This is a genomic window from Microbacterium sp. bgisy189, assembly GCF_965345345.1.
Classification (GTDB): Bacteria; Actinomycetota; Actinomycetes; order Actinomycetales; family Microbacteriaceae; genus Microbacterium.
In genome coordinates, this window is record NZ_CBDRMZ010000013.1 from 1 (window position 1) to 56,586 (window position 56,586).

Here is a 56,586-nt window from a genome sequence, read left to right on the forward strand (position 1 = left end):
CAGACGTTCACCGCACGCATCCGCGAAGACATCGCGGCAGCACGCCTGCGCGACCCCGCAGCGAGGGGTGACCTCGAGATCGCCCTGCTCTACCCGGGGCTGCACGCCATCTGGGCACACCGTGCGACGCATGCGCTGTGGCAGCGCGGCTGGCGGTTTCCCGCCCGGGCAATCAGTCAGGTGACCCGCTGGCTGACCGGCATCGAGATCCACCCCGGCGCGACGATCGGTCGCCGCTTCTTCATCGACCACGGCATGGGTGTGGTCGTCGGCGAGACCGCAGAGGTCGGTGACGACGTCATGCTGTACCACGGGGTCACCCTCGGCGGCCGCACCCGCGACGCCGGCAAGCGGCACCCCACCCTCGAAGACGGCGTGCTGGTCGGCGCGGGCGCCAAGATCCTCGGCCCCATCACGATCGGCGCCCGATCGGCGGTGGGCGCGAACGCCGTCGTCACGAAGGACTCCCCCGCAGACTCGGTGCTCATCGGCATCCCCGCCAAGGCGCGCCCCCGCCGCGCCGGTGAAGACACCCGCGCGATCCTGACGGCGCCCGAGTACTACATCTGATCAGTCGCTGCCGCCGAGCGCGGCCAGCCGCGCCTCTTCATCGGCACTGATCGCCGATTCGATGATCGGCTCGAGCGCCCCGTCCATCACCTGGTCGAGGTTGTACGCCTTGTAGCCGGTGCGGTGATCGGCGATGCGGTTCTCTGGGAAGTTGTACGTGCGGATGCGCTCGGAGCGGTCCATGCCGCGGATCTGCGAGCGACGCGCGTCGGATGCCGCGGCATCCAGTTCTTCCTGCTGCTTCGCGAGCAGGCGGGCGCGCAGCACACGCATGCCGGCCTCACGGTTCTGCAGCTGCGACTTCTCGTTCTGCATCGACACGACGATGCCCGTGGGCACATGCGTGATGCGCACCGCCGAGTCGGTCGTGTTCACCGACTGCCCACCGGGACCCGACGAACGGAAGACGTCGATCTTCAGATCGTTCGGGTCGATGTGGATCTCTTCAGGCTCATCAACCTCGGGAAAGACGAGCACGCCGGTCGTCGAGGTGTGGATGCGGCCCTGCGACTCGGTCGCCGGTACCCGCTGGACGCGGTGCACCCCACCCTCGTACTTCAGGTGCGCCCAGACGCCCTGCGCAGGATCTGTCGAGGCGCCCTTGATCGCGACCTGCACGTCCTTGTAGCCGCCCAGGTCGGATTCGTTGCGCTCGAGCAGCTCCGTCTTCCAGCCCTTCGAGGCCGCGTACTGCAGGTACATGCGCAGCAGGTCGGCCGCGAACAGCGCGGATTCGGCGCCGCCCTCCCCCGCCTTGATCTCCATGATCACGTCACGGGCGTCGTCGGGGTCCCGCGGGATGAGCAGGCGCCGCAGCTTCTCCTGCGCCGCATCCAGCCCGGCCTCGAGCACCGGCACCTCCTCGGCGAACGCGTCGTCCTCACGGGCGAGCTCACGCGCCGCCTCGAGGTCGTCACCCGCCGCGACCCACGCATCGTGGGCCGCGACGATCTTCGACAGCTCGGCGTAGCGCCGGTTGACGCGCTTGGCGCGGGCGGGATCGGCGTGCACCGCGGGGTCGAAAAGCTCCTCCTGCACCGCGCGGTGCTCGTCGATCAGCGCCTGGACCGACTCGAACACGATCAGCGGATGTTGTTCTCGTGCCCGTGGCTGTGTCCGCCGCCGTGCGAGTCGCGCGCGGGCGCCGGGATCGACTTCTGCATCTGCACGAGGAACTCGACGTTGGACTGGGTCTCCTTGAGCTTGCCCAGCACCACCTCGAGCGCCTGCTGCGGGTCGAGACCCGCGAGCGCACGACGCAGCTTCCACGTGATCTTGACCTCGTCGGACGAGAGCAGCATCTCTTCGCGACGCGTCGAGGACGCGTTCACGTCGACGGCCGGGAAGATGCGCTTGTCGGCGAGCTGACGGCTCAGGCGCAGCTCGCTGTTGCCGGTGCCCTTGAACTCCTCGAAGATGACCTCGTCCATCTTGGAACCGGTCTCCACGAGCGCGGTGGCCAGGATCGTGAGCGATCCGCCGTTCTCGATGTTGCGCGCGGCGCCGAAGAAGCGCTTGGGCGGGTACAGCGCCGACGCGTCGACGCCACCGGTGAGCACGCGGCCCGAGGTGGGCGCGGACACGTTGTAGGCGCGGCCGAGGCGGGTGATCGAGTCCAGCAGCACGACGACGTCGCGACCGAGCTCGACGAGGCGCTTGGCGCGCTCGATGGCGAGTTCAGCGACCGTCGTGTGGTCCTCAGCGGGACGGTCGAAGGTCGAGGCGACGACCTCGCCCTTGACGGTGCGCTGCATGTCGGTGACCTCTTCAGGGCGCTCGTCGACGAGCACGACCATGAGGTGGACCTCGGGGTTGTTCTGCGCGATCGCGTTCGCGATCTGCTGCAGCACGATCGTCTTGCCGGCCTTGGGCGGCGCGACGATGAGCCCGCGCTGGCCCTTGCCGATCGGGGCCACAAGGTCGATGATGCGCTGGGTCAGCTTCTCGGGCGCGGTCTCCAGGCGCAGGCGCTCCTGCGGGTAGAGCGGCGTGAGCTTGCTGAACTCGACGCGGTTGGCGGCATCGTCGACCGAGAGGCCGTTGACGGCGTCGACCTTGACGAGCGCGTTGTACTTCTGGCGGCTCGACTGCTCGCCCTCGCGCGGCTGCTTGATGGCGCCGACGACGGCGTCACCCTTGCGCAGGTTGTACTTCTTGACCTGGCCGAGGGAGACGTAGACGTCGCTCGGGCCGGGCAGGTAGCCAGTGGTACGCACGAACGCGTAGTTGTCGAGCACATCGAGCACGCCCGCGATCGGGATGAGGACGTCGTCCTCGCCGATCTCGGTCTCGAACTCGTCGTTCTGGCCCTGGCCGCGACGCTTGTTGCGCTGGCGGCCGCGGCCGGAGCCCTGCGACTGGTCGTCGTCGGCATCCGAACCACTGTTGTTGTTCTGCTGGCCGCCCTGCTGGTTGCCGCCCTGGTTCTGGCCGCCGTTCTGGGTGCCGTCACCGCCCTTGTTGCGGTTGCGGCTGCGGCTGCGCGAACGGCTGCGGCTGCGGCCGGAGCCCTCGCCGTCACCCTCACCCGCGTCGTTCTTGTCGGCGTCGGCCGTCTCGGCGCTCTTGTCGCCCTCGCCGGCCGACGGCGCGTCACCCTGGTCGTCGCCCTTCGCAGGCTCGGCCTGCTCGGCGGCTGCGTCGGCCGGAGCCGCCTCGGCTGCCGGTGCGTCGGATGCGGCGGCATCCGCGTCGACCGTCTTCTTGGCCCGGCCACGCCCCTTCTTGGCGGGCGCCTTCTCGGCGGGGGCCTCGGCCACCTCGTCGGCGGGCGCCTCGGCGGCGGGCGCGTCGGCGGGGGCTGCGTCGGCGGCGGGCGCGTCGGCGGGCTGCTCGGCGGGAGCCGGCGCGTCTTCGGCCGGAGCATCGGTGCTCTTGGCCCGGCGCGGTGCGCGCTTGCGCGGCGCCTTGGCGGGTGCGGCGTCTTCGGCCGGTGCCTCGGCGACGGGCGCGTCGGCGGCGGGCGCGTCGGCGGCGGGCGCATCAGCGGCGGGAGCCTGGTCGGTCGCGGCCGGGGCCTCGACGGCCGAAGCCTGCTGCTCGGCGCTCGCGTCGTCGCGGGCGGTGTCGTCGGTCTGGGTCTCGGAGATGGACTCCACGAGTACTCCTTCGTAAGAAACAGTGGAAACGTTCACAGCCGCACAGGCGCCGTCCACCCGGCGCCGCCCAGCCGCCGTCGGGCTCCCATGATGGAGCGCGGGTGCCGAAGCGGGGGTTATGCGGTGGTTCGCAGAATTGCGATGGAGGCCAGATTCACGTCGATGCCGTGGAACCCTCCGTATGGTCCCTCACTGTACCACCCTTGACGTCGACGGCGAGCATGAGGGCCTGCCACGGAGTGTCTGTCATCCGGCCCGCGATCTCGGCCGCGATCAGGCGCTGACCGGGGCCGTCTGCGAGCACGAGGACGCTCGGTCCCGCACCCGAAACGACCGCCGCGAGCCCTTCGGCACGCAGCGCTCGTACGAGCGCGTCGGTCGCCGGCATCGCGGCGGCGCGGTACGACTGGTGCAGCTTGTCCTCGGTCGCCGCGAGCAGCAGTTCGGGGCTCTGCGTGAGCGCTGCGATCAGCAGCGCCGACCGTGACACGTTGAAGACGGCATCCTCACGGGTCACCTGCAGCGGCGCAAGACCTCGGGCGACGCTCGTAGACATTTTGAAGTCGGGCACGAAGACGAGGGGCGCGACACCGCGGTGCACGATGAGCTTCTTGTGCTGCGGACCGTGCTCGTCCATCCACGCGATCGTGAGACCGCCGAACAGTGCGGGTGCGACGTTGTCGGGGTGCCCTTCGAGCTCGGTCGCCAACCGCAGCAGGGTGTCGTCGCCGAGGTCGACGTCGCCCGCGAGCAGGCCCTTGGCGGCGAGCAGGCCCGCCACGACGGCGGCACCGGAGGACCCCATGCCGCGCCCGTGTGGAATGACGTTGTGCGCGTCGAGGTGGATGCCGGGAAGCTCCCGCCCGAAGGCTTCGAACGCGTACGACATCGCGCGGACGACCAGGTGCGACGCGTCGGTGGGCACGTCGTCCGCACCTTCACCGGTGACCGTGATGCGAAGCCCTGGCTCGGGCAGCACCGTGACGGTCAGCTCGTCGTACACGCTGAGCGCGAGCCCGAGTGTGTCGAACCCGGGTCCGAGGTTGGCGCTCGTGGCCGGCACACGCACCGAGACGGTGCGCCCGGCCACAGCCCCCGCCGTCACCGTCAGCCCTGTGCCAGGTCGAGCACCGACGCGACCTCGCTCGTGGTCGCATCGACGACGGTCGGCTGCACGTCGCTGCCGTCGGCGTTGCGAAGGGCCCACTGCGGGTCCTTCAGGCCGTGACCGGTGACCGTCAGCACCACGGTCGAGCCCGCGGGGACGATACCGGCCTCAGCACGGTCGAGCAGGCCCGCCACGCTGATCGCCGACGCCGGCTCGACGAAGACGCCGACCGTGCTCGACAGCAGCTTCTGGGCGGCGAGGATGCGGTCGTCGTCGATGGCGCCGAACCAGCCGTCGGTGGCGTCGCGCGCCTCGAGTGCGAGCTCCCACGAGGCCGGGTTGCCGATGCGGATGGCGGAGGCCACCGTCTCGGGGTTCTTGACGACCTCGCCGCGCACGAGGGGCGCCGAGCCCTCGGCCTGGAAGCCGAACATGCGCGGCACCTTCGTCGACACGCCACGATCTGCCTCTTCGCGGTAGCCGCGGGAGTAGGCCGTGTAGTTGCCGGCGTTGCCGACCGGGATGAAGTGGAAGTCCGGCGCGTCGCCGAGCTGGCTGACGACCTCGTACGCCGCAGTCTTCTGGCCTTCGATGCGGTCGGGGTTGACTGAGTTGACCAGGTGTACCGGGTAGTTGTCGGCCAGTTCGCGGGCGATCTCGAGGCAGTCGTCGAAGTTGCCGCGGATCTGGATGAGCGTGCCGCCGTGCGCGACGGCCTGGCTGAGCTTGCCCATCGCGATCTTGCCCTCGGGCACGAGCACGGCGGCGGTGATGCCGGCGTGCGCCGCGTAGGCGGCGGCCGAGGCCGACGTGTTGCCCGTGGAGGCGCAGATGACGGCCTTCGCACCGTGCTCGACGGCGCGCGAGAGCGCGACGGTCATGCCACGGTCCTTGAAGGAGCCGGTCGGGTTCATGCCCTCGAACTTGACGAAGACGTTCGCGCCCGTGATCTGCGACAGCGACCTTGCGGGGATCAGCGGCGTGCCGCCCTCACCCAGCGTGACGACCGTGGAGGCGTCGGTGACGCCCAGTCGATCGGCGAATTCGCGGAGCACTCCGCGCCAGACGTGTGCCATGTCAGTCTCCTTCTACGCGCAGCACCGAGACGACACGGTCGACCACGCCGCTGGAGGCGAGGCGATCGACAGTGTCGGACAGGTCCTGTTCGACGGCTCGGTGGGTGCCGATGACGATGCGGGCACGCCCCGCATCGCCGTTGGGTTCGGCGACGATGGTCTGCTCGACCGTTGCGATCGAGACCCGGCCCTCGCTGAGGATGCCGGCGACGGTTGCCAGCACGCCGGGTCGGTCGTCGACCTCGAGCGTGATCTGGTAGCTGGTGGTGACCCGGCCGATCGGCACGACCGGCAGGTTGGCGCGCGTGGACTCTCCCACCCCGACACCGCCCGCAATGTGGCGGCGGGCAGCCGAGACGACATCGCCGAGCACCGCCGACGCGGTCTGCACGCCGCCGGCTCCGGCGCCGTAGAACATGAGGCTGCCGGCGGCTTCCGCCTCGACGAACACGGCGTTGTTGGCACCGTGGACGCTCGCCAGTGGGTGGTCGCGCGGCACGAGCGCCGGGTAGACGCGCACCGAGATGGCCTCGCCGTCGGCAGTTACTTCGGCGGCGGGCTCGGCCGGGTAGCGCGGGGCGCCCTCAAGGCGCTCGCAGACGGCGAGCAGCTTGATGACGAAGCCGGCGTGGCGCGCGGCATCCATCATCTGCTTGTCGATCTTCGTGATGCCTTCGCGGTGCACGGCATCGAGCGGCACAGCGGTGTGGAAGGCGAGCGATGCCAGGATCGCGGCCTTCTGCGCGGCGTCGTAGCCTTCGATGTCTGCGGTGGGGTCGGCTTCGGCGTAGCCGAGCGACTGCGCGTCGGCGAGGACGTCGGCGAACTCGGATCCCTCGCGGTCCATGCGGTCGAGGATGTAGTTCGTCGTGCCGTTGACGATGCCCATGATGCGCTTGACGCGGTCGCCTGCGAGCGAGTCGCGCAGCGGGCGGATGATCGGGATGGCGCCGGCCGCGGCCGCCTCGTAGTAGACGGAGGCACCCACTTGGTCGGCTGCGTCGAAGATCTCGGGACCGTGGGTGGCCAGCAGCGCCTTGTTGGCGGTGACCACGTCGGCGCCGGCGTTCAGTGCCTGCAGGATGTTGGTGCGAGCCGGCTCGATGCCGCCCATCAGCTCGATCACGATGTCGGAGCCGACCAGGAGGGCCTCGGGATCGGTCGTGAACAGTTCCTGCGGCAGGTCGGCGTCGCGCGGCGCGTCGAGGTTGCGGACGGCGATGCCGACGAGGTCGAGGGCGGCGCCGGCACGGTCGGCCAGCTCATCGGCGTGCTTGCGCAGCAGGTCGGCGACCTGGGAGCCGACGGCTCCCGCGCCGAGCAGCGCCACGCGCAGGCGGCGGTAGTCGGTCATAGTGTGTCCTCCGTGGTCGGGGCGTGGAGCCCCTCATCGCGGGCGAGCAGGTCGTCGATGGTCTCACCACGCACGATGACACGCGCGCGCCCGTCCCCGACGGCGACGACCGGCGGCCGGGGGACGAAGTTGTAGTTGCTCGAGAGCGAGAAGCAATACGCGCCGGTCGCGGGCACCGCGAGCAGATCACCGGGTGCGACATCGCCGGGAAGGTACTCTGCGTCGACCACGATGTCGCCGGATTCGCAGTGCTTGCCGACGACACGAGCCAGCGCGGGCTCCTCGTCGGATGTGCGAGAGGCGATGCGCGCCGAGTAGTGCGCGCCGTAGAGCGCAGGGCGGGCGTTGTCGCTCATACCGCCGTCGACGCTCACGTACAGGCGTTGCAGGTCATCGGTGGCCTGCACCGGCTTGACCGTGCCGACCTCGTACAGCGTGACACCCGCCTGGCCGACGATCGATCGGCCCGGCTCGAAGGCGACGTTCGGCATCGGGATGCCGCGCACCTCGCACTCGCGAGCGACCGCGTCGACGATGCCGTCGGCGAGCTGCTCGATCGGGGTCGGGTCATCGACCGAGGTGTAGGCGATGCCGAAGCCGCCGCCAAGGTTCAGGACGGGCACCGGCGCGTCTTCGCTGAGCTGCGCGTGCAGCTCGACGACGCGCGACGCGGACTCCTCGAAGCCCGCGGTGCCGAAGATCTGCGACCCGATATGGCAGTGCAGTCCGACGAACTGCAGCGACGGCAGCTCGCGGATGCGGGCGACGATGCCGGGGGCAGCATCGAGCGCGAATCCGAACTTCTGGTCTTCGTGGGCCGTTGCGAGAAAGTCGTGCGTCTCGGCGTGCACGCCGCTGTTGACGCGCACGAGCACCGGCTGCACGACGCCACGGCGGTCGGCGATCGTCGCAAGTCGCTCGACTTCGATGGGGCTGTCGACGACAACCGAGCTGATGCCCACGTCGACGGCGCGTTCGAGCTCGGCAACCGACTTGTTGTTGCCGTGCAGGCCGAGACGTGCGGCATCCACCCCGGTCGCGAGCGCGACGGCGAGCTCTCCCCCGGTGGCGACATCCACGGCCAGACCCTCGGCCGTGACCCACCGCAGCACCTCACTGGAAAGGAACGCCTTGCTGGCGTAGTAGACGCGGGCCCGCACGCCGTGACGGGCAGCCGCCGCGTCGAACGCTGCCTTCACCCGACGCGCGCGGGCACGCACGCCCGGCTCGTCGAAGACGTAGAGCGGAGTGCCGAAGGTGTCGCGCAGATCCGTCACCGGAACGCCGCCGATCGACAGCACACCGTGCTCGTCGCGAGTCGCGGACGCGGGCCACACCTGCTCGACGAGCGCGTTGGCGTCGCCCGGCGCGACGAGCCAGTCGGGCACGAGCGGGCGGGGGTCAGACAACGGGCATCACCGATTCGAACGAAGAAGGTGGGGTGTTGGGGGCGGGATGGACACGCCCCGACAGTCCCCACAGTCTAGGGCACCGCCGCACGGCAGCCTGTCGGTGTGACGTCCCCTCGGTGACAGGAGAAATCCCCGGGACAGGCCGAATTCGGCAACATCGTCCTGTCTCGGCGATTTCTCCTGCCTGCGAGATCAGGTGCAGGTGCCGGGCTGCTGCAGCGCTTCGTCGACGATGATCGCGCCGTCGATGTCGACGTCGGCGACGATGTGGTCGTTTTCGACCGTGACCGCTTCGAGCGTGAGCCCGGCGGGCAGGCGGTCGGCGAGGCAGATCGTCCACGAGCCGAGGATCGATTCTGCGACGGGACCGAACTGCTCGAGCAGGGCGCCCGCCGACAGCTCCGCGCCGGCGACGGTCAGAGTGTCGGGAGACAGGACGAGGTCACCCTGTTCCACCTCGGTCTCGAGCGTGACTCCGACCTCGATGGTCGTCAGGAACAGGTCGAGCTCGGCGAGCATGCCGACGCGGTCATCGTCGATCGTGACGGTTTCGACCGGGATGCCGTCGACCTGCGCGAGCAGGCTCCGCAACTGCGCCTGGTCGAGCGTCAGCCGCGCGTGCGCGGAATCGGCGGCGGCATCGCCGCGGATCGGCACGCCGCTGGCCACCACTTCGATCGCTCCGCTCAGCCCCTCGAACGACACGTCGTCTGATGCGACACGCACCTCGCCGAGCGTTCCCGTGATGAGCTGCGGCAGCACCATGCCGGGAATCTCCACGTCGAGTTGCTGATCGGCGGGCAGGTCGAGCTGGTCGATGATCATCGACCGCACCGTCGAGACGGTCGCGCTGCGCGCGACCTGCTCGGCGATCACGACGCCGACCGCGAGCAGGACGACGACGATGCCCAGCGCGACGAACCACGGCCAGCGCCGTCGTCGCGTGCGCTTCGGCTCGGCGGGCGCCGACAGCACCCACTGCGCGTCCTGGTGCGGGATCGGCGCGGTCGGCTGCGTGTCGCCGCTCATGTCACATGCGCTCCGGCGCGCTCACCCCCAGCAGATCCAGGCCGTTGCGCAGCACCTGACCGGTGGCGTCGTTGAGCCACAGGCGGGTGCGGTGCAGGTCGGTGACCTCCTCGTCGCCCAGCGGCGTGACCCGGCAGTTGTCATACCAACGGTGGTACAGCGCCGCGAGCTCTTCGAGGTAACGGGCCACGCGGTGCGGCTCGCGCACCTCGGCCGCGTAGGCGACAATGCGCGGGAACTCCTGCAATGCGCCGAGCAGCGCCGACTCGGTCTCGTGCTCGAGCAGTTCGGGCGCGAACGCATCGCGGGCGACACCGGAATCGGCGGCGTTGCGAGCGACGTTGTGCGTGCGGGCGTGCGCGTACTGCACGTAGAAGACGGGGTTGTCGTTCGTGCGCTTGCGCAGGATCTCGGGGTCGAGCGTCAGGGGCGAATCGGCCGGGTAGCGCTCGAGCGAGTACCGCAACGCATCCGTACCGAGCCAGTCACGCAGGTCGTCGAGCTCGATGATGTTGCCCGCACGCTTGGACAGTCGCGCCCCGTTGACCGAGACAAGCTGCCCGATGAGCACCTCGATGTCCTTCTCAGGGTCGTCACCGGCCGCGCCGGCGAGCGCCTTGAGCCGGTGCACGTAGCCGTGGTGGTCAGCACCGAGCAGGTAGATCTTGTGCGCGAAGCCGCGGTCGCCCTTGTTGAGGTAGTACGCGGCATCAGCGGCGAAGTAGGTGTACTCGCCGTTGGAGCGGCGGATGACACGATCCTTGTCGTCGCCGAAGTCGGTCGTGCGCACCCACACGGCGTCGTCCTGGTCGAACACATGCCCCTGCTCGCGAAGACGGTCGACCGCCTCGTCGACGAGGCTCGGCGCGCCGTCCTCGCCCTTCGCGTGCAGGACGCGCTCGCTGAAGAACACGTCGAAATGCACGTTGAACTGCTCCAGCGACGCCTGCAGGTCGCCGAGCTGGAACGCGTAGGCCGCGTCGCGGGCGAGGGTGAGCTGCTCGTCGGCCGGCAGACCCAGCAGCTCGGGCTCCTTCTCGAGCACACGGCGCGCGAGGTCGTCGATGTACGACCCCGGGTAGCCGTCCTCCGGCGTGGGCTCACCCTTGATCGCGGCGAGCACGGAGCGCCCGAAGCGCTCCATCTGCGCGCCCGCGTCGTTGATGTAGAACTCGCGCACGAGCGTCGCCCCGCTCGCGAGCAGCAGGCGGGCGATTGCGTCGCCGAGCGCCGCCCAGCGGGTGTGACCGATGTGCAGGGGGCCGGTCGGGTTCGCCGAGACGAACTCCAGATTGATCGTGTTGCCCCGCTGGCTGTCATTGGTGCCGAATGCGGCGCCGGCTTCGACGATGGTCTTCGCCAGCGCGCCGGCGGCCGCGGCATCCAAGCGGATGTTGATGAACCCGGGACCCGCCACCTCGACGGAGGCCACGCCGTCGACCGTCTCGAGCCCGGCAGCGATCTCTGCGGCGAACTCGCGCGGGCTCGCGCCGACCACCTTGCTGAGCTTCAGCGCGGCGTTGGAGGCCCAGTCGCCGTGATCGCGGTTCTTCGGGCGTTCCAGCGGCAGGTCGGCGGCCGTCAGTCCCTCACTCGAACCCGGGCGTCGCGCCTCGGCGAGCGGGGCGATGACGGCGAGGAGTGCTGCGGAGAGGGCATCAGGATTCATAGCCCGTCAATTCTACGGTCGCGGGCGAGCATGACCCTGCGCGGGCGGTCAGCCGATCTGCACCAGCAGTGCCGGATCGTCGGCGGCCGGATCAGACGCGCTCGACGCCTGCTCGAGCGCCTCGACGTCGGCAGCATCGTCCGGCAAGACGACGGCGTCCACGCGCATCCGACGCAGCGACAGGCCACCGCCGTAATAGGAGAGGAAGGCGCAGTCTGCGGCATCCCGCCCCGTCGCGATGCGCACCAGGCCGTTGCGGTTCGACAGCCGCGTCGCGTCGATGACGTACCACTGCCCGTCGAGGTACGCCTCGGCGACGGCATGGAAGTCCATGGGGCGAAGGCCGGGCGCGTAGCACGCGGCATAGCGGGCGGGCATGTCCATCGCGCGCAGCAGCGCGATCACGAGGTGCGCGTAGTCGCGGCACACCCCCTGGCCTGTCATCAGCGTCGTGACGGCCGAATCGGTGCCCTGGCTGAGTCCCGGACTGTACGTCGTGGATGCCGTCACGAACTCGCTCACGGCAGAGATGAGGTCGTGCCCCTGCAGGCCGCCGAATTGCCTGCGAGCCTGCGCGAACACCTCATCGGACTGGCAATAGCGACTCGGCCGCAGATAGCTGATGGCCTCGAGGTCGCTCGTCGCGCGCGCCGCCACCTGCCCCTCGACGGCGGCTTCGTAGCGCACCTGCAGCAAGCCCGCGTCGCCGAAGAAGCGGTGCAGACGACTGCCGGACTGGTCGATGATCTCAGTCGGCGTGTACACACGATCGCCCGTCGAGAACGTCAGCTGCTCGCGCACGATCGGCGCAGGCTGAGCCGCCGCGATCTGGAAGATCAGGTCGACGGACGACCCCAATTCCAGGTCGAGTTCAGCGGTCAGGATGCGTTGCACCGAAGTATCCTCGCATGCCGCGAGCCCGCTGCGGACACGCTCGTCCGAACCCTTCGACGTCGATCGGAAAGAATCATTTGGATGTGTGGCGATGGTGACATACCCTCATCGCATGCCCGCACCCGACCGCACCGTTTCACGCGTGCCGTCGTGGCTCAAGGCAGTGCTCGCTGTGGCCGCGATCGCAGTGATCGCCGTCTCGATCTGGCGCCCGTGGGCGACTCCGGCGGCCACCGTCGCGGCCGGGTCCGACGACGTCGCAGCAGCGGTCGAGATCGCGCCGCTCGACCTTCCGGACTCGCCCCGAGTGCTCATCTTCGGCGACTCGTGGACCTACGGGTCGGCCGCAGCGAGTCCCCGGCTCGGCTACGCCTACATCGTGTCGGAGGCAGCGGGCTGGGTCACGATCGTCGACGGCGTGCGCGGCAGCGGCTACCTCAAGCCCGGCATCGACGGCCCCGACTTCGGTACCCGCATGGCCGAGCTCGACCCGACGCTCGCGCCCGACCTCATCATCGTGCAGGGCTCTATCAACGACCGCAGGCTCCCGGCATCCGGCTACAAGGACGCCGTCACCGCGGCGTGGGACACCCTGGCCGCGACGTACTCGAACGCGCGCATTGTCATCCTCGGCCCCGCCCCGCAGGTGCTGCCCGTCGAGCGCGCCACGTCTCGCATCGACAGCGATCTGGCTGAACTCGCATCCGACCGGGGCTGGTTCTACATCTCTCCCCTCGGCGAGGGCTGGATCACCGAGGCCAACTACCTCGACGTCATCGACACCAGCAAGACCGGCGCCGACCACCCGTCGAGCGCGGGTCACCGCTACCTCGCGCAGCGGCTCGCCGAGGCGGTCGCGGAGCTCTCCGAGTAGTCGCGGATCATCCTCGCGGGGGATGCTCGTGCATCCACCGGCCGATGTGCGGGTCTTGCGCGGCTTCGTACCGTCGAGGTATGGCCACCGCGACCGTCCCGCTCCCCCGTTCTGACCGCCTCCCGCGCGAAGTATCCGCGCCGGTCGCGGCGCTGCTGGCCATCGCCGGGAACATCGTGCTGGTCGGTGTCGCCTTCGTCGCCCTCGCCGTCGTCCCGCTGGCCGCGGCGCTCGCCTTCGCCCCGGCGCTGCTCGCCCGCTTCTGACGGGCCCGCCGCGTCTGGGAGGCGGGCGCCGCGGTGATATCCTCGGTCGGTACGCCTCCGTAGCTCAGGGGATAGAGCGTTGGTTTCCGGTACCAAAGGTCGCAGGTTCGATTCCTGTCGGGGGCACGACACCGGTGAAGAGGGACCCGCATATACGCGGGTCCTCTTCTGTTTCCGGCGCACGACACACGAAGATCGCCCCGGGGCCGAAGCCTCGGGGCGATCATTCTGCGCGGCCATTCGTGGCCGACGAGCTTGAGCCCGACCACACAGCCGCCATGCTCGCGATCAGCGAGACGCCCAAGACGATCGACGGCCCGAGTTTCGTGAAGCCTTCGGACGTGCCGAGGGCGGTCGCCCAGACGGCTTCGAGGATTCCAGATCGGCCCTGATCAAACCTTGGGCAGACCGCGACGCGTCAGGTGCGGCTGCCGAAATGGAACGGCAGCGCGAGCGCGAGCGAGATCGAGAGGATGCCGCCGACGAAGATCAGTCCGCCCCACGCGGGGATGGTGAACGCCAGTCCGAACAGGAAGATGCCCAGCAGGAAGAACAGGGCGTACAGAATGAACACAGTGACCTCCAGGCTGTCGTCTCTTTGATCCTAGCGACCGACGGCGGCGAGGATCGCCGCGGCGAGCCGATCGGCCGACCCCGGCACGTGGTCGAGGAACAGCGACGGTTCCGTCAACTCGAGTTCGAGCACCACCGGTCCGTCCGGAGCGCGGAGCAGATCGATGCGGGCGTAGAGCAGGTCAGCAACGTTCGGGACGGCGGCGAGCGCACGCTCGGCGACGAGGAGCTCGTCGGGCGCGGCGTCGCGCCGCGACATCTCCTCTTGCAGAAAAAGTCCTGCCGCCGGCTGCATGCCGCGGGTGAGGAGCGGCCCCTTGCGCATGGCATGCGAGACCGTTCCGCCGATCACGACGACCGCGGTCTCACCGACCTCATCGACGCTCGCGAGGTACGGCTGCACCATGACGACCCTGCCTGCGTCGAGGAGCGAGCCGGCATGGCTGATCGAACGCTCGGGTTCGTCGGCCGTGAACCGGAGCGTGTCTTTCGACCCGGCCGACACGACGGGCTTGACGACGTGCTCCTCGTGGAGAAAGGCGTGGGTGCTCGGGTCATCACCCGGCTCGAGGAACTCGGTGGGCACGGTCGGTACCCCGGCGGCGGCGAGGTCGCGCAAGTACCGCTTGTCGGTGTTCCAGGCCAGCACGTCGGCAGGATTGTGCAGCCGGGTCAGTTGCGACACGCGCTGTGTCCACGCGATGAACTCGTCGTGGCGACGCGCGTAGTCCCAGGTGGAGCGGACGACGACCACATCGAACCCGCCCCAGTCGACGGTCTCGTCGTCCCAGACGGCAGGTTCGGCCGCCGCCCCCGCGCCACGCAGCGCATCGCGCAGCTGCATGCCTTCGGCGTCGAGCCCTCCCTCGACCTCGGACGCGGTGGCAAGGGCGATGCGCGCGGTGTTCACCGCACCATCCTGCCCGATCGGCTGCCCCGGCACGGTCAGGGCGAGACGAGGAAGATCGCGTCCAGCAGTCCCGGGTTGTGCGCGTGGACGAGCACGCCGAACACGACGGCGTCGAAGAGCAGATGCACCGTCACCACGTAGGCGAGGGAGCGGGTGCGCAAGAAGATGAAGCCCTGCAGCAGCGCGAACGGAATCGTGAGGAACGGTCCCCACGCCTGGTAGCCGAGCTCCCACAGGAACGAGACGAAGACGATCGCCTGCAGCACGTTCGCCGCGGCATCGGCGAAGTGACGGCGCAGCAACGCGAAGCACGTGCAGATGAAGAACAGTTCGTCCCAGATGCCGACCGCGCCGACCCCCACGAACAGGCGCGCGATGAGGTTCGGGGTGTCGACGACGGGCCAGTTCAGGTACACGCCCGAGGTGATGAAGTAGTACGGCAGGATGAGCCAGCCGAGCACGAGCACCACGGCAAGCCACACCCACTGGAACGTCGACCAGCGCCCGCCGCCGCGCCACGGGAACCGGATGGCGTGATCGCGGTAGACGAACCGCGAGATCACGTACGGCACGGCAACCGCTCCCCCGAGTGCGAGCGTGAAGCGCACCATCGCCGCATCGTCGAGCTCAGCCTTCAGTTCGATGAGGCTGACGATCACGAGGCCGATCGCGATGAGTGACAGGTCGCGCGTGAGGCTCGGACCGGATGCCGTGACCGAGCGACGCTCGAGGACGGCCGCCGCCACGATTCCGGCCGCCAGCAGCGTCCACCCGAGCCACGGCAGCAGCAGCACGAAGAACGCCGGGGCCGCCAGACACACCAGCAGCGCCGGGATCGTGCCGAGCGAGACGACCGGGCGGGCGGCTGCGGCATCCGTCTTCATGCGCGTTCCTCCTGCGGTCATGGCCGGTCAGAGCGGCGCTGGGCACGGCGGTAGACGAGGTCGCGGATCTGCCGCCCCTTCGCGATGCCCTTGCGCTCGAACGCGGTCATGACGCGTCCCTCGAACCGGTCGGCCCACTCCCCCTCGAACGCCGGCGTGAAGCCGTCGGCGCCTGCCATGACCTCGCGCATCTGCAGCGCGTAGTCCTCCCAGTCGGTCGCCAGCCGAAGCAGCCCGCCGTCGCGCAGCGCGCGTGCCGCGATCGGCGGGAAGGCGGGTGCGATCAGGCGCCGCTTGTTGTGCTTGGCCTTGTGCCACGGGTCGGGGAAGAAGATCCACAGTTCGTCGACCGAAGCCTCGGGCAGGAGGTGTTCGAGCACCTCGGGGGCGTTGGCCTCGACGAGGCGCAGGTTGCGGGCGCCGGCTCGGTCGGCGTCGAGCATCGTGCGGGCAAGGCCCGCCCGGAACACCTCGACGGCGAGGAAGTCCGTTTCGGGTGTGTGTGCGGCGGCATGCACGATCGCGTGCCCCTGCCCCGACCCGATCTCGACGACCAGCGGCGCGGTGCGACCGTACACGGCGGCCGGGTCCACGGTGGTGCCGGGGCGGATGCTGGTGGCCGCGGCATCCCGTTCGACGTCGATGACGTAGTGCCCGCTGAGTTCTGCCCAGGCGCGCTCCTGCCCGTCGCTCATGCGGCCGCTGCGGCGCACGAACGAGACGGGCGTGTCGCGGAAGCGGCGCGGCTCGGCGGAGGTGGACGGGTCGTGCTGCGGCATGGTCTCCAGGCTACCGAGCGGGTGGGATGCCGGCGTGCCGGGTCTCGATACACCGCGGCTGCGCCGCGGCACTCGACCACCGGAAGGGTTCAGCGAGACGAAACGGTGTCAGTCGGTGGTGACGAAGTCGATGAGCTCCTCGACGCGGCCCAGCAGTGCGGGGTCGAGGTCGCGGTAGGTCTTCACGGCGCCGAGGATGCGCTGCCAGTTGCCGGCGAGGTCAGCCTGGTCGTCGGCCGGCCACCCGAGCGCCCTGCTCACGCCGACCTTCCATTCGATGCCGCGCGGCACCTTCGGCCACGCGGCGATGCCGAGCGAAGACGGCCGCACGCATTCCCAGACATCGATGTAGGGGTGTCCGACGATCTTCAGGTGCCGCCCGTGCGGCCCCCGAAGGATCTGCTCCGCGATGCGCGACTCCTTCGACCCCGACACGAGGTGGTCCACGAGCACCCCGTAGCGGCGTTCAGGTGAGGGCGGGTCCTCACGCAGCAGGTCGCCGAGCAGATCGACACCCTGCAGGTACTCGACGACGACGCCTTCGACCCGCAGGTCGGCGCCCCACACCTTCTCGACCAGTTCGGCGTCGTGACGGCCTTCGACGAGGATACGGCTGGCCCGCGCGACCCTCGCCCGCTCCTGCGGGGCCGCGAACGACCCGGATGCCGTGCGGGCGCGCCCCTGCGGGGCCTTCGGCTTCGCGGGCACCAGTTCGACGAGCCCGCCGTCGATGAGAAAGCCGGGGCCGAACGGGAACAGCCGTCGACGGCCATTGCGGTCCTCCAGCTCGACCATGCCCGACTGCGAGCCGACCACGGCGCCGCAGTAGCCGTCGGCTGCGACCTCGACGACGAGGTCGCGTTCGGCCTCGACACGCGGCGTCTGCCGACGTCCGACATCGCGCCAACCGGCTGCCAGCACATCGGATCCGTAACGGTCGTCCATGGGTTCCCTCCGACCGCGTGAGCCTAGCCCGGACTCGCCGAAGCCCGACGCAGCGACCCGCCCGCGCGGCCACCCTGCTGTTTCCTGTCCCTTCCCTATGCCGTATGTCGGCGGACGCATAGACTCACTCTGCAAGGATGGGCTCTCCGGCGATGAAGGGTGGACCGATGGGCTCCCGATGGGCATTGACGCTGACGGCTGCGGCCGCGGTCGTGCTCGGGAGCGCGTCCGCCGCGACCGCAACCGGCCCCGTCTCGCTCGACGAGAACCAGTTCCTCGACGCGTCCGATGTGCTCTCCGCCTCGCAGGAGCAGACCGTGCAGGATCGCCTGGTCGCCCTCTCCGATGAGACCGACGTCGACCTGTGGGTCGTCTATGTCGACGACTTCACGAATCCGACCAGCAGCGAGGAGTGGGCCAACGCGACGGCGCTCGCGAACGGCCTCGGCACGAACCAATACCTGCTCGCGGTCTCGACCGAAGGTCGGCAGTTCTACCTGTCAGGCGACTCCGAAGGGCCGGTCAACGGTGATGCGCTCACCGCGATCGAGCAGCAGCGCATCCAACCCGAGTTGGCGGCCGACGACTGGGCGGGTGCGGCGGTCGCCGCGGCAGACGGACTCGAGGATGCCGCGGGCGGTGGCAGCGGCGGAGTCTCCGACTCGAGCGGCGGCGGCACCGGTCTGCTGATCCTGCTCGGCGTGCTGGTCGTCGCCGGCGTCATCGTCGCGATCATCATGGTTCGCCGACGCGGCAAGGGCACCGCCGGTGGCGGCGCGCAGCTTCCCGGCCAGGCGCCGGCGGAGCCCCTCGAACAGCTCGAGAAGCGCGCGAAGGCGTCGCTGGTGCAGACCGACGACGCCATCAAGACCAGTGAGCAGGAGCTCGGGTTCGCGCGAGCCCAGTTCGGGGACGCCGCCACAGCCGAGTTCGCCGGTGTGCTGGATGCCGCGAAGAAGGCACTCGACACCGCGTTCTCGTTGCAGCAGCAGCTCGATGACGCCACGCAGGACACCGAGGCGCAGCAGCGTGAATGGTGCACGCAGATCCTGCAGCTGACCGAGACGGCGAATGAAGAACTCGACGCGAAGGCCGAGTCGTTCGACGAGCTACGTCAGCTCGAGCAGAACGCCCCCGAAGCCCTCGCCCGGGTGCAGGAGCTGCATGCCACCGTCAGCGGCGGGCTGGACGCCGCCGCGACACGGCTCTCGACTCTGCAGGCGAGCTACGCGCCCGAAGCGCTCGCGACCGTCGCCGACAATCCGACGCAGGCGCGTTCCCGTCTCGCGTTCGCGACCGAACAGCTCGCGGTCGCCGAGCAGGCGATCGGCGCCGGCGACGGGTCGGCGGCAGCCGTCGGCATCCGTGCCGCGGAGGAGGCGGTCGGGCAGGCGAAGCTCCTCGACGACGCGATCGACAAGCTCGGTGACGATCTCGCCGCCGGTGAGCAGAGCGCGCAGGCCCTCATCGCCGACCTCGAGAAGGATCTCGCCACGGCGGCCGCGCTGCCCGACGGCGACGGGCGCCTCGCCCCGATCATCGCCGGTACGCGGCAGCAGGTCGGCGCCGCACGGGAGAACCTGTCCGGCGCGGCCAAGCGGCCGCTCGTGACCCTGCAGGCCCTCGAACAGGCCAACGCCGAGATCGACGCGGCCATCGCGGGGGTGCGCACCGCGCAGGAGCAGGCCGACCGCGCGCGCCAGATGCTCGATCAGACGCTCATGCAGGCCGCCTCGCAGGTCTCCGCGGCCGAGGACTTCATCACGTCCCGCCGCGGCGCCGTCGGCGCGACCGCACGCACGCGGCTTGCCGAAGCCGGCTCATCGCTCGTGCATGCCCGCCAGCTGGCCCAGACCGACCCGACGCAGGCACTCGGCCTCGCCCAGCGTGCGCACCAGCTTGCCGGCGAAGCCATTCAGCACGCGCAGAACGACGTCGGCGCCTTCTCCGGCGGCGGCGGCATGTTCGGCGGCGGCTCGAGTGGTGGCGGCGACATGATGGGCGCCGTCCTCGGCGGCATTGTGCTCAATTCCGTCCTCGGTGGCGGCGGCATGTTCGGCGGAGGTGGCGGACGCTCCTCCGGCGGCGGCATGTTCGGCGGCGGCGGCATGTTCGGCGGTGGAGGCGGCGGCATCCGCCCCGGAAGCTTCGGCGGCGGCGGCACACGCGCCCGCCGAGGAGGGGGACGCTTCTGAGCCTCTTCCGCAGATCCTCACGATCACGATCCGACAGATTCCCGATGAAAGGAAACACGATGGCAAAGCAGTCCATCTTCGGCCGCATCTCGACGCTGGTGAAGGCGAACATCAACGCCCTCATCGACGCCGCGGAAGACCCGGAGAAGATGCTCGATCAGCTCGTCCGCGACTACACCAACAACATCGCGGACGCCGAGGCGGCGATCGCCGAGACGATCGGCAACCTGCGCCTGCTCGAGCGCGACCACCAGGAGGACGTCAAGGCGGCCGAGGAGTGGGGCAACAAGGCCCTCGCCGCCAGCCGCAAGGCCGACGAGCTGCGCACCGCGGGCAACACGACCGATGCCGACAAGTTCGACAACCTCGCCAAGATCGCGCTGCAGCGCCAGATCAGCGAGGAGAACGAGGCCAAGGCCATCGGGCCCTCGATCGAGTCGCAGACCGAGGTCGTCGAGAAGCTCAAGGACGGCCTCAACGGCATGAAGCAGAAGCTGGAGCAGCTTCGGTCGAAGCGCTCCGAACTGCTGGCGCGTGCCAAGACCGCCGAGGCGCAGAACAAGGTGCACGACGCGGTCAAGTCGATCGACGTGCTCGACCCGACCAGCGAGCTGGGCCGGTTCGAAGACAAGGTGCGCCGCCAGGAGGCGCTCGCGGCCGGCAAGCAGGAGCTCGCCGCCTCGACGCTCGACGCCCAGTTCAACGCGCTCGAGGACATCGGTGAGCTGACCGAGGTCGAGGCGCGCCTGGCCGCGCTGAAGACCGGCGGCAGCAGCGCCCCCGCGATCGGTCAGTGATCGCACCGGTGCGGCGTCGGACGTGTTCCGGCGCCGCACCGTCGTCTTCTCCCCCTCCCCGAAGGACCGACTGATGGCACGTTTCCTCGTGGTGCCGCAGTGGCAGGGCTCCCCCTCCACGCGGCCGATGCTCCAGGCCGACGGCGCGGAGGCGATCGCGGGCGACCTGCCGCGCGCCGCGTGCCGCACGATCGACGTGCCGCTCGAGGCCGGCGAGATGCTGGACACCGGCATCCGCCGCTACAGCAGTCTGCGCCGTGTGCAGGATGCCGTGGCGGAGGCCCTCGCCGACGCTGACGCGATCGTCGTCGGCGGCGACTGCGGCGTGGCCGTGCCCGCGATCTCGGACGCGCTTGCCCGCCACCCGAACGCAGCGGTCGTGTGGTTCGACGCGCACGCCGATCTGCACACAGCCGCATCGTCGACGTCCGGGGCCTTCGCGGGCATGGCGCTGCGCGCCGCCGCCGGCGACGGTGCGCTCGGAGCCCCGCATCCCGTCCGGATGGACCGCGTCGTGCTGGCGGGCGCCCGCGAGTTCGACCCCGCCGAATCCGACCTGATCGCGTCCGAGGGAATCACGGTGATCAGCGTCGACGCCGATCCCGACGCGTTCGTCGAGGCCGTCGCAGCCACCGGCGCCGACGCCGTCTACCTCCATGTCGACCTGGATGTGCTCGACCCGGCGGAGGTCACCGGGTTGAGCGACCCGGTGCCGTTCGGCATGACGGTGCCGCAACTCACCGCCGCGATCACAGCGCTGCGAGCCCGCTTCCCCCTCGCCGGCGCATCACTGGCTGCCTTCGCGCCGGCAAGCCCCGCGGCCGCGGTCGACGACATGGGCGCGATTCTGCGCATCGTCGGAGCGCTCGCGTGAGCGCACGGCCCACGGCCGGTTGGGAAGCCAGGGCCGAGCGCGCCGTCGCGCGCGGCGAGCGCTTCGACCGCTTCATTCCCGGCATCCTGCTCGACTCCCCCATCAGCGCGATCGGCTACGCGTGGGGCACGGCAGTGGGGTTCGTGTGGGGCAGCCTGTGGTCGACCGGTCGCGTCCAACGTCGCGCCGGACTGTGGGTCTTCTCGGGCATGCCGAACTGGACCTTCGGTCGCGGCGGCGTGTGCGTGGGCGGGTGCTTCCTCACCGGCGATACCCGCATCTCTGACGCCTTGCTGCGCCACGAAGCGGTGCACGCCCGGCAGTGGCGTCGATACGGCGCGCTCATGCCGTTCCTCTACTGGGCTGCGGGTCGCGATCCGCTCACGAACCGGTTCGAGGTGCTCGCCGGGCTCGAAGACGGCAACTACGTGCGCCGTCGCCGCACCCCCAGCACCACGACTGCGCCATAAGACGACGACTGCTGCGCCGATCGATGGCGCGGGTGCCGCGAAGTGGCGCAGTCGCGGAGTGCTCAGGCCGAGACGAGGCCGAACCGAGCCGGCACGTTGACGGATGCCGCATCCATGCCGAGCGTCTCAGTGAGGTGGTCGAAGATGTCGGCCGTGCCGAGGAACCCGCCCAGCAGGTGCACACGCGTGCCGCGGTCGTCGGCGCAGAGCATCTCGTCGGCCCAGCCGGTGACGGCGCGGGCGAGCGCCTGACCGGCGCTGCAGGAGCGGCCGCTGCCGGGTGCGCCGGTGCGCTGCGAACGATCGAGCCACGTCACCGTCATGCGCGCGGGCGCGGCGATCTCGCCGATCCACGACGCGTCGGGCACTTCGATGAACACGCGACCGGTCGAGCAGATCGGGAGCGTTGCCACCAGCGCCTGCAGCTCTGCGAGCGACGTCTCGTCGGCGGTGACCAGATGCTGCACGCGCGCATGCTTCGACGCCCGGCAGGCGGTCGCACTGTGTGCGGCGGTCTGTGCGGCGGAGTGCGTGGTGGTCGTGGTCATGCCTCGAGTATACCCGCAAAGATAGGTATGCCTTACCTCAGATGACACCGGGTGACGCGGCAGGCGGACGTCAGGCGACGAGCACGCGGCGGAGCGCACGCAGTTCGTCGTCGCCGAGCCCATTGGCCGCCAGGTACTCGGCAGCGCCACCGAACCGACCTCGCAGATCGGCGAGCATTCCCGCCATCGCCGACGCCGGCGACAGGGTCGCGAGCTCCTCGAGGTGGCGCGCCGCGGGGAACGCGCGGCGCAGATACCCGAGCACCCGCTCGTTGCGGGCAGGCGGCAGCAGCGCCTCCGTTCGCGCGTAATCGGCGACGACGGCATCGTCGTCGACGCCCGCCGCGGCCAGCGCGAGCGCGACCGTCACCCCGGTGCGGTCTTTGCCGAGGGTGCAGTGCACGAGCACGGGCTGATCGGCCAGCACGGCGCGAACCACCTCGACCATCCGCTCCCCCGAATCGTCGACGAGCGAGCGGTAGAGGTCGGCGAGGGTGAGGTCCTCGGCGAAGAACGACGCCGCAGAGCCTGCGAACAGCGGCAACCGCACCGTGAGGCCATCGAAGGCGGGCGCCGTCGGCTCCATGGCGCGTTCGGCGTCGTCGCGCAGATCGACGATGCGACGCAGCCCCAGCGCCCGCAGCGCCCGCTCTCCGTCGGCACCGAGACGTGCCAGGTTGCCGGAGCGGAACAGGACGCCCGACCGCGTCGTGCCCGCGCCGGCGCTGAGCCCGCCGACATCACGCAGATTCAGCGCACCGGGAACGTCGGTCATGCGTGCTCACCGCGGCGCGGCGGCACGGGGTACTTGCCCGCGATCGTGATGCGGTTGAACGCGTTGATCGAGACGAGCAGCCAGCTCAGCGCGACGTACTCCTGCTCGGTGAGGATGCCGCCGACGTGGTCGTACACGTCGTCCGGCACGCCCTCTTCGTGGATGTACACGTACCGCTCGGCGAGGTCGAGCGCCGCACGCTCCCGCCCCGTGAACACACCCGATTCGCGCCACGTGGCGATCTGGGCGATCTCATCGGCCGTGAGTCCCGCCGCGACCCCGCGGTCGACGTGCACCCGCACGCAGTAGGCGCAGCCGTTGAGCTGCGAGGAGTGGATGAGCGCGATCTCCTTGAGCCGGTCGTCGATGCCGGCGTCGGCGGCGATCGTGCCGACGGTCTTCGAGAACTCCTCGAGCGCGTCGTACGCCGGACGCGCAGAACGGGACAGGTGGACGCGGCGCTCAGTGGTCATGCACCCAGCCTATTTCGACGACCGCCGCACCGGCTCATGCACAATGGTGCGGATGAGCGAATTCCAGTTCCTCGCCGAGCAGGCCGCAGCCCTCGGCATCGATGCCGCGCCGCCGGTCGAGCGCCTGACGCACACGCTGCCCGACGGTCGCACCGTGAGCGCCCTGCGCTTCGGCGACGCCCCGCCCGTTGCCACGTTCCTGCACGGGGCAGGGCTGAACGCCCACACGTGGGACGTGACGATCCTCGCGACGGGCCTGCCCGCACTCGCGATCGACCTGCCCGGCCACGGCGACTCGTCGTGGCGCGACGACGCCGTCTACACCGGCCGCGCACTGGCCCCAGACGTCGCCGCCGCGATCACCGCCTGGACCGATCGCCCGCAGGTCGTCGTCGGCCAGTCGCTCGGGGGTCTCACCGGTGCGGCGCTCGCGGCATCGCGCCCCGACCTCGTCCGCGAACTCATCGTCGTCGACATCACCCCCGGCATCGACCCGAACGGCGGCGCCGCCGAACTGCGGAAGTTCTTCGCCGGGCCAACCGACTGGGCCTCGCGCGAAGAGCTCGTCGAGCGGGCGCTGGCCTTCGGGCTCGGCGGAACGCGTGAGGCGGCCACGAAGGGCGTCCTCCTCAACTCGCGCGTCCGCCCCGACGGACGCGTCGAGTGGAAGCACCACTTCGCGCGCCTCGCGAACGCCCTCGCCTCCGACGCGGACGCTGCCGCGGAGCACGACCGGCAGCAGGACGGTGTCGCGCGCGTGCTCGCAGCGTCTGGGTGGGACGACCTCGCCGGGGTGATCGCACCCCTCACCCTCGTGCGCGGAACCCGCGGATATCTCACCGACGCAGACCGCAACACGTTCGCCGAGCGCGTGCCGCAGGCGACGATCGTCGAACTCGACGCACCGCACAACGTGCAGGAGCAGCGCCCCGCCGAACTGGCCGCGCTCGTCGTGGATGCCGCAACCCGCGGCACCGGGAACAGCTGACGACCCGAAGCCGTTGCATGACGGCGGATGCACCCGCCGTCCGCGCAGGAGCCTAGGCTGTACTCCGCACCTGAGTTCGCAGGGCGGCACGACAGCAACGACGCCTCCCTGCCCCTTGTGAAAGGACCCCCGCACATGCCCCGTCGTACAGCGCTCGTCGCCGCGGCCCTCGTGACCGCCGGCATCCTCGCACTTGCGGGCTGCACCGGCGAACCCGCCGAATCCCCCTCTGCGACCACCGGCACACCCGACCCGAACGCGAGCGTCGCCATCCGCCTGGTGCTCGAGCCCGGCAACCTCGACATCCGGCAGACGGCCGGCGTCTCGCTCGACCAGATCTTGATCGACAACGTCTACCAGGGCCTCGTCGCGCGCACCGCGGAGGGCGAGATCGTGCCCTCGCTCGCAGAATCGTTCGACGTGAGCGAGGACGGCCTCACCTACACGTTCGAGCTGCGCGAGGGCGTGCTGTTCCATGACGAGCAGGAGCTCACCGCGGCCGATGTCGTGTGGTCGCTGCAGACCCGCAGGGACTCCGACACGTGGAGCGACGCCGACCGGCTTGCCCGCGTCGACCGCATCGCCGCGGAGGGGCAGACCATCACCCTCACGCTGAGCGAGCCCGACTCATCACTGTTGTGGAACCTCACCGGCCGCGCCGGCATCGTCTTGAAGAAGGACGACAAGGTCACCTACGAGACCGCGGCCAACGGGACCGGTCCGTTCACCCTCACCGACTGGAAGCAGGGCGACAGCATCACGCTGACCCGCTTCGACGGCTATTGGGGCGAGGTGGCGCAGGTCGCCGAGGTCGTCTTCCCGTTCATCCCCGACAACCAGGCCGCCATCAACGCGGCCATCGACGGCGACGTCGACGTGCTGACCGGGTTCGATGCGACCCTCACGGAGCAGATCGAGGGCAGCGGCTTCTCGGTCGAGATCGGCAGCGCGACCGACAAGAGCGTGCTCGCGATGAACAGCACGAGCGGGCCGCTGGCCGATGTGCGGGTGCGCGAGGCGATCCGTCTGGCCATCGACCACGACTCGATCGTCGCGGCGGTCGGCTCGGGCCAGACCCTGTACGGACCGATCCCCGAACCCGACCCGGGCTTCGAAGACCTCTCCGACGTCGTCTCGTACGACCCCGAGGCCGCGAAGGCGCTGCTGGCCGAGGCGGATGCCGAAGAGCTCGACCTGACCCTCACGATCCCGTCGGCCTACGGCACGACGCTGCAGCAGATCCTGGTCTCGAACCTGAACGCCGTCGGCATCACGCTGAAGGTGGATGCCGTCGATTTCGGCACGTGGATCAGCGACGTCTACTCGAACAAGGACTACGAGCTCAGCATCGTCAACCACGCCGAGCCCCGCGACTTCGAGAACTGGGCGAACCCCGACTACTACTTCACGTACGACAACACCGAGGTGCAGGACCTGTACCAGCAGTCGCTGTCGTCCACTGACGAGGGCGAAGCGGCAGAACTGCTGGCACAGGCCGCGCGCATCGTGTCCGAAGACCACGCCGCCGACTGGCTGTACAACTGGTCGTCGGTCGTGGCGGTCTCGCCCGATGTGGCCGGTATGCCCACCGACAACGTCAACTCGCGCATCAACCTCGCCGAGATCACCAAGAGCGACGGGTGATCCGCTACGCGCTGACCCGACTGGCCCTGCTCGTGCTGGGGCTTGTCGTGGCCAGCGTGCTGATCTTCCTCACGCTTCGGGTGCTGCCCGGCGACGTCGCGCAGCAGATCGCCGGAACGAACGCCTCGCCGGCGCAGGTCGACGCGATCCGTGAGCGACTGGGACTGAACGAGCCGCTCACGACGCAGTACGTGCAGTGGGCGACGGGCGTCCTCCGCGGCGATCTCGGCGCCTCGCTGCGAACCGGCACCCCCGTCGTCGAAGAGCTCGTCGAGAAGGCGGCCGTCACGGTGCCGCTGGGACTGCTGGCGATGGTGATCGCGCTGCTGATCGCGTTGCCGTTCGGCGTGCTCTCGGCGATCCGCCGCGGCCGGGCCGACGGCACGACGCTCTCGGTGGGCGCTCAGGCGATCGCGGCCGTGCCGGTCGTGTGGGCGGGCATGATGCTCGTCGTCGTGTTCGCGGTGTGGCTGGGCTGGCTCCCCGCGCAAGGCTTTCCCCGGGACGGCTGGGACGAGCCGGGACGTGCGTTGCGCTCGCTGGTGCTGCCCGCACTGACGATCGGCATCGTCGAGGGCGCCATGCTGATGCGATTCGTACGCAGCGCCACCCTGCAGGCGATCGGCCAGGACTACGTGCGCACCGCTGCGGCGAAGGGGCTCACCCGCACGCAGGCGCTCCTGCGCCACGGCCTGCCCAACGTCGGGCTCTCGATCATCAGCGTGCTCGGCCTGCAGGTGGCCGGCATCATCGTCGGCGCCGTCGTCATCGAGCAGCTGTTCACCCTGCCCGGCATCGGACGGATGCTCGTGGCCGATGTCGGCCTGCGCGACCTGCCCAAGGTGCAGGGAGAACTGCTGGTGATGACCGGCATCGTGCTGCTCATCGGATTTCTCGTCGACCTGCTGCACCGCGTGATCGACCCCCGACAGCGGGAGGCGGCATGAGGATCCCCGGCTGGCTGCGTCGCCTCTGGCGCACGGCATCGGGCCGCTTCGGCGTCATCGTCGTCGTGGTCGTCGGCGTCACGGCACTCATCGCACGGTTCTGGACCCCGTTCGACCCGATCGACGTCGACATTCCGGGTGCCTGGCAGAGCCCGAACTGGCCGCACCTGCTCGGCACCGACAACACGGGGCGCGACATCCTGAGCCTGCTCATGGCCGGCGCGCGCACGACGGTGTGGGTGGCCGCGGGTGCAGGGCTCGTCGCGACGCTGCTCGGTCTCGCGCTCGCCGCGCTCGGCGCCCTGACCGCTCGGTGGGTGCGCGAATCGACCGCGGTGCTCGTCGACATCCTCGTCGCCTTTCCCGTGCTGCTGATCGCCATGATGCTCTCGTCGGTGTGGGGCGGGTCGCTCCTGGTCGTGATCGTCTCGGTCGGCATCGGCTTCGGGGTGAACGTCGCCCGCGTCACGCGCCCCGAACTGCGCCGCGTGCTGCACAGCGATTTCGTGGTCGCCGCGCGCGCGTCCGGCCTCACCGGTGGGCAGGTCCTCATGCGTCACCTGCTGCCCAACGTCGCGCCCGTGTTCATCGTGCAGCTGTCGTGGGGCATGGCCGTCGCCGTGCTCGCCGAAGCAGGCCTGAGCTATCTCGGCTTCGGCGCACCCGTGACCGAGCCGTCGTGGGGCGTGCTGCTGAGCGACCTGCAGCTGCACATCACGACCCATCCGCTCTCGGTCGTCTGGCCCGGACTCGCGATCACCCTGACCGTCCTGGGACTCAACCTGCTCGGCGACGGGCTGCGCGAAGCGACCGATCCGACCCTGTCGCAGCGCACCGCTGCTGCGCGCACGCACACGCCGGCGGTGGTGGCATGAGCCTCATCGTCCGCGACCTCGTGATCACGATCGGCGACCGGCGCGTCGTCGACGGCGTGTCGTTCGAGGTGCCCGACGGTGCCCGCGTGGGACTGATCGGCGAATCGGGATCAGGCAAGTCCCTCACCGCCCTCGCGCTGCTCGGGCTGCTGCCCGACGGCGCGACGGCGAGCGGCAGCATCCTCTGGAACGGCCGCGAACTCGTCGGCATGCGCGACCGCGAGCTGGCAGAGCTCCGCGGCGACGAGATCGGCATCGTCTTCCAAGAGCCGCGGACCGCCCTCAACCCCATCCGCACCGTCGGCCGCCAGATCGCGGAGTCGATCCGCATCCACCAACCCGTCTCGCGGCGCGAAGCCGCCCAGCGGGCCGTCGCGGAGGCAGAGCGGATGCGGCTGCCCGCACCCGCGTCGATCGTCGCCCGCTACCCGCACCAGCTGTCGGGCGGCCAACGGCAGCGCGTCGCGATCGCGATGGCACTCGCATGCAGGCCACGCCTGCTGATCGCCGACGAACCGACCACCGCCCTCGACGTGACCATCCAGGCCGAAATCCTCGAGCTGCTCCTCGACCTCGTCGAAGACGACGGAATGTCACTCGTGTTCATCACGCACGACCTCGCCGTCCTGTCGCAGATCGCGACGCACGCCGTTGTGCTCGAAGACGGCCGTGTCGTCGAACAGGGCGCCCTCTCGACCCTGCTCACCGAGCCGGCCTCCCCCGTGACGCAGGGGCTCCTGCGCGACGCGACCACCACCCTGTGGCGCCCGGGAGGTGCCGCATGAGCGACGCGCTCATCACCGGACGGGGGCTCACCCGCCGCTTCCGCGCACCGGCGAAGCGGCTCTTCGCCCCCGCGCAATGGACGACCGCGCTCGAAGACGCCGACGTCGACGTGCGTGCGGGCTCGGCGGTCGGCATCATCGGCGAGTCCGGTTCGGGCAAGTCGACGCTCGTGCGACTGCTCACCGGCCTCGACGTCCCCGACGAAGGAACCGTCACCGTGGACGGCACACAGGTCGACGCTCGGGCCCGCGCGCGAGACCTGCACTGGCTGCGTCGCCAGACCGGCATCGTCTTCCAGGACCCGTATGCGTCGCTCGACCCGCGTATGAGCGTCGGCCGCGTCATCGCTGAACCGCTGTGGGCGCTCGAGATCGACGGCGACCGCCGGGAGCGGGTGCGCGACGTCCTGCGACAGGTGGGGCTGGAGCCCGAGATGGCCGAGCGCTACCCGCACGAGTTCTCGGGCGGTCAACGGCAGCGGATCGCGCTGGCCCGCGCCATCGTGCACCGCCCCCGCATCCTCGTCGGCGACGAACCGCTCTCGGCACTGGACGTGACGGTGCGCGCGCAGATCCTCGACCTGCTGCGCGACCTGCGGGCGACGCAGGACCTCACCCTCGTGATGGTCTCGCACGACATCGGCGTCGTGCAGAACCTGTGCGACGAGGTCATCGTCATGAAGGACGGTCGCATCGTCGAAGAGGGCCCGACCGAGAAGGTGCTGCTCGAACCGCAGGTCGCCTACACGCGGCGACTGCTCGCGTCGATCCCGGTCATCGCGACGCCTCGTCCGCCGTCGGGGCACTGACCCGTCGCCCATGTCGGAGGGTGCGCGTAGCCTGTGGCACATGCACGCGATCGTCCCTCCCTATCTCCTGGCCCGACTCGCTGCCACCGACGAGCCTCACCTCGCGCGCGCGGCACAGGCGGCGCGCGCGACGCTCGCGGTGCCACGCACCTACGATCCGGTGCGCGCTGTCATCGACGTCACGGTCGAAGGCGACGCGCTCGTGTTCGAGGCCTCGCCGGTGCCCGATCGCGTCATCTCCGATGCGCAGAACCGTGAAGAACTGCCCGGCGTGCTGGTGCGCGCAGAAGACGACCCGCCGACCGGCGACGCCGCAGCAGACGACGCGTTCGACGGCCTCGGGTACACGCATCGCTTCTTCTGGGAGGCGTTCGAGCGGTCCTCGCTCGACGGCGCGGGTGCGCCGCTGCGCGCGACCGTCCACTACGGCGTCGACTACGACAACGCGTTCTGGGACGGACAGCAGATGGTGTTCGGCGACGGCGACGGCGAGGTGTTCACCGGCTTCACACGATCGGTCACCGTCATCGCGCACGAACTCGGCCACGGCGTCGTCGAACACGCCGGCGGCCTCGAGTACCAGGGGCAGTCCGGCGCCCTCAACGAGTCCATCGCCGACGTTTTCGGCGCGCTGACCGAACAGCATCGGCTCGGCCACACCGCAGACCAGGCCGACTGGCTGATCGGTGCCGGCATCTTCACCGAGGTCGTCACGGGGACGGCGCTGCGGTCGATGAGCGCCCCCGGCACGGCGTACGACGACGATGTGCTCGGCAAAGACCCCCAGCCGGGGCACATGCGCGACTACGTCGTCACGACCGGCGACAACGGCGGCGTGCACATCAACTCCGGCATCCCCAACAAGGCCTTCCACCTCGTCGCCACGACGCTCGGCGGGTACGCCTGGGAGCGCGCCGGCCGCATCTGGTACGGCGCACTCACGGGCGGCACCCTCTCGCGCACAGCCTCGTTCACGGACTTCGCTGCCGCCACGACAGCGACCGCCGAGCAGGAGTACGGTGAGGACTCGGAGGAGGCCGCCGCCGTCCGGGATGCCTGGATCGGCGTCGGAGTGACCGAGGATGCACCGACCGCCTGAGCCCGACACGCATGACCCGAGCGCCCCGCGCGACGACGCGCTCGACGACCGCGAACCCGCCGCGTCAGCGACGCTCATCGAGATCACCGTCGCCCGCACCGGCGGCATCGCGGGCCGCACGCGGACCTGGTCGGTCACGGCCCGCGGCGACGGCACCGCGCAGTGGATCACGCTCATCGAACAGTGCCCGTGGGATGCCGAAGCGGACACCCCCGCCCGCGGCGCCGACCGGTTCGTCTGGACCGTCGATGCCATCGAGGACGAACGTGCCCGCTCCGCCGAGATCGACGACGGCGACCTCGCCGGCGCGTGGCGAGAACTCATCGATGCCGTGCGTGATGCCGACGACGAGGCGCCGGCTCTCCCGCAACCACCCACCTCGGGCGGCGAAGCCCCGTCAGCGCCGACCGAACAGTGAGCGCTTGCCGGTGGGCTTGAGCGACTTCTGCATGTAGATGGTGCCGAGCCAGCGACCGAACTTTCGACCCACGCGCCCCATACGACCGACCTCTTCGAAGCCGAGGCGCTCGTGGATCGCGACCGACGCCTCAGCCCCCTTGTCGCTGATGACGGCCACCATCTGCCGGATGCCCTGCTGCTCGCACGCCACGATGAGCGCCTGCAGCAGCGCACTGCCGAGGCCCTTGCCCGTCGCTGCCTGCCCCAGATAGATCGAGTTCTCGACCGTGTAGCGGTAGCCGCTCTTGCCGGTCCACGGCGAGACGAGCCCGTAGCCCAGGATCTGCCCCGTCGGTGAGACCGCGACGAGGAACGGCAGTTTCAACTTCTCGAGATACTCGAACTTCTCGACCCACTGCGCGTGCGACCAGCGCTTCTCGTCGAAGGTCACGACCGAGTTGGTGACGTAGTAGTTGTAGATCTCGCGCACATCGGGCATGTCGGCCTTGCGTGCGGGCCGGATCTCGAAGCTGAAGGGCCGCTCCGGTTCGGGCGCTCGACGAAGGTGCCGCGGCAGCCTGCGCCGGTCGCGTTCGTACTCCTCCTCCAGCATGCGGCCAGCCTACGCGTCCCTCGTCATCCGGCGACCTGCCAATCCACGGGGCGCGCGCCGAGCCCCGCGAGCAGGTCGTTCGCGCGCGAGAACGGCCGCGATCCGAAGAAGCCCCGACGTGCAGACAGCGGCGAGGGATGCGGCGAGGTGATGATCGGCGTCTGCCCGAGCAGAGGCTGCAGGCCGGCGGCATCCTTGCCCCACAAGATGGCGACGAGCGGCGCATCACGGGCGACGAGCGCGCGGATCGCGTGCTCGGTGATCTCCTCCCAGCCCCAGCCGCGGTGCGACCCGGGTGATCCGGGCGCGACGGTGAGCACCCGGTTCAGCAGCATGACGCCCTGCGCGCTCCACGACGACAGGTCACCGTGCGATGCGGGTGCGATGCCGAGGTCATCGTGGAGTTCGCGGTAGATGTTGCCGAGGCTGCGCGGCAGCGGGCGCACGTCGGCGTCGACCGCGAACGACAGTCCGATCGGGTGACCGGGCGTCGGGTAGGGGTCCTGCCCGACGATCAGGACGCGCACGCCGTCGAACGGCTCCGCGAACGCCCGCAGCACCCGATCGCCCGCGGGCAGATACGGTCGTCCCTCGGCGGCCTCGGCCCGCAGCCGATCGCCGAGCGCCGCAAGCTGCGGTGCGACCGGCTCGAGCTGCCTCGCCCAGCCGGGATCGATCAGGCCTGCAGCGGCGAGTCCCTCGAGCGTCGCGGGCATCACGCGCTCGCTGCGTCGCCGCTCACACCGGCATCCTCTTCGGTCACGGTTCCGCGTGCCGACCAGGGGAAGTCGATCCACCGGTCGGTCTCACGCCACACGTAGTCGGGCATCGCGACCGATCCGGGCTTGGAGTAGATGCACACCGAACGGACATCGGCACCGGCCTCGGTCAGCATCGCGACGGCGAGCGCAAGCGTGCGCCCACTGTCTGCGACGTCGTCGACCAGCAGTACGCGCTTACCCGGCAGGTATCCCAGGTCGAGGTCGGGCGGCAGCAGCGCGGGGGCATCGAGCACGGTGCCGATCCCGGTGTAGAACTCGACGTTCAGCGCGCCGCAGCTCTTGACCCCGAGCCCGTAGGCGATCGCGCCGGCCGGCAGCAGCCCGCCGCGTGCGATCGCGACGACCACCTCGGGCACGAAGCCGTCGCCGATGATTCGGCGGGAGAGATCGCGACTGGCCTCACCGAACCCGTCCCAGGTCAGAATCTCGCGCTGCGTGCTCACCGGTCCTCCTCCGCCACGAGACCACAATAGGCGCGCGGCGATCCGCGAGGGTGCGCCCGCACGGCACTCCTAGACTGACGCCGTGGCATCCCGAACCGCATTGCGCGACTCCGCGCTGGGCATCACCGCCGGCCTCATCGGCTGGTTCATCCTCGTCGAGATCGTCTCCGGCATCCTGCAGGGCTACTACGTGCCGCTGTTCAGCGACATCGTCATCGAGCTCGGCATCCACGACTCCGATGTCAACTGGTTCGAGGCGGCCCAGCTGCTGCTGTCAGCCCTCGTCGTGCCGGTGCTGGCAAAGCTCGGCGACATGTACGGCCACAAGAAGATCCTGCTGATCGCCGCCGTCCTCACCGCCGGCGCAACCTGGTGGCTGGCATTCGCCGACTCGTTCACGACGTTCCTCATCGCCTGGGCGCTGCAGGGGTTCTACGTCGTCTGGCTGCCCCTGGAGATCGCGCTCATCTTCGAGCGGGGTCGCCGGCAGAACCACGGCGTCTCGTTGACGCGTCGGGCTGCCGGTCTGCTGGTCGTCGGACTCGAGGCCGGCGCGATCATCGGCGCGCTGGCCGCCGGGCGCATCTATGCGGCGACGGGAGATCTGACCGTCACCCTCATCGTGCCCGCCGTCGCCGTGACGATCGTGGCGGTCGTGATCTGGCTGTTCGTACCGGAGTCGACGCCGCAACCCGGACGCTCGCTCGACACCTGGGGCTTCGTGATCCTCGCATGGGGCCTGCTGCTGGTCACCGGGGCGCTGGCGTGGATACGGATGATCGGCGAGCTCGACCTGGGCGAGGGTGCCTGGTTGTGGGTCGTGGCGCTGCTGCTCGCCGGCGTCGCGGTGCTGGTGTGGTTCGTGTTCTACGAACTGCGGCAGGCGGACCCCGGGATCGACATCCGCGTGCTGCGGCGGCCCGAGATGTGGCCGGTGCAGGCCACCGCCTTCCTCATCGGCATCAGCCTGCTGGGCGCACAGGGGCCCCTATCGACCTACGCCGGCACCGATCCGTCGCTCGGCTACGGGCTGGGGCTCGACTCCACGGAACGTTCCAACATCATCGGGGTGTATCTCGTCTCGCTCATCGTCGGGGCGGTGCTGTTCGCGGTCACGTCCCGGCGCGCGTCGCCGCGAATCGTCCTCATCGCCGCTGCACTGCTCGTCGGAGTCGGGTACACGCTGTTCCTGCCGTTCCACCTCGAGCTGTGGCAGGTGCTGCTGAACCTGTCGATCGCGGGGCTCGGCTGCGGTGCGCTCGTGGGCGCAATGCCCGCCGCCGCTGCGGCAGCGGCACCGATCGGGCAGACCGGCGTCGCCTCAGCCCTCACCAACACGACCAAGACGATCGGCGGCACCTTCTCGTCTGCCGTGTTCGGGGTCGTGCTCGCTGCGGGAGCCGGCACTGTCGCCAGTCAGACCGCGGCATCGCTGGGTGGCTACATGACGGTCTGGGCGATCTGCGCCGCGGGTGGCTTCGTCGCCGCGATCCTGTTGTTCTTCGTGCCGAAGGTCGCGTTCGCCGATTCCGACGTGTCCGCAGTCTGACCGTCCTCCGGCACGCGGGTCAGTGCGACCCGGGGATGCGGGGGCGCAGCGGACCGCGGGCCAGCAGGTGCTGCGCGGACTGCGCGACGGGGCGCATCGTGATGAGATCGAGGTTCACGTGGCCCGGCGCGTTCAGGGCGTACGAGATCACATCGGCGACGTCGTCCGCGACCAGCGGCCGTTCGACGCCTTCATACACGCGCTCGGCGCCGACCTGGTCCCCGCCGAGCCGGTTCAAGGTGAACTCCGGCGTGTAGACCATGCCGGGCGCGACCTCGGTGACCCGGATCGGCTCCCCGTTGAGCTCGAGACGCAGCGCGCGCACCAGCATCGACTCCCCCGCCTTGGCCGCGTTGTAGCCGGCACCGCCCGGGTACGCGGTCTGCGCGGCCGTCGAGGTGACGTAGAGCGTGTCAGCGTGACCGCCGTCGCCGATCGAGCCGCGCAGCAGCGGCAGCAGCGCCGCCGTCACGAGCTGCGCCGACAGCACGTTCACCTCGAACATCCAGCGCCAGTCGTCGGGGTCGCCGTCCTCGACCTTGTCGGTGCCGCGCGCGCCGCCGGCGATGTGCACGAGTGCGTGCACCGGTCCCGTCTGCTCCAAGTGGGCCGCGAGTGCGTCGATGTCGGCCTGCTTCGACAGGTCGGCGGCGAATGATGCCGACCCGACCTCGGCATCGAGCGCGGCGAGCCGCTCCGCCCGGCGCGCGACGCCCACGACGTCCCACCCTGCGGCACGCAGCGCGCGAACCGTCGCCTCGCCGATGCCGGAACTGGCGCCGGTCACGACGGCGCGTCTGGCGGTGGTGCGGGGTGCCTCGGTGTCAGTCATGCCCCCACGCTAGCCCCGCGGCGCGTTACGTCACATTTCCGCGCCGTTGTTTGCGGATTCCCGCCTCCGTACGCTCGGGTGCAGGCCACGGCGACCGTCGTCGGCCGCAGACCGCAGGACGGGGACCCGACATGACCGCTGACGCGAACTGGCGCTTCGAGACCAAGCAGATCCACACCGGGGCCGCACCCGACCCGGTGACCAAGGCCCGCGCGACGCCGATCTACCAGACCACCTCCTACGTGTTCGACAACGCCGACCACGCCGCGAACCTGTTCGCGCTGGCCGAGTTCGGCAACATCTACACCCGCATCCAGAACCCGACCCAGGATGTCCTCGAACAGCGTCTCGCGGCGCTGGAAGGCGGCACCGGTGCCCTCGTCCTGTCAAGCGGCCAGGCCGCATCGACGTTCGCCATCCTCAACATCGCGCAGGCCGGCGACCACTTCGTCGCGTCGAGCTCGATCTACGGCGGCACCTACAACCTGTTCAAGTACACGCTCGCCAAGCTCGGCATCGACGTCACCTTCGTCGAGAACCAGGATGACCCCGAAGAGTGGCGGCGCGCCGTGCGTCCGAACACGAAGCTGCTGTTCGCCGAGACGATCGGCAACCCGCGCATCAACGTGCTCGACATCCGCACCGTCGCCGACGTCGCCCACGAGGCGGGCGTGCCGCTCATCGTCGACAACACCATCGCGACCCCGTACCTGATCCGCCCCTTCGAGCACGGTGCCGACATCGTCGTCCACTCGGTGACGAAGTTCCTCGGCGGCCACGGCACCACGATCGGCGGTGTGGTCATCGACGGCGGGACCTTCCCCTGGTCCCAGCACGTCGAGACCTTCCCCGGACTCACCGAACCCGACCCGTCCTACCACGGGGCCAGCTACACGACGGCGGTCGGCGACGGACTCGCCTACATCATCAAGGCTCGCGTTCAGCTGCTGCGCGACCTCGGTTCGGCCATCGCGCCGCAGAGCGCGTGGAACCTCATCCAGGGTGTCGAGACGCTGTCGCTGCGCATTGAGCGCCACGTGCAGAACGCGCAGGAGATCGCAGAGTGGCTCGACAACCGCGACGACGTCGCGAGCGTCAACTACTCGGGCCTCCCGTCATCGCCGTGGTACGCGGCCGCCAACCGCTACGCGCCCAAGGGCGTCGGCGCCGTCCTGTCGTTCGAGCTCAAGGGCGGCGTCGAAGCCGGGCGCGAGTTCGTCAACTCGCTCACGCTGTTCAGCCACCTCGCCAACATCGGAGATGTCCGCTCGCTCGTCATCCACCCGGCATCCACGACGCACGCCCAGCTCACGCCCGAGCAGCAGCTCACCGCGGGTGTCACGCCCGGCCTCGTCCGCCTGTCGGTGGGCCTCGAGAACATCGACGACCTCAAGGCCGACCTCGAGCAGGCCCTGGCCGCCGCGCGACGCGTCTCCGAGGCCGCCCGCGCCTGACCGTCCTCCTCCTCAAGGCCACAAGCGCCCCGCCCCGTCTCCACGGGCCGGGGCGCTTCGGCGTTCCCCCCTCCGAGTTCGGGTCGCGAATCGCCGGTGCGCAACCCGCCGCACCCACCGTTTACGACCCGAAGCCGAGGAGGATCGGCGACCGAGCCGTAATACGACGACCCCGACAGCGGGCTGACGGGAGAATGGACGCATGGACTGGCAGACCTCCGAAGACACGGTGCCGTCGGCGCCGATCACGGAGGCCGACGCGCGGCTGCTGCTCGGGCGCCCGCCCACGACGGGCGCGTGGCGCGACGGCGACCTGGTGGGGCGGCGCCGCTTCGCCTCGTTCGGCCGGTTCACGACTGAGGGCGGCCGCGAGCTTCCCGGCGTCCGCCTCGCATACGAGACGTGGGGTGAGCTGAACGGGGCGCGTGACAACGCGATCCTGGTCCTCCACGCACTCACCGGCGACAGTCATCTGGCGGGGCCCGCCGAGCCTGGCCATCCCACGGCAGGGTGGTGGGACGACATCGTCGGCCCCGGCGCCCCCATCGACACGGACCGCTGGTTCGTCGTGGCCCCGAACATGCTCGGCGGATGCCAGGGCTCGACGGGGCCCGCCAGCATTGCGCCCGACGGCTACGAGTGGGCGTCGCGGTTTCCGTACCTCACGATCCGCGACCAGGTGTCGGCGCAGGTGCGGTTGGCCGACGCGCTCGGCATCGAGGTGTGGGCTGCGGTCGTGGGCGGCTCGATGGGCGGCATGCATGCCCTCGAGTGGGGTGTCGGTCACCCCGAGCGACTGCAGCGCCTCGCCGTGCTGTCGTCGCCCCCGACGACCACCGCCGACCAGATCGCCCTCAACTCGGTGCAGTTGGACGCGATCCGGGTCGACCCGCGGTTCGCCGGCGGCGAGTACTACGACGCGGGCGACGGGGACGGCCCGCACCGGGGGCTCGCGCTCGCCCGCCGGATGGCCCTGCTGAACTATCGCAGCCCCACTGAGCTCAACCAGCGGTTCCAGCGGTCGTGGCAGTCCGACAAGAGCCCGCTCGGACACGGCGGGCGGTTCGCGGTGGAGAGCTATCTCGATTTCCACGGCAACAAGTTCACGCGCCGCTTCGACGCCAACTCGTACATCGCGCTCGTCGAGGCGATGAACTCGCACGATGTCGGGCGCGACCGCGGCGGCGTCGACGACGCTCTGGCGCTGGTGACGGCGCGCACGCTCGTCCTGGGCATCGACAGCGACCGCCTCTTCCCCATCGAAGGGCAGCACAGCATCGCGCGCGGCATCCGCACGACGATCGACGACGGCGCGGTCGTGCTGTCGAGCGATTTCGGGCACGACGGCTTCCTCATCGAGACGGCGGCCGTCGGCGCCCACCTGCGCCGCCTCATGGCGGCCTGACCCTCCCCTCACGCGGGATGGCGCACCTCGCAGTCGGACCCAGGTGCGAGCACGGTCTCGAGGGCAGAGCACGTCGCCGAATCGGGCGGCGACAGAGCCCTCCTCACACGGTGCGACGGTACCGCCACGGCAGCGTGGCCGTTTCGAGACGGTGGATGCCGTTCTCGGTCGGTTCACCGGGGTGTTCGGCGTCGCCCTGCCACAGCATGAGGCCGCCATCGGCGGCCACCGTGTCGAACCGCTGCACCCCCGCGCCGTCAGCGATCGCGAGTGCCTCGGCCACCGTGGCGACGCGCGTCAGCGCGTGCAGCGTCACCCACGTCGGCGGGTAGAGCACGAGCGCGCCGGCGCCGTGCGCCGCGAGCGCGTCGGCGGGGCCGAGCCATTGCGCCGAGACAGCCTCGTCGGGCTGCAGCGTGAGGTCGCCGCCGGGATCGGCCGCAAGGAAGAACCAGGTGCGGATGCGCACCGGCATCCGTTCGGGTGGCGTCCACCTCGACAGCGCCACGAGGTCGCCCGCCTGCAGGTGCATCCCGGTCTCTTCCGCGGTCTCGCGCACCGCGGCGGCGCGAAGCGTGGCGTCGTGGTCGTCCCGGGCGTCGCCGGCTTCGACTTTGCCGCCGGGAAACACCCACGCGCCGGCGAAACTGCCCCGGTCGGGGCGCTCCAGCAGCAGCGTCTCGATGCCTGCCGCGCCGTCGCGCAGCAGCACCACGGTCGCCGCTTCGGGCAGCCGTGCGGGCGTGTTGTGAGACGTCGTCGTCATCCCGCCAGGGTACGGGCCGGCGCCGAACGCCGGGACTGCACCGAGAGGCTGGTCACTGCCAGGCCCAGTCCGGCAACAGCGAGCGCGGCCCCGACCCAGACCGGCGCGACGTACCCGAACCCTGCCGCGATCACCAGACCGCCGAGGTACGCCCCCATCGCGTTGCCGATGTTGAGCGCCGAATGGTTGAGCGCGGCGGCGATCGACTGGTTGTCTTCAGCGACGTCCATGAGCCGAGTCTGGATGGCGGGGCTGAGCACCGACGAGGCGAACCCGACCGCGAACACGAGCACGGCGACCGCGACGATCCAGTGCGCCGTGAGCGCCAACAGCACCTGCACCAGGATGAGCAGCACGAACCCGCCCACCAGCGTCCGGCGCAGGTCGAGATCGGCCAGGCGCCCGCCGAGCAGGTTGCCGATCGTCATGCCGAGCCCCATCACGACGAGGATGACGGGCACGACCCACTCGGGCGACCCGGCCACCTCGGTCACGAGCGGCGCGACGTAGCTGTAGACGGCGAAGAAGCCGCCGAAGCCGATGGCGCCCACTCCGAGGGTGAACCAGACCTGCGGGATGCGGAAGACGCGCAGCTCGGCGCGCAGGGTGCGACTGGCATCGCCTTCGTGCGCCGGCACGAACAAGCCGATGAGCACCGCCGCCAGCAAGAAGATGCCGGCGACGACGGCGAAGGCGACCCGCCATCCGAACTGCTGACCAAGGAAGGTTCCGGCCGGCACGCCGACGACGTTGGCGACCGTGAGCCCGGTGAGCATGAAGGCGACGCCCTGCGCGCGCCGGCCCGGTCCCAGCACGTCGGCGGCGACGAGCGCCCCGATGCCGAAGTACGCACCGTGGGGCAGACCCGCCAGCACGCGCGAAGCCGCGACGAGTTCGAAGGTCGGCAGCACGAAGGTGAGTGCGTTGCAGACGGTGAGCGCTGCGGCGAGCACGAGCATGACGCGATGACGCGGGAACCGTGCGACGACCCCGGCGATCGTCGGTGCGCCCACGACGACACCGAGGGCGTAGAACGAGATGAGCCAGCCGGTGTGCGCGATCGCGGTCTCGGCGTCGGCGGCCCACAGTTCGGGCAGCAGGTCGCGCGCCATGTCGGGCAGCAGGCCCATGACGGTGAACTCGGTCATGCCGATGCCGAAGCTGCCGACGGCGAGGGAGAGGAGCGCCCACGTCGCCGCCCCCCTCGAGCGATTCGAGGAGGTCATGGAGGCGATGCTATCGATTCGCCAGAGCGGTGTCGAATCGATTCGAGCCCGCGACGCCGCGACCTCGGATCGCTAGGCTGGGTTCGACGCCTTGCGCCGGCGTCACCGGCGAGGCAAGGACGATGACGTTCATGACTGACGATGATGCGTTCGCATCCCTCCGCACGATCGTCGACGGGGTCGAACCCGAACTGCGCCCCGGCATCCAACGTCTGCTCGAGCACCTCGACGCCGACGACCTTGCCGAGCGCGAACCCCGCGATGTGGTCGGCGCGGCCTCGTCGCTCAGCGCGCTCGCCGCTCGCCGCGCACCCGGCGAGACCCTCGTCTCGGTGTTCACGCCGACCCTGCGCGAGGACGGCTGGGCCTCCCGCAGAACCATCGTCGACATCGCCACCGACGACTCGCCGTTCCTCGTCGACTCCGTCACGGCCGCCGTCGCCCGGCTCGGACTGACCGTCCATCTGCTGCTGCACCCCGTGATCGCGGTGCGTCGCGATGACGATGGTGAAGTGCTCGAACTCGACGCGCCGGGAGGCGACCGCGAATCATGGATCCACCTCGAGGTCGACCGCGTGCCGACCGAAGAGGGGCGAGCCGAGCTCGAAGCGCGGTTGCGTGCCGTGCTCGCCGATGTGCACGCCGCCGTCGCCGACTGGCCGGCGATACGACGGGCGTGCCTCGACATCGTCGCCGACCTGCGCGCCGCGCCCCCGACGACCGCCGATCCGGCGGAAGTGGCGCGGACCGCCGAGTTCCTCGACTGGCTGGCAGAGGACAACTTCACGTTCCTGGGGTACCGCGAACAGCTCCTCGTCGAAGTGGACGGCGAAGACGCACTGCGTCCGGTCGCGCATTCCGGCCTCGGCATCTTGCGCAAGCCGACCGCCGACGTGGCCCGCCTGCGCCCCGAAGCGCAACGCACCGCGCGCGAGCCCCGGCTCCTGACGATCACGAAGGCGAACTCGCGTGCGACCGTGCACCGCGACGTGTACCTGGACTACATCGGCATCCGCACCTTCGACGGCGAGGGCCGGGTGACCGGCGAACGGCGATTCCTCGGCATGTTCACCTCAGTCGCCTATGCGGCGTCGGTGCTGACGCTGCCGATCGTCGGCGCCAAGGTGCGTGCGGTGCTGCAGGCTTCGGGCCACGCGCCGGATTCGCACTCCGGCAAAGACCTGCTGCAGGTGCTCGAACAGTACCCGCGCGACGAGCTGTTCCAGGACTCGCCCGAACACCTGCTCGCCGTCGCCACCGAGACGACCCGTCTGCACGAGCGGCGTCGGGCGCGCGTCTTCCTGCGCAAAGACGAGTTCGGCAGGTTCGTCTCGGCGCTCCTGTTCCTGCCCCGTGACCGCTACAACACGACGGTGCGCCTGCGCCTGGAGGCGCTGCTGCGAGACGTGTTCGGGGCCGAGCACGTCGACCACGCCACTCGCGTCGGCGACGCTCCGCTGGCGCAGCTGCACTTCGTCCTGCGGATGCCGCGCGGCGTCTCGATCCCCGATGTCGACGAGGCGACCCTCCAACCGCAGGTCGATGCCGCCATCCGCAGCTGGGATCAGGCGTTCGTCGATGAGGTGCACCACCGTCACGATGAGGATGCCGCGGCCAGCCTGCTCAGTCGCTACGGCGCCGCCTTTCCCGAGTCCTACAAGGAGTTCGTCGAACCGCACGAAGCGCTCGGCGACCTGTCACTGCTGGACCGCCTCGACGGCGGTGAGGCGTTCGCGGTCCGCCTCTACGAACCCGAGAAGCGCAACCCGCAACTGCGCGTGCTCACGATCGCCACCTCTGAGCAGTATCCGCTCACACAGGTGCTGCCGATCCTGACCGATCTGGGGGTCGACGTCGTCTACGAGCGCCCGAACACGCTCACTCTCCCCGACGGCAGCACCCGGCACCTGTCCGACTTCGGATTGACGTGCAGCGAGACGACCCGCTGGGCCGACCCTGCCTGGGGCGCCGCGTTCGAGGATGCGTTCGGCGCGGCGTGGACCGGCGCCGCCGAGAGCGACCGGCTGGGCGCACTGGTGCTGCTGGGCCGGCTCGACTGGCGCCGCATCGTCGTGCTCCGCGCGATCACGATGTATCTGCGGCAGATCGGGTCGGCGTTCTCGGTCGAATATATCGAGCAGGCACTCATCGGCAACCCGGCGATCGCCGCCGACCTGGTGCGCCTGTTCGAGGTGCATTTCGATCCCGACCTGCCCGGTGACCGCGAGGCACAGGCCGAGGAGTTGGGCGCCGCGCTGCTCGACGCACTCGACGCGGTGTCGAGCCTGGACCACGACCGCATCCTGCGGCGGATCATCGGCGTGATCGACGCGACCTGGCGCACGAACTTCTACCAGGTCACCGCAGACGGCGCCCCGAAGCCGTGGGTGGCGATGAAGATCGACTGCAAGCGCGTGCCCGACCTGCCCAAACCGCATCCGATGGCCGAGATCTGGGTGTACTCCCCCGAGGTCGAGGGCACACACCTGCGGTTCGGCAAGGTCGCCCGCGGTGGGTTGCGCTGGAGCGATCGGCGCGAGGACTTCCGCACCGAGGTGCTGGGGCTCGTGAAAGCGCAGATGGTCAAGAACGCCGTCATCGTCCCCACCGGCTCGAAAGGCGGGTTCTTCGCCAAGCGGCTCCCGCCCGCCACCGACCGCGCGGCGTGGCTGGAGGCGGGAAAGGCCGCCTACCGCACCTTCATCCGCGCACTGCTGGACGTCACCGACAACCGCGACGGCACCGAGATCACCGCGCCGGAGCGCGTCGTGCGTCGCGACGACGACGATTCGTACCTGGTGGTGGCCGCAGACAAGGGCACCGCGTCGTTCTCCGACATCTCCAACGGCATCTCGGAGGCCGCCGGGTTCTGGCTCGGCGACGCGTTCGCGTCGGGCGGGTCGGCCGGTTACGACCACAAGGGCATGGGCATCACGGCGCGCGGCGCGTGGGAGTCGATCAAACGCCACTTCCGCGAACTGGGCCATGACACGCAGGCAGACGACTTCACGGTGGTCGGCATCGGCGACATGTCGGGCGATGTGTTCGGCAACGGCATGCTGCTGTCGGAGCACATCCACCTCGTCGCCGCATTCGACCACCGGCATGTGTTCGTCGACCCCGACCCGGATGCCACGGCCTCGTTCGCCGAGCGCCGGCGCCTGTTCGACCTGCCCGGCTCGTCGTGGGACGACTACGACCGTTCCTTGATCTCGGCAGGCGGCGGGATCTTCCCGCTGAGTGCGAAGTCGATTCCGATCAGCGCCGAGATGGCGACAGCGCTCGGATTGGATGCCGGGGTCCGCACGCTCACCCCGGCCGAGCTCAAGCGCGCCGTGCTGCTGGCGCCCGTCGACCTGCTGTGGAACGGCGGGATCGGCACGTACGTGAAGGCGAGCGACGAGACGCACGCCGAGATCGGCGACCGCGGCAACGACGCCATCCGCGTCGACGGCGACGAGCTGCGTGTGCGGGTGGTCGGCGAGGGCGGCAATCTCGGTGTGAGCCAGCGCGGGCGCATCGAAGCAGCCCTGTCCGGCGTGAGCATCAACACCGACGCGATCGACAACTCCGCGGGCGTCGGCACCTCGGACCGTGAGGTCAACATCAAGATCCTGCTCGGTGCGCTCGAGCGCGACGGGCGGCTCGACCGCCCCGCACGCGATGCACTGCTGCGATCGATGACCGACGAGGTCGCCGCGCAGGTGCTGCGCGACAACTACGAGCAGAACGTGCTGCTCGGCAACTCGCGCGCCAACGCCGCCGAGATGCTGCCCTCGCACGATCGGCTCATGCAGTGGCTCGAGGACCGGGACGAACTCGACCGCGATCTGGAGTTCCTGCCGGGCTCGGCCGAGGTGCAGGAACGCATCGACGAGCATCGGGGCCTCACCCGACCTGAGTTCGCGGTGCTGCTCGCCTACGCCAAGCTGGCGCTGAAGGCCGATCTGGCGGCATCCGCTCTCGCCGACGACCCGTGGCTCAGCCGCGCGCTCGCCGAGTACTTTCCCGGACCGATCCGAGACCAGTACGCCGACGACCTCGCCGGGCACCCGCTGCGGGTCGAGATCATCGTGAACTCCGTGGTCAACTCGATGGTCAACCGCGGTGGCGTCACGTTCGCCTACCGGGCCGAGGACGAGACCGGCGCGCCGGTGGAGCAGATCGCCCGCGCGTACGTCGTGGTGCGCGAGGTGTTCGACCTCGGCGGTTTCGTCGCGGCGGTCGAGGCCACCGACAACCACATCCCCTCCCTCGTGCAGACCGAGCTGTACCTGGGCTTCCGGCGCCTGCTCGACCGCGCCACGCGCTGGTTCGCCCAGCACCGACCCGACGGCGTCGACATCGGCGCCGACGTCGAGGCCTTCACCGGCCCGGTTGCGAACCTTTCGGCCCGCCTGCGGGATCTGCTGCGCGGCGACGAACTCGCGCGGTTCGACGAACAGGTGCAGCGCTGGGAAGATGCCGGGGTCCCGGCCCCGCTCGCGCGCCGCGGCGCCGGGATGCTGGCCTCGTACGCCCTGCTCGACATCGTGGAGCAGGCCCGGCTCCGAGAGTGGAACCTCGACGGGCTCGCCGAGGTGTACTTCGAACTCTCGGCACGCGTCGGCTTCGACGACCTGCTCTCGCGGGTGAGCGGGCTGCCGCAGGACGAACGCTGGGGAGCGATGGCGCGCGCCGCGATGCGCGACGACATCTACGCGCTGATGATCGCACTGACCACGTCGGTGGTCGAGCACACCGACCCCGGCGACCCGGCAGTCCGGGTCGCCACGTGGCTGGACCAGGGCGGCGCCGCCGGCGCCCGCGCGCTCGAGGAGGCGCTGGGCGCGATCGATGCCCCCGCCGAGGCGGGGCTCGCGCCGATCTCGGTCGCCGTGCGCAGGCTCCGCTCCCTCGTCCGATAGGGATGCGGGAGGGGTCGATCAGTCCTCGGCGTCGTCGATCGCAGCTTCGAGCCGATCGATCTTCGCGTCGAGTTCGCCGGTGTACCCCGGGCGGATGTCGGCTTTCAGCACGAGCGAGACCCGCGAGCCGAACGGCTCGACGGCGTCGGTGGCCTGCTTGACGACGGCCATCACTTCGTCCCACTCCCCCTCGAGTTCGGTGAACATGCTGGTCGTGCGGTGCGGCAGGCCGGAGGCGCGGACGACCTTGACGGCTTCGGCGACGGCGTCGTGCACCGAGCCGTCGGCCCGGCCGGTGCCGCTGGGGGCGACGGAGAAGGCGATGAGCACTGCGATTCCTTTCGATCGGTCAGACGGGAGCGGAGACGGGGCGCCGATCGCGCACAGGAAGTCGGACGATGCGCACCGCCATCCACACGAACAGCACGACCAGCAGCGCATTGCGCACCGACAGCACCGAGACGGCGAGCGCGTCCGGCACGATCACTCCGCCGTACAGGATCGGATAGACGAGTTGGGTGAGCCCGGCCAGCACGAGACCGAGCGCAGCCGGCGCCCACCACCGTTCGCGGCGCAACACGAGTCCGATGACCAGCGGCGGCACGATCCAGCACAGGTACTGGGGCGAGCCGACCTTGTTGAACACGATGAATCCGGTCACCAGCGCCAGCGACAGCGCGGGGAACATCTCGACGAACGCGGCGCCGCGCCACATTTGGAGGGCGCCGAGCAGTGCGGTGGCCGCGATCACCGCGATCAACAGCGGCGTCATCGCGTCGATCACCGGGTCGATGGACGTGCCCGTCACCTGGAAGGTCAGCAGGTCCGTCGAGTAGTACACCCAGAACCCTTCGACGCCCAGGAGCGCCCCCCACAGGTACGGCGTGCTCACGGGCGCTTCGACCTGCAACCCGCGTGTGGTCTGGTCGGTGATGAACCCGAACGCGTGACCGGCACCACCCGCGACGACGACGGCGATGAGGATCAGTGCGCTCACGACGGCGGCGCCGCCGATGACCGCGCCGCGACGCCGCACAGCGACGACGGCGGCGGCGAGCAGCGCGGCCGGCCACACCTTGATCCACGTGGCTGCGGCGAGGATCATTGCGGCCGCCCACGGCCTGGCCACCAGCCACAGACAGCCGATGATCCCGAGCGCCACGGTGAGCGCGTCGAGCCGGTACAACCCCACCGGCCCGAGCAGCGCGATCGATGTCAACCAGAACCAGCCTGCGACCGAACGTCCGGTCGATCGGGCCCGCCCGATGAGCATCGCGAACGCGACCGCGTCGACCGCGGTCACCAGCATCGCCCACCCCACCGTGTAGCCGACCCCGACCACGCCGAACGCATGAGCGAGCACCATCGGCACGAGTGCGAGCTGCGGATACACCCACCCGCTGTCGATGCCGACGATCGTGCGGCCGGCGAGCGCGTCGGCCGACCAGGGTTCGTAGACCCGGTACACGTCCCCCATCGGCTCGTTCGGCATGACGAACCCGAGCCACGCGACGCCAAGGTGCACGACGGCGAAAGCCACCCAGAGCACACCCCGTCTCGACACGCCTCTCATCCTAGGCAGGGCCCCTGTGCGGCTTGGTTCCCGGTCGTTGAGCGAGGGAGAATCGCGACCGAGACGAAACGGGCACTCAGTCCGCAACCGCCCCGATCGCCGCGGGCAGCGACGCTGCGACGTCGAGCGCCGTGACCGGGCCGCCCCCGTTCGCGCGCACCGCCAGCAGGGCGGCACGCGAGTGCAGCCACGCCCCCGAGGCCGCCACCGGCGCGAGCGGCGTGCCGGTCGACACCGCGGCGGCGAGGGCGCCCACGACACCGGCGAGCACGTCGCCCGAGCCGGCCGTCGCGAGCCGATGTGTCTCGACGTCGATGCGGTGCACCGCCCCGTGCGGGTCGGCGACGACGGTCATCGCCCCCTTGAGCAGCACGACGACACCGGCGACCCGAGCGGTCTCGACCGCGGCATCCACCCGATCACCGTCGACGGATGCCAGCCCGAACACGTCGCGCAGACGGTCGTGCTCACGGTCGTGCGGCGTGACGATGACGGGCGCCGACGTGTCTCCCACGAGGTCGAGGGCGCCCGCGTCGACCACCACCGGCACATCGCCCCGCAAGATCTCCCGCAGCGCCGCGGTCTCGTCCGATGTGCGGGCCGCGGCATCCGTGCCCGACCCGATCAGCCACGCCTGCACCCGACCGTCCGCACACACGGTCTCGGGGCGGCGGTGCAGCACGAGGTCGGCGGCGCGACGGGGCCCGAGGTAGCGCACCATGCCGACGCCGGTGCGCCACGCCGCCTCGACGCCGAGCACCGCTGCGCCCGGGTACCGGTCCGATCCGGTTCGCACCCCCAGAACGCCACGGGAATACTTGTCGTCGGAGCCGGTTGGCTCAGACAGGACGCCCGCAGTGTCGTCCGCCGTCCACGCGCCCATCATGGCGTCACCCTACCTCGGCCGCGCGCCCTGACCGCTGGAGAGACCATGAGCCTGCTGTTCACCCCGATCGACGTGCACGGTGTGACGGTGCGCAACCGGCTGTGGGTCGCGCCCATGTGCCAGTACTCGGCAGCCGACGGGGTGCCCAACGACTGGCACCACGTGCACCTCGCGCAATTCGCGTCAGGCGGCGCCGGCGTCGTCATCGCCGAGGCCACCGCCGTGGTTCCCGAGGGACGCATCTCACCCGATGACACAGGGCTGTGGAACGACGAACAGCGCGACGCATGGGCGCCGATCACCGCCGCGATCGAGGCACGCGGGGCCGTCCCTGCGGTGCAGCTCGCACACGCCGGCCGCAAGGCGTCGACGTGGGCGCCGTTCGCACCCGAGAGCGGATCGGTTCCCGCTGATCAGGGCGGCTGGACGACCGTCGCGCCCTCAGCGGTGGCCTTCACCGGGTACGACACCCCGGAGGCCCTCGATCTCGACGGCATCGACGCGGTCGTATCCGCCTTCGCCGCGGCTGCCGTGCGCGCCGTGGCGGCCGGATTCCGCATGCTCGAGGTGCACGCCGCGCACGGGTATCTGCTGCACCAGTTCCTCTCTCCCCTGTCCAATCAGCGCACCGATGCGTACGGCGGCTCCCTCGAGAACCGCGCGCGCCTGCTGCTGCGGGTCGTGGATGCCGTGCGCGACGCCGTCGGCGACACCCCCGTGCTCGTGCGCCTCTCCGCGACCGACTGGGTCGATGGCGGCTGGGATGTCGAACAGACCGTGCAGGTTGCCCGCTGGCTCGTCGAGCGCGGTGTGGCCGCGTTCGACATCTCCAGCGGCGGACTCGTCGCCGAAGCCCGGATCACGACGGGCCCCGGCTACCAGGTCGCCCTCGCCGCCGCCGTTCGCCGTGGCACCGGCGCGCTCGTCAGCGCAGTCGGCGAGATCACGAGCGGCCCGCAGGCCGAGCAGGTGCTCGAGGCGGGCGACGCCGACATCGTGCTGGCCGGGCGCGAATGGCTGCGCGACCCCCACTTCGGGCTCCGCGCCGCCGGCGAACTCGGTGAGGATGCCGAGATCTGGCCGGCCCAGTACGTGCGAGCGCGGCGGCGGGCATAGCACCCGCGCGCGAACTCCGCAGTCTGCGACGAACTCCGCAGCATCCGGGATGGATGCTGCGGAGTTCGCGTCTACATGCGGAGATGCGGAGGGTCAGTAGCCGCGACGCGTCGCGTCCTGCACCTCACCCACGAGCTCCTCGATGATGTCCTCCAGGAACAGCACCGCGGTGATCTCGCCGCGCGCATCGCGCACCTGCGCGAGGTGGCGGCTCGATCGGCGCATGAGCGCGAGGGCGTCCTCGAGGTCGGTCGTCTCGGCGACCGGCACCATGTGGTGGATGCGCTTGGGCTTGATCGGCTCGAACGCGCGCGCGGCATCCTCACCCTCGGTCTCACGCAGCACGTCCTTCAGGTGCACGTAGCCCAGCGGCGCCCCCTCGGCGTCGATGATGACGTACCGCGAGAAACCGTGCTTGGCCACGGCGCGCTCGACGTCGGCCGGAGTCGCCCCCTCGGGGAGCGTCACGAGCGACGACAGTGGCACAGCGACATCACGCGCCTTCTTGTCGGTGAATTCGACCGCCGCGGCGACCGCGCCCGACGCATCGTCGAGCACACCCTCGATGCGCGACTGGTTGACGATCGTGGCGACCTCGTCGAGCGTGAAGGTCGACGCGGCCTCGTCCTTCGGCTCGACCTTGAACAGTCGTACGATGTGGTTCGCGATCCAGTTGAGCGCGACGATCACCGGGTAGAACAGCTTCGACACCCACACCAGCGGGGTCGCCAGCAGCAGCACCGCGCGGTCGGGAACCGAGAACGCGAGGTTCTTCGGCACCATCTCGCCGAACACGACGTGCAGGTACGACACCAGCAGCAGCGCGATGACGAACGCGACGGTGTCGATGATGGCCTCGCCCCAGCCCGTCAGCCCCAACGGGTAGACGAGCAGGTGGTGGATCGCCGGCTCCGACACGTTCAGGATCAGCAGCGAACAGATCGTGATGCCCAACTGGCTCGTCGCCAGCATGAGGGTCGCGTGCTCCATCGCGTACAGCGCGGTCTTCGCTGCGCGGGATCCCTTCTCGGCGAGGGGCTCGATCTGCGATCGGCGCGCAGAGATGACGGCGAACTCGGCGCCGACGAAGAACGCGTTCGCCACGAGCAGCACGACCAGCCATGCCAGGCCTGCCCAATCACTCATCGACGCTCACCTCCTTCGATCGAGGCTCCTTCGGGCACGGGGTGCGCCACGAACTTCACACGGTCGATGCGACGACCGTCCATGCGCTGCACCGACAGGGTGCCGTCTTCGAGCTCGACGACGTCGCCGACGAGCGGAATGCGCTCCAGCGACGACATCATGAAACCGCCGACCGTGTCGTAGACGTCGCCTTCGGGTACGCGGATGCCGGTGCGGTCGAGCACTTCGTCGGGTCGCAGGTCGCCGGGGAAGATGACGGCGCCCGCGGCACGCACGACACCGGCGAGGTTGCGGTCGTGCTCATCGAGCACTTCGCCCACGATCTCTTCGACGAGGTCTTCGAGGGTGACGACGCCGGCCGTCCCTCCGTATTCATCGACGACGATGGCCATCTGGTAGCCACGGCTGCGCAACTCGGACATCACCGCATCCAGGTGCACCGCTTCGGGCACCCGCAGAGGCTCCTCGGCGATCGCGGCCGCCGGCACGTCGCGGCGGCGATCGCGAGGCACGCTGACGGCCTGCTTGAGGTGCACGATGCCGGTGATGTCATCCATCGAGTCGTCGTAGACCGGAAAACGGCTGTGACCGGTGCGGCGTGCCAACTGCACGACCTCTTCGACGCTGTCGGCGACGTGTACGGCGTGCACGCTGGGGCGCGGGGTCATGACATCGGCGGTCGTGAGACGCGCGAAGGTGAGCGTGCGGTCCAGCAGGGAGGCGGTGTCCTCTTCGAGCACGCCCGCACTCGCCGACCGGCGCACGAGGCTCGAAAGCTCTTCGGCGGTGCGCGCACCCGACAGCTCTTCCTTGGGCTCGATGCCCATCCCACGCAGCACCGCGTTGGCACTGCCGTTGAGCGCCGCGATGGCCCACTTGAAGACGGTCGTGAACACGACCTGGAACGGCATGACGAGCTTGGCGGTCTGCCGTGGGACGGCGAGCGCGAAGTTCTTCGGCACGAGTTCGCCGATGATCATCGAGAAGACGGTGGCGACCGACATCGCGATCACCGTGGAGACCGCGCGCGATGCGGACTCCGGAACACCCCACGCACTGAAGATCGGCGCGAGCAGATTCGAGAGCGCCGGTTCCATCGTGTAACCGGTGAGCAGCGTCGTGAGTGTGATGCCCAGTTGCGCACTGGAGAGGTGGGTCGAGGTGATCTTCAGTGCCGCGATCGTCAGCGAGAGTCGGCTTTCGCCGGCGGCCTGCCTGGCCTCGAGGTCGGCCCTGTCGAGGTTGACGAGCGCGAATTCGCTCGCCACGAACAGCCCGGTGCCGACTGTCAGAAGCAGCCCCACGCCCAACATGACGTAATCCATCACGCGTCACCCCCGCTCAGGGCGAAGAAGGGTCGGTGGGGCGAGCGTCTACAACTAGGAGGGTCGTCCATGATGCGACGAGTTTACGGTACTGACGCCATGAGAACGCTCGGATGCGAGGATCGATCCCATGCATTGGATCGGCCGTGACGATACCTTCGGCATCCGCCCGTTCGGGCCCGGCGACCTCGACCAGTACCGGCAGTGGCTGCAGCCCGATCAGGACTGGCACCGCTGGGACGGGCCGTACTTTCCGAAGCTCTCCGCCACCGAGGTCGACGGCGTGTGCGATCGGCTCGCGACATCGCTCGCCGACGGGTCATACGCGTCACGTGCGCCGCTGGAGCGCGCCGTCATCGCGACGATCGCTGAGCCCGACGTGATGCTCGGCACCGTGTCGTGGCACTGGGAGTCTGAGGTCTCGGATTGGCGGCGCATGGGCATCACGGTCTACGACCCGCAGCAGCGCGGTCGCGGCGTCGGCACGGCCGCGCTCGCCCTCTGGACCGACTACCTGTTCAGGGCGACAGACGTCGTGCGGCTCGACTATTCGACCTGGTCGGGCAACGAGCGCATGCTCGCCGTCGGCAGACGCCTCGGCTTCCGCGAAGAGGCGCGCTTCCGCGACGCGCGCGTCGTGCGGGGCGAACGCTACGACTCGGTGGTCATGGGCATCTTGCGCAGCGAGTGGCCTACCAGCTGACGGGGAGCGCCTTGCCCTCTTCGTAGCCGGCGGCCGACTGCAGCCCGACCAGGGCACGGATGTGGAACTCGGGCACCGTCGCCGCTCCGGCGTACGTGAACGAAGAGCGCACACCCGAGGTGATCATGTCGAGCAGGTCCTCGACGGAAGGCCGCAGCGGATCGAGGTAGATCTTCGACGACGAGATCCCCTCGGCGAACAGCTCCTTGCGGGCACGCTCGTAGGCGTCGAGGCGACCGAAGCGCCCCTGCACAGCCTTGGTGGATGCCATGCCCCACGACTCCTTGTAGACCCGGCCGGCCGCATCGACCTGCAGCCTGCCCGGTGCCTCGATCGTTCCGGCGAACCACGAGCCGATCATGACCGACGCCGCCCCCGCCGCGAGCGCCAGTGCGACGTCGCGGGGGTAGCGCACGCCGCCGTCGGCCCAGACGTGCGCACCGTGCTCGGCGGCGGCCTGCGCCGTCTCAAGCACCGCTGAGAACTGGGGCCGCCCGACTGCGGTCATCATGCGGGTCGTGCACATCGCACCCGGCCCGACGCCGACCTTGAGGATGTTGGCGCCGGCGTCGACAAGGTCGTGGACGCCGTCGGCCGTCACGATGTTGCCTGCCGCGATCGGCACGTGGAGCCCGAGTTCGGCGACCGCACGCAGCGCATCGAGCATGCCCTCCTGGTGGCCGTGAGCCGTGTCGACGACGAGCACATCGACGCCGGCCGCGGCGAGCGCGCGGGCCTTCGCCGCGACGTCGCCGTTGATGCCGATCGCGGCGGCGACGATGAGTCGGCCGTCGGCGTCCACCGCCGGCCGGTAGAGGGTGGAGCGCAGCGCCGACCGCTGCGACAACGTGCCGACGAGGTACCCGTGGTGCAGCACGCACACGGTTTCGGCCTCGGCAGCGACCAACAGGTCGAAGGCCTGACGGGCATCGGCGACGTCGTCGGCGTCGATGGATGCGGCGCGGCCTCGGGCGAGGTCGCCGAGTCTCGCGTCGGGCAGAGCCGTGCCGAGCCTGCTGGCGGGCACGATGCCGAGGATGTCGTCGACGTGCGGCGACTCGTGTGCCGCGACCACGATCCCGTGCCCGTCGGTGGCGGGGAGCAGCTGCGCGGCGTCGGCGACGGTCGTGTCCGGCGGCAGCACGAGCGGGGTGTCCCACGGCACCGGCTGGTCTTTGACCCAGCGGATCGCGGCATCCAATTCTTGCAGCGGCATGTCCTGCGGCAGCACGCCGAGTCCGCCGCGGCGCGCGAGGGTCGCGGCCAGTCGCGGCCCGGTGACCGAGTTCATGTTCGACGACACGAGCGGGATGGTCGCCGTCGTCCCGTCGCGGGGCGACAGATCGACGTCGAGTCTGCTCGTGACCGCCGAGCGCCGAGGCGTCAGGAACACGTCGGAATACGTGAGGTCGACCGTGGGTCGTTCGCCCGAGAACTGCATGGGGCCCACGCTACCGACGCCGCCGAAGTTCGGCCACGCACCGCCCAGCAGAGCGCCGGCGGGCCGCATCGACCCCCGCGAACTGAGATAACCTAGAGAAACGTGTGCGCACGCGAGCTCGCATCGCCCGCACCGACGGAATTTCATCGATGAAAGCAGGCGAATCCGTGTCCAGTCCGGTGACCGGCGTGGGAACTTCGAGCGAAGGCGAATTCGGGGCGAACGAATGGCTCGTGGCCGAGCTGTACGAGCAGTTCCGTGAGGACAAGAACTCAGTCGACAAGGAGTGGTGGCCCGTCCTCGAGGCCTATCACGCCGGGCACGGCGCGACGGAGGAGCAGGCCGCCGCACCGGCAGCGCCCGCCCCCGCGAAGAACCCTGTCGCCGACGCACCGGCCGCCCCCGCGACCGCGTCGCAGCCCGCCGCGACCGGCGGACAGCCCGTCGCACGCACGACCGCCAAGCCCGCTGCCCCGCAGCCGATCCCGGCGCAGGCACCCAAAGCGATTCCCGTCGAGGAGAAGGAAGTCGGCGAGGACGTCATCACACCGCTGCGCGGCATGTCGAAGACCCTCGCGTCGAACATGGACGAGTCCGTCACGGTACCCACCGCGACGAGCGTCCGCACGATTCCGGCGAAGCTGATGATCGACAACCGCATCGTCATCAACAACCACATGTCGCGCACGCGTGGCGGCAAGGTGAGCTTCACCCACATGATCGGCTGGGCGCTCATCCAGGCGCTCAAGGCGTTCCCGAGCCAGAACGTGTACTACACCGAGCAGGACGGCAAGCCCGCCGTCGTCGCGCCGGCCCACATCAACCTCGGCATCGCGATCGATCTCCCCAAGCCCGACGGCACCCGCGCACTGATGGTCCCGTCCATCAAGCACGCCGAGTCGCTCACGTTCAACGAGTACCTGGCCGCGTACGAAGACCTCGTCAAGCGAGCACGCGGCAACAAGCTCACCGCGGCCGATTTCGCGGGTACGACGATCTCGCTCACCAACCCCGGCGGGATCGGCACCGTGCACTCGGTGCCTCGCCTCATGAAGGGCCAGGGCGCCATCATCGGCGCCGGCGCTCTCGACTACCCGGCCGAGTTCCAGGGTTCGAGTGCCAAGACGCTCATCGAGCTCGGCATCGGCAAGACGATCACGCTCACCAGCACCTACGACCACCGCGTCATCCAGGGCGCTGGTTCCGGCGAATTCCTCAAGATCGTCCAAGAGTTCCTCATCGGCGAGCGCGGCTTCTACGAGGGGATCTTCGCGGCGCTGCGCATTCCGTACGCGCCGATCCACTGGGCCAACGACATCAACGTCGACCTCGCGGAGCGGATCGACAAGGCCGCCCGCGTGCAGGAGCTCATCAACTCCTACCGTGTGCGCGGCCACCTCATGGCCGACATCGACCCGCTCGAGTACGTGCAGCGCACGCATGCCGACCTCGAGATCGAGTCGCACGGCCTGACCTTCTGGGACCTCGACCGCGAATTCGTCACCGGCGGCTTCGGCGGCAAGCGCACGATGAAGTTGCGCGACATCCTCGGCGTGCTGCGCGACTCGTACTGCCGCACGATCGGCATTGAGTACATGCACATCCAAGACCCCGCCCAGCGGGCGTGGTTCCAGCAGAACCTCGAGGTCAAGTACGAAAAGCCGGGTCACGACGAGCAGATGCGTGTGCTCGGCAAGCTCAACGAGGCCGAGGCGTTCGAGACCTTCCTGCAGACCAAGTACGTCGGCCAGAAGCGCTTCAGCCTCGAGGGTGGCGAGTCGCTCATCCCGTTGCTCGACGAGATTCTTCAGGGTGCGGCCGGGGCGGGCCTCGACGGCGCAGCCATCGGCATGGCGCACCGTGGTCGCCTGAACGTCCTCACCAACATCGCCGGCAAGACGTACAGCCAGATCTTCCGCGAGTTCGAGGGATCGGTCGCGATCGGTTCGAAGCGCGGCTCGGGCGATGTGAAGTACCACCTCGGCACAGAGGGCACGTTCGTGTCGGATGCCGGTGAAGAGCTGCCCGTGTACCTCGCGGCCAACCCGTCGCACCTCGAGACGGTCGACGGTGTGCTCGAGGGCATCGTCCGCGCCAAGCAGGACCGCCTGCCGTTCGGAACGTTCTCGTGGCTGCCGATCCTGGTGCACGGCGACGCAGCCTTCGCGGGCCAGGGCGTCGTGGTCGAGACGCTGCAGATGTCGCAGCTGCGCGGCTACCGCACGGGCGGCACCGTGCACGTCGTCGTCAACAACCAGGTCGGGTTCACGACGCTGCCGCAGGACGCCCGCACGTCGGTGTACGCCACCGACGTCGCCAAGACGATCCAGGCGCCCATCTTCCACGTGAACGGCGACGACCCAGAAGCCGTCATCCGCGTTGCAGAGTTGGCCTTCCGCTATCGCCAGGAGTTCCAGCGCGACGTCGTCATCGACCTCGTCTGCTATCGCCGCCGCGGTCACAACGAGGGCGACGACCCGTCGATGACGCAGCCGCTGATGACGAACCTCATCGAGGCCAAGCGGTCGGTGCGTCGTCTGTACACCGAATCGCTCGTCGGTCGCGGCGACATCACCGAGGACGAGTACGAGAAGGCCAAGCAGGACTTCCAGAACCGTCTCGAGATCGCGTTCGCCGAGACCCACGCGGCCGAGACCGGCTCGTCGGGCATCGTGAACACCGACACGGGCACGGTCGACGTCGCCGTCGGCGAGCCCGAGACGACCGGGGTCACCGTCGACACGGTGCACCGGATCGGTGACGCGTTCGTCAACAAGCCCGAGGGCTTCACGGTGCACACGAAGCTGCAGCAGCTGCTCGACAAGCGCCACCAGATGAGCCGCAACGGCGCCATCGACTGGGGCTTCGGCGAACTGCTCGCGTTCGGTTCGCTGCTGATCGAGGGCACGAACGTCCGCCTCGCCGGCCAGGACTCGCGCCGTGGCACGTTCGTGCAGCGGCATTCCGTGTTCCACGACCGTGCCAACGGTCAGGAATGGCTGCCGCTGGCGAACGTCGCCGAAGACCAGGGCCGCTTCTACGTCTACGACTCGCTGCTGAGCGAGTACGCGGCGATGGCGTTCGAATACGGGTACTCCGTCGAGCGCCCCGACACGCTCACCCTGTGGGAGGCGCAGTTCGGCGACTTCGCCAACGGCGCGCAGTCGGTCATCGACGAGTTCATCTCGTCGGCCGACCAGAAGTGGAGCCAGCAGTCGAGCGTCGTGCTGCTGCTCCCCCACGGTTACGAGGGCCAGGGTCCCGACCACTCTTCGGCTCGCATCGAGCGCTACCTGCAGA

The 56,586-nt window shown here is 69.9% G+C and carries 51 protein-coding genes, 1 tRNA gene and 1 pseudogene (1 of these 53 only partly in view); 23 read left to right on the forward strand and 30 right to left on the reverse strand.

All coding sequences use genetic code 11. The annotated features are described in order from the left end of the window. Nucleotides 1-18: 18 nt before the first annotated feature. A complete protein-coding gene (gene epsC / locus ACSF8R_RS13400; protein ID WP_434812365.1) occupies nt 19-570 on the forward strand; it encodes a serine O-acetyltransferase EpsC in 552 nt (183 codons plus the stop codon). Here the strand turns inward: epsC and prfA are convergent, their stop codons facing one another. From prfA to ACSF8R_RS13445, 9 genes are all read right to left on the reverse strand, one after another. After that, nucleotides 571-1,650: a peptide chain release factor 1 gene (gene prfA, locus ACSF8R_RS13405; protein WP_434812302.1), complete on the reverse strand. Its 1,080-nt coding sequence runs from the start codon at nt 1,648-1,650 to the stop codon at nt 571-573. Between the two features lie 2 nt (nt 1,651-1,652). Beyond that, nucleotides 1,653-3,668 carry a transcription termination factor Rho gene (gene rho, locus ACSF8R_RS13410; RefSeq protein ID WP_434812303.1) on the reverse strand — a complete coding sequence of 672 codons (2,016 nt, stop codon included), beginning with the start codon at nt 3,666-3,668 and terminating at the stop codon, nt 1,653-1,655. Between the two features lie 154 nt (nt 3,669-3,822). After that, the gene (gene thrB, locus ACSF8R_RS13415; RefSeq protein ID WP_434812304.1) at nt 3,823-4,773 is read right to left on the reverse strand and encodes a homoserine kinase; all 951 of its coding nucleotides are present in this window, start codon (nt 4,771-4,773) and stop codon (nt 3,823-3,825) included. Between the two features lie 2 nt (nt 4,774-4,775). Beyond that, entirely contained in the window at nt 4,776-5,852 is a 1,077-nt protein-coding gene (thrC, locus tag ACSF8R_RS13420; protein ID WP_434812305.1) for a threonine synthase, read from the reverse strand. 1 nt (nt 5,853) lies between these two features. After that, nucleotides 5,854-7,206 (reverse strand): homoserine dehydrogenase, encoded by a 1,353-nt coding sequence (locus ACSF8R_RS13425; protein ID WP_434812306.1) that lies wholly within the window; start codon nt 7,204-7,206, stop codon nt 5,854-5,856. Then, complete coding sequence (gene lysA / locus ACSF8R_RS13430) at nt 7,203-8,615, reverse strand: diaminopimelate decarboxylase (protein WP_434812307.1); 1,413 nt, start codon at nt 8,613-8,615, stop codon at nt 7,203-7,205. The genes ACSF8R_RS13425 and lysA overlap by 4 nt, the downstream gene beginning before the upstream one ends. 195 nt (nt 8,616-8,810) lie before the next feature. Then, on the reverse strand, nt 8,811-9,647 hold the full coding sequence (locus ACSF8R_RS13435; protein ID WP_434812308.1) for an LmeA family phospholipid-binding protein: 837 nt from the start codon (nt 9,645-9,647) through the stop codon (nt 8,811-8,813). A 1-nt stretch (nt 9,648) separates the two neighbouring features. Next, entirely contained in the window at nt 9,649-11,316 is a 1,668-nt protein-coding gene (locus ACSF8R_RS13440) for an arginine--tRNA ligase (RefSeq protein ID WP_434812309.1), read from the reverse strand. Between the two features lie 48 nt (nt 11,317-11,364). After that, nucleotides 11,365-12,210: a transglutaminase-like domain-containing protein gene (locus ACSF8R_RS13445; RefSeq protein WP_434812310.1), complete on the reverse strand. Its 846-nt coding sequence runs from the start codon at nt 12,208-12,210 to the stop codon at nt 11,365-11,367. 112 nt (nt 12,211-12,322) lie between these two features. Between ACSF8R_RS13445 and ACSF8R_RS13450 the strand changes: the two genes are divergently transcribed. From ACSF8R_RS13450 to ACSF8R_RS13460, 3 genes are all read left to right on the forward strand, one after another. Next, entirely contained in the window at nt 12,323-13,084 is a 762-nt protein-coding gene (locus ACSF8R_RS13450; RefSeq protein WP_434812311.1) for an SGNH/GDSL hydrolase family protein, read from the forward strand. An 80-nt stretch (nt 13,085-13,164) separates the two neighbouring features. After that, nucleotides 13,165-13,350, forward strand: coding sequence for a hypothetical protein (locus ACSF8R_RS13455; protein WP_434812312.1), 186 nt, complete (start codon nt 13,165-13,167; stop codon nt 13,348-13,350). Between the two features lie 53 nt (nt 13,351-13,403). Beyond that, nucleotides 13,404-13,476, forward strand: a tRNA-Arg gene (locus ACSF8R_RS13460). Nucleotides 13,477-13,618: 142 nt separating this feature from the next. Here ACSF8R_RS13460 and ACSF8R_RS13465 read toward each other — a convergent pair. The 6 genes and pseudogenes from ACSF8R_RS13465 to ACSF8R_RS13490 form a co-directional block, all read right to left on the reverse strand. Beyond that, a pseudogene (locus ACSF8R_RS13465) lies at nt 13,619-13,726 on the reverse strand (QacE family quaternary ammonium compound efflux SMR transporter); the annotation flags it as partial. Between the two features lie 42 nt (nt 13,727-13,768). Then, a complete protein-coding gene (locus ACSF8R_RS13470) occupies nt 13,769-13,924 on the reverse strand; it encodes a hypothetical protein (protein WP_434812313.1) in 156 nt (51 codons plus the stop codon). 30 nt (nt 13,925-13,954) lie between these two features. Then, a complete protein-coding gene (locus ACSF8R_RS13475; protein ID WP_434812314.1) occupies nt 13,955-14,833 on the reverse strand; it encodes an ATP-grasp domain-containing protein in 879 nt (292 codons plus the stop codon). A 35-nt stretch (nt 14,834-14,868) separates the two neighbouring features. Next, entirely contained in the window at nt 14,869-15,717 is an 849-nt protein-coding gene (locus ACSF8R_RS13480) for a CPBP family intramembrane glutamic endopeptidase (protein ID WP_434812315.1), read from the reverse strand. Between the two features lie 17 nt (nt 15,718-15,734). Next, on the reverse strand, nt 15,735-16,496 hold the full coding sequence (gene trmB, locus ACSF8R_RS13485) for a tRNA (guanosine(46)-N7)-methyltransferase TrmB (RefSeq protein ID WP_434812316.1): 762 nt from the start codon (nt 16,494-16,496) through the stop codon (nt 15,735-15,737). Nucleotides 16,497-16,604: 108 nt separating this feature from the next. After that, on the reverse strand, nt 16,605-17,441 hold the full coding sequence (locus tag ACSF8R_RS13490) for a DUF3097 domain-containing protein (RefSeq protein ID WP_434812317.1): 837 nt from the start codon (nt 17,439-17,441) through the stop codon (nt 16,605-16,607). Nucleotides 17,442-17,608: 167 nt separating this feature from the next. Here ACSF8R_RS13490 and ACSF8R_RS13495 point away from each other — a divergent pair, with 167 nt between their 5' ends. The 4 genes from ACSF8R_RS13495 (at nt 17,609) to ACSF8R_RS13510 (ending at nt 21,777) form a co-directional block, all read left to right on the forward strand. Continuing rightward, a complete protein-coding gene (locus ACSF8R_RS13495; protein ID WP_434812318.1) occupies nt 17,609-19,636 on the forward strand; it encodes a TPM domain-containing protein in 2,028 nt (675 codons plus the stop codon). 59 nt (nt 19,637-19,695) lie between these two features. Then, nucleotides 19,696-20,433, forward strand: a complete 738-nt coding sequence (locus ACSF8R_RS13500; RefSeq protein ID WP_434812319.1) for a PspA/IM30 family protein — start codon at nt 19,696-19,698, stop codon at nt 20,431-20,433. Between the two features lie 73 nt (nt 20,434-20,506). Continuing rightward, nucleotides 20,507-21,307: an arginase family protein gene (locus tag ACSF8R_RS13505; protein ID WP_434812320.1), complete on the forward strand. Its 801-nt coding sequence runs from the start codon at nt 20,507-20,509 to the stop codon at nt 21,305-21,307. After that, entirely contained in the window at nt 21,304-21,777 is a 474-nt protein-coding gene (locus ACSF8R_RS13510; protein WP_434812321.1) for a Fe-S oxidoreductase, read from the forward strand. The genes ACSF8R_RS13505 and ACSF8R_RS13510 overlap by 4 nt, the downstream gene beginning before the upstream one ends. Before the next feature lie 62 nt (nt 21,778-21,839). Here ACSF8R_RS13510 and ACSF8R_RS13515 read toward each other — a convergent pair whose 3' ends face one another. From ACSF8R_RS13515 to ACSF8R_RS13525, 3 genes are all read right to left on the reverse strand, one after another. After that, nucleotides 21,840-22,325 (reverse strand): SIP domain-containing protein, encoded by a 486-nt coding sequence (locus tag ACSF8R_RS13515; protein ID WP_434812322.1) that lies wholly within the window; start codon nt 22,323-22,325, stop codon nt 21,840-21,842. 70 nt (nt 22,326-22,395) lie between these two features. Continuing rightward, nucleotides 22,396-23,100 (reverse strand): tyrosine-protein phosphatase, encoded by a 705-nt coding sequence (locus ACSF8R_RS13520; RefSeq protein ID WP_434812323.1) that lies wholly within the window; start codon nt 23,098-23,100, stop codon nt 22,396-22,398. Further along, on the reverse strand, nt 23,097-23,573 hold the full coding sequence (locus ACSF8R_RS13525) for a carboxymuconolactone decarboxylase family protein (protein WP_434812324.1): 477 nt from the start codon (nt 23,571-23,573) through the stop codon (nt 23,097-23,099). The genes ACSF8R_RS13520 and ACSF8R_RS13525 overlap by 4 nt, the downstream gene beginning before the upstream one ends. A 52-nt stretch (nt 23,574-23,625) precedes the next feature. On the opposite strand from ACSF8R_RS13525, the gene ACSF8R_RS13530 reads away from it, so the two are divergent. The 8 genes from ACSF8R_RS13530 to ACSF8R_RS13565 all read left to right on the forward strand — a co-directional run bounded on the left by ACSF8R_RS13530 (nt 23,626) and on the right by ACSF8R_RS13565 (nt 31,138). Further along, nucleotides 23,626-24,561, forward strand: a complete 936-nt coding sequence (locus tag ACSF8R_RS13530; RefSeq protein WP_434812325.1) for an alpha/beta fold hydrolase — start codon at nt 23,626-23,628, stop codon at nt 24,559-24,561. A 135-nt stretch (nt 24,562-24,696) separates the two neighbouring features. Then, on the forward strand, nt 24,697-26,205 hold the full coding sequence (locus ACSF8R_RS13535) for an ABC transporter substrate-binding protein (RefSeq protein WP_434812326.1): 1,509 nt from the start codon (nt 24,697-24,699) through the stop codon (nt 26,203-26,205). Beyond that, entirely contained in the window at nt 26,202-27,152 is a 951-nt protein-coding gene (locus ACSF8R_RS13540) for an ABC transporter permease (RefSeq protein ID WP_434812327.1), read from the forward strand. The genes ACSF8R_RS13535 and ACSF8R_RS13540 overlap by 4 nt, the downstream gene beginning before the upstream one ends. Then, nucleotides 27,149-28,027, forward strand: coding sequence for an ABC transporter permease (locus ACSF8R_RS13545; RefSeq protein ID WP_434812328.1), 879 nt, complete (start codon nt 27,149-27,151; stop codon nt 28,025-28,027). Before ACSF8R_RS13540 ends, ACSF8R_RS13545 begins: the two co-directional genes overlap by 4 nt. Then, a complete protein-coding gene (locus tag ACSF8R_RS13550; protein WP_434812329.1) occupies nt 28,024-28,812 on the forward strand; it encodes an ABC transporter ATP-binding protein in 789 nt (262 codons plus the stop codon). The genes ACSF8R_RS13545 and ACSF8R_RS13550 overlap by 4 nt, the downstream gene beginning before the upstream one ends. After that, entirely contained in the window at nt 28,809-29,621 is an 813-nt protein-coding gene (locus tag ACSF8R_RS13555; RefSeq protein ID WP_434812330.1) for an ABC transporter ATP-binding protein, read from the forward strand. The genes ACSF8R_RS13550 and ACSF8R_RS13555 overlap by 4 nt, the downstream gene beginning before the upstream one ends. Before the next feature lie 40 nt (nt 29,622-29,661). Beyond that, nucleotides 29,662-30,720 (forward strand): M4 family metallopeptidase, encoded by a 1,059-nt coding sequence (locus tag ACSF8R_RS13560; protein WP_434812331.1) that lies wholly within the window; start codon nt 29,662-29,664, stop codon nt 30,718-30,720. Next, nucleotides 30,704-31,138 (forward strand): protealysin inhibitor emfourin, encoded by a 435-nt coding sequence (locus tag ACSF8R_RS13565; protein WP_434812332.1) that lies wholly within the window; start codon nt 30,704-30,706, stop codon nt 31,136-31,138. Before ACSF8R_RS13560 ends, ACSF8R_RS13565 begins: the two co-directional genes overlap by 17 nt. Here the strand turns inward: ACSF8R_RS13565 and ACSF8R_RS13570 are convergent. The 3 genes from ACSF8R_RS13570 to ACSF8R_RS13580 are packed head-to-tail and all read right to left on the reverse strand — an operon-like array spanning nt 31,118 to nt 32,957. Further along, nucleotides 31,118-31,732, reverse strand: coding sequence for a GNAT family N-acetyltransferase (locus ACSF8R_RS13570; protein WP_434812333.1), 615 nt, complete (start codon nt 31,730-31,732; stop codon nt 31,118-31,120). The genes ACSF8R_RS13565 and ACSF8R_RS13570 overlap by 21 nt on opposite strands. Before the next feature lie 23 nt (nt 31,733-31,755). Then, nucleotides 31,756-32,448 carry a uracil-DNA glycosylase gene (locus ACSF8R_RS13575; protein ID WP_434812334.1) on the reverse strand — a complete coding sequence of 231 codons (693 nt, stop codon included), beginning with the start codon at nt 32,446-32,448 and terminating at the stop codon, nt 31,756-31,758. Then, nucleotides 32,448-32,957: a phosphoribosyltransferase gene (locus tag ACSF8R_RS13580; RefSeq protein ID WP_434812335.1), complete on the reverse strand. Its 510-nt coding sequence runs from the start codon at nt 32,955-32,957 to the stop codon at nt 32,448-32,450. The genes ACSF8R_RS13575 and ACSF8R_RS13580 overlap by 1 nt, the downstream gene beginning before the upstream one ends. A gap of 82 nt (nt 32,958-33,039) precedes the next feature. Between ACSF8R_RS13580 and ACSF8R_RS13585 the strand changes: the two genes are divergently transcribed. Then, a complete protein-coding gene (locus tag ACSF8R_RS13585; protein WP_434812336.1) occupies nt 33,040-34,506 on the forward strand; it encodes an MFS transporter in 1,467 nt (488 codons plus the stop codon). A gap of 19 nt (nt 34,507-34,525) precedes the next feature. Here ACSF8R_RS13585 and ACSF8R_RS13590 read toward each other — a convergent pair whose 3' ends face one another. Further along, nucleotides 34,526-35,338: an SDR family oxidoreductase gene (locus ACSF8R_RS13590; protein WP_434812337.1), complete on the reverse strand. Its 813-nt coding sequence runs from the start codon at nt 35,336-35,338 to the stop codon at nt 34,526-34,528. Nucleotides 35,339-35,469: 131 nt separating this feature from the next. On the opposite strand from ACSF8R_RS13590, the gene ACSF8R_RS13595 reads away from it, so the two are divergent. Next, the gene (locus tag ACSF8R_RS13595; RefSeq protein ID WP_434812338.1) at nt 35,470-36,792 is read left to right on the forward strand and encodes a bifunctional o-acetylhomoserine/o-acetylserine sulfhydrylase; all 1,323 of its coding nucleotides are present in this window, start codon (nt 35,470-35,472) and stop codon (nt 36,790-36,792) included. 202 nt (nt 36,793-36,994) lie between these two features. Then, complete coding sequence (metX, locus tag ACSF8R_RS13600; RefSeq protein WP_434812339.1) at nt 36,995-38,197, forward strand: homoserine O-acetyltransferase MetX; 1,203 nt, start codon at nt 36,995-36,997, stop codon at nt 38,195-38,197. Nucleotides 38,198-38,300: 103 nt separating this feature from the next. On the opposite strand, the gene ACSF8R_RS13605 is transcribed toward metX, so the two are convergent. Both ACSF8R_RS13605 and ACSF8R_RS13610 read right to left on the reverse strand, forming a co-directional pair. Further along, the gene (locus ACSF8R_RS13605) at nt 38,301-38,963 is read right to left on the reverse strand and encodes an NUDIX hydrolase (protein ID WP_434812340.1); all 663 of its coding nucleotides are present in this window, start codon (nt 38,961-38,963) and stop codon (nt 38,301-38,303) included. Continuing rightward, on the reverse strand, nt 38,960-40,189 hold the full coding sequence (locus ACSF8R_RS13610) for an MFS transporter (protein WP_434812341.1): 1,230 nt from the start codon (nt 40,187-40,189) through the stop codon (nt 38,960-38,962). The genes ACSF8R_RS13605 and ACSF8R_RS13610 overlap by 4 nt, the downstream gene beginning before the upstream one ends. 131 nt (nt 40,190-40,320) lie before the next feature. On the opposite strand from ACSF8R_RS13610, the gene ACSF8R_RS13615 reads away from it, so the two are divergent. Then, nucleotides 40,321-45,096, forward strand: a complete 4,776-nt coding sequence (locus tag ACSF8R_RS13615) for an NAD-glutamate dehydrogenase (RefSeq protein ID WP_434812342.1) — start codon at nt 40,321-40,323, stop codon at nt 45,094-45,096. An 18-nt stretch (nt 45,097-45,114) separates the two neighbouring features. Here ACSF8R_RS13615 and ACSF8R_RS13620 read toward each other — a convergent pair whose 3' ends face one another. From ACSF8R_RS13620 to ACSF8R_RS13630, 3 genes are all read right to left on the reverse strand, one after another. After that, complete coding sequence (locus ACSF8R_RS13620) at nt 45,115-45,426, reverse strand: thiamine-binding protein (protein ID WP_434812343.1); 312 nt, start codon at nt 45,424-45,426, stop codon at nt 45,115-45,117. Between the two features lie 19 nt (nt 45,427-45,445). Continuing rightward, nucleotides 45,446-46,660, reverse strand: coding sequence for a hypothetical protein (locus ACSF8R_RS13625; protein WP_434812344.1), 1,215 nt, complete (start codon nt 46,658-46,660; stop codon nt 45,446-45,448). A gap of 85 nt (nt 46,661-46,745) precedes the next feature. Next, entirely contained in the window at nt 46,746-47,555 is an 810-nt protein-coding gene (locus tag ACSF8R_RS13630; RefSeq protein WP_434812345.1) for an ADP-dependent NAD(P)H-hydrate dehydratase, read from the reverse strand. Between the two features lie 45 nt (nt 47,556-47,600). Between ACSF8R_RS13630 and ACSF8R_RS13635 the strand changes: the two genes are divergently transcribed. Further along, nucleotides 47,601-48,671: an NADH:flavin oxidoreductase/NADH oxidase gene (locus ACSF8R_RS13635; protein ID WP_434812346.1), complete on the forward strand. Its 1,071-nt coding sequence runs from the start codon at nt 47,601-47,603 to the stop codon at nt 48,669-48,671. A gap of 93 nt (nt 48,672-48,764) precedes the next feature. Here ACSF8R_RS13635 and ACSF8R_RS13640 read toward each other — a convergent pair whose 3' ends face one another. Next, entirely contained in the window at nt 48,765-49,817 is a 1,053-nt protein-coding gene (locus ACSF8R_RS13640; protein ID WP_434812347.1) for a hemolysin family protein, read from the reverse strand. Further along, a complete protein-coding gene (locus tag ACSF8R_RS13645) occupies nt 49,814-51,142 on the reverse strand; it encodes a hemolysin family protein (protein ID WP_434812348.1) in 1,329 nt (442 codons plus the stop codon). Before ACSF8R_RS13645 ends, ACSF8R_RS13640 begins: the two co-directional genes overlap by 4 nt. A 130-nt stretch (nt 51,143-51,272) precedes the next feature. Here ACSF8R_RS13645 and ACSF8R_RS13650 point away from each other — a divergent pair, with 130 nt between their 5' ends. After that, the gene (locus ACSF8R_RS13650) at nt 51,273-51,845 is read left to right on the forward strand and encodes a GNAT family N-acetyltransferase (protein WP_434812349.1); all 573 of its coding nucleotides are present in this window, start codon (nt 51,273-51,275) and stop codon (nt 51,843-51,845) included. On the opposite strand, the gene ACSF8R_RS13655 is transcribed toward ACSF8R_RS13650, so the two are convergent. Further along, a complete protein-coding gene (locus tag ACSF8R_RS13655) occupies nt 51,835-53,286 on the reverse strand; it encodes a GuaB1 family IMP dehydrogenase-related protein (RefSeq protein ID WP_434812350.1) in 1,452 nt (483 codons plus the stop codon). The genes ACSF8R_RS13650 and ACSF8R_RS13655 overlap by 11 nt on opposite strands. Nucleotides 53,287-53,453: 167 nt before the next feature. On the opposite strand from ACSF8R_RS13655, the gene ACSF8R_RS13660 reads away from it, so the two are divergent. Then, nucleotides 53,454-56,586, forward strand: the 5' portion of a protein-coding gene (locus tag ACSF8R_RS13660) for a multifunctional oxoglutarate decarboxylase/oxoglutarate dehydrogenase thiamine pyrophosphate-binding subunit/dihydrolipoyllysine-residue succinyltransferase subunit (protein WP_434812351.1). It continues 575 nt past the right edge of the window; only the first 3,133 of its 3,708 coding nucleotides appear in the window; its start codon is at nt 53,454-53,456; the stop codon falls past the right edge of the window.

Coding starts and splice junctions, on each gene's coding strand:
- thrC (WP_434812305.1), bottom strand. CDS start 5,852: ATGGCACACGTCTGGCGCGGAGTGCTCCGCGAATTCGCCGATCGACTG.
- ACSF8R_RS13425 (WP_434812306.1), bottom strand. CDS start 7,206: ATGACCGACTACCGCCGCCTGCGCGTGGCGCTGCTCGGCGCGGGAGCC.
- ACSF8R_RS13435 (WP_434812308.1), bottom strand. CDS start 9,647: ATGAGCGGCGACACGCAGCCGACCGCGCCGATCCCGCACCAGGACGCG.
- ACSF8R_RS13440 (WP_434812309.1), bottom strand. CDS start 11,316: ATGAATCCTGATGCCCTCTCCGCAGCACTCCTCGCCGTCATCGCCCCG.
- ACSF8R_RS13450 (WP_434812311.1), top strand. CDS start 12,323: ATGCCCGCACCCGACCGCACCGTTTCACGCGTGCCGTCGTGGCTCAAG.
- ACSF8R_RS13455 (WP_434812312.1), top strand. CDS start 13,165: ATGGCCACCGCGACCGTCCCGCTCCCCCGTTCTGACCGCCTCCCGCGC.
- ACSF8R_RS13480 (WP_434812315.1), bottom strand. CDS start 15,717: ATGAAGACGGATGCCGCAGCCGCCCGCCCGGTCGTCTCGCTCGGCACG.
- trmB (WP_434812316.1), bottom strand. CDS start 16,496: ATGCCGCAGCACGACCCGTCCACCTCCGCCGAGCCGCGCCGCTTCCGC.
- ACSF8R_RS13490 (WP_434812317.1), bottom strand. CDS start 17,441: ATGGACGACCGTTACGGATCCGATGTGCTGGCAGCCGGTTGGCGCGAT.
- ACSF8R_RS13495 (WP_434812318.1), top strand. CDS start 17,609: ATGGGCTCCCGATGGGCATTGACGCTGACGGCTGCGGCCGCGGTCGTG.
- ACSF8R_RS13500 (WP_434812319.1), top strand. CDS start 19,696: ATGGCAAAGCAGTCCATCTTCGGCCGCATCTCGACGCTGGTGAAGGCG.
- ACSF8R_RS13505 (WP_434812320.1), top strand. CDS start 20,507: ATGGCACGTTTCCTCGTGGTGCCGCAGTGGCAGGGCTCCCCCTCCACG.
- ACSF8R_RS13515 (WP_434812322.1), bottom strand. CDS start 22,325: ATGACCACGACCACCACGCACTCCGCCGCACAGACCGCCGCACACAGT.
- ACSF8R_RS13520 (WP_434812323.1), bottom strand. CDS start 23,100: ATGACCGACGTTCCCGGTGCGCTGAATCTGCGTGATGTCGGCGGGCTC.
- ACSF8R_RS13525 (WP_434812324.1), bottom strand. CDS start 23,573: ATGACCACTGAGCGCCGCGTCCACCTGTCCCGTTCTGCGCGTCCGGCG.
- ACSF8R_RS13530 (WP_434812325.1), top strand. CDS start 23,626: ATGAGCGAATTCCAGTTCCTCGCCGAGCAGGCCGCAGCCCTCGGCATC.
- ACSF8R_RS13535 (WP_434812326.1), top strand. CDS start 24,697: ATGCCCCGTCGTACAGCGCTCGTCGCCGCGGCCCTCGTGACCGCCGGC.
- ACSF8R_RS13545 (WP_434812328.1), top strand. CDS start 27,149: ATGAGGATCCCCGGCTGGCTGCGTCGCCTCTGGCGCACGGCATCGGGC.
- ACSF8R_RS13550 (WP_434812329.1), top strand. CDS start 28,024: ATGAGCCTCATCGTCCGCGACCTCGTGATCACGATCGGCGACCGGCGC.
- ACSF8R_RS13555 (WP_434812330.1), top strand. CDS start 28,809: ATGAGCGACGCGCTCATCACCGGACGGGGGCTCACCCGCCGCTTCCGC.
- ACSF8R_RS13560 (WP_434812331.1), top strand. CDS start 29,662: ATGCACGCGATCGTCCCTCCCTATCTCCTGGCCCGACTCGCTGCCACC.
- ACSF8R_RS13565 (WP_434812332.1), top strand. CDS start 30,704: ATGCACCGACCGCCTGAGCCCGACACGCATGACCCGAGCGCCCCGCGC.
- ACSF8R_RS13570 (WP_434812333.1), bottom strand. CDS start 31,732: ATGCTGGAGGAGGAGTACGAACGCGACCGGCGCAGGCTGCCGCGGCAC.
- ACSF8R_RS13575 (WP_434812334.1), bottom strand. CDS start 32,448: ATGCCCGCGACGCTCGAGGGACTCGCCGCTGCAGGCCTGATCGATCCC.
- ACSF8R_RS13590 (WP_434812337.1), bottom strand. CDS start 35,338: ATGACTGACACCGAGGCACCCCGCACCACCGCCAGACGCGCCGTCGTG.
- ACSF8R_RS13595 (WP_434812338.1), top strand. CDS start 35,470: ATGACCGCTGACGCGAACTGGCGCTTCGAGACCAAGCAGATCCACACC.
- metX (WP_434812339.1), top strand. CDS start 36,995: ATGGACTGGCAGACCTCCGAAGACACGGTGCCGTCGGCGCCGATCACG.
- ACSF8R_RS13605 (WP_434812340.1), bottom strand. CDS start 38,963: ATGACGACGACGTCTCACAACACGCCCGCACGGCTGCCCGAAGCGGCG.
- ACSF8R_RS13610 (WP_434812341.1), bottom strand. CDS start 40,189: ATGACCTCCTCGAATCGCTCGAGGGGGGCGGCGACGTGGGCGCTCCTC.
- ACSF8R_RS13615 (WP_434812342.1), top strand. CDS start 40,321: ATGACTGACGATGATGCGTTCGCATCCCTCCGCACGATCGTCGACGGG.
- ACSF8R_RS13630 (WP_434812345.1), bottom strand. CDS start 47,555: ATGATGGGCGCGTGGACGGCGGACGACACTGCGGGCGTCCTGTCTGAG.
- ACSF8R_RS13635 (WP_434812346.1), top strand. CDS start 47,601: ATGAGCCTGCTGTTCACCCCGATCGACGTGCACGGTGTGACGGTGCGC.
- ACSF8R_RS13640 (WP_434812347.1), bottom strand. CDS start 49,817: ATGAGTGATTGGGCAGGCCTGGCATGGCTGGTCGTGCTGCTCGTGGCG.
- ACSF8R_RS13645 (WP_434812348.1), bottom strand. CDS start 51,142: ATGGATTACGTCATGTTGGGCGTGGGGCTGCTTCTGACAGTCGGCACC.
- ACSF8R_RS13650 (WP_434812349.1), top strand. CDS start 51,273: ATGCATTGGATCGGCCGTGACGATACCTTCGGCATCCGCCCGTTCGGG.
- ACSF8R_RS13655 (WP_434812350.1), bottom strand. CDS start 53,286: ATGCAGTTCTCGGGCGAACGACCCACGGTCGACCTCACGTATTCCGAC.